General features: G+C 28.6%; 50 protein-coding genes (1 of these 50 cut by a window edge). 45 read left to right on the forward strand and 5 right to left on the reverse strand.

The window, feature by feature from the left end; translation table 11 throughout:
* The 4 genes from ACWPW7_RS09870 to ACWPW7_RS09885 form a co-directional block, all read left to right on the forward strand.
* Positions 1-1192: the 3' portion of a Na+/H+ antiporter family protein gene (locus tag ACWPW7_RS09870; protein WP_454053372.1), read on the forward strand. The gene continues 113 nt to the left of window position 1, outside the view; only the last 1192 of its 1305 coding nucleotides appear in the window; the start codon falls outside the window, past its left edge; the stop codon is at positions 1190-1192.
* 327 nt (positions 1193-1519) lie between these two features.
* A complete protein-coding gene (locus ACWPW7_RS09875; RefSeq protein ID WP_454053373.1) occupies positions 1520-2416 on the forward strand; it encodes a phosphate butyryltransferase in 897 nt (298 codons plus the stop codon).
* 164 nt (positions 2417-2580) lie between these two features.
* Positions 2581-4347, forward strand: a complete 1767-nt coding sequence (gene iorA / locus ACWPW7_RS09880) for an indolepyruvate ferredoxin oxidoreductase subunit alpha (protein WP_454053374.1) — start codon at positions 2581-2583, stop codon at positions 4345-4347.
* Position 4348: 1 nt separating this feature from the next.
* Complete coding sequence (locus tag ACWPW7_RS09885) at positions 4349-4924, forward strand: indolepyruvate oxidoreductase subunit beta (RefSeq protein ID WP_039631174.1); 576 nt, start codon at positions 4349-4351, stop codon at positions 4922-4924.
* A gap of 131 nt (positions 4925-5055) precedes the next feature.
* Here the strand turns inward: ACWPW7_RS09885 and ACWPW7_RS09890 are convergent, their stop codons facing one another.
* Entirely contained in the window at positions 5056-5586 is a 531-nt protein-coding gene (locus tag ACWPW7_RS09890) for a hypothetical protein (RefSeq protein ID WP_454053375.1), read from the reverse strand.
* Between the two features lie 639 nt (positions 5587-6225).
* Here ACWPW7_RS09890 and ACWPW7_RS09895 point away from each other — a divergent pair.
* Positions 6226-7056, forward strand: a complete 831-nt coding sequence (locus ACWPW7_RS09895; RefSeq protein ID WP_454053376.1) for a hypothetical protein — start codon at positions 6226-6228, stop codon at positions 7054-7056.
* 138 nt (positions 7057-7194) lie between these two features.
* On the opposite strand, the gene ACWPW7_RS09900 is transcribed toward ACWPW7_RS09895, so the two are convergent.
* Positions 7195-8685, reverse strand: coding sequence for an aminotransferase class I/II-fold pyridoxal phosphate-dependent enzyme (locus ACWPW7_RS09900; RefSeq protein WP_291568838.1), 1491 nt, complete (start codon positions 8683-8685; stop codon positions 7195-7197).
* Positions 8686-8977: 292 nt separating this feature from the next.
* Between ACWPW7_RS09900 and ACWPW7_RS09905 the strand changes: the two genes are divergently transcribed.
* The 32 genes from ACWPW7_RS09905 (at position 8978) to spoVAE (ending at position 47264) form a co-directional block, all read left to right on the forward strand.
* Positions 8978-10039, forward strand: a complete 1062-nt coding sequence (locus tag ACWPW7_RS09905) for a tetratricopeptide repeat protein (protein ID WP_454053377.1) — start codon at positions 8978-8980, stop codon at positions 10037-10039.
* Between the two features lie 406 nt (positions 10040-10445).
* Positions 10446-12287 carry a polysaccharide biosynthesis protein gene (locus tag ACWPW7_RS09910; protein WP_454053378.1) on the forward strand — a complete coding sequence of 614 codons (1842 nt, stop codon included), beginning with the start codon at positions 10446-10448 and terminating at the stop codon, positions 12285-12287.
* A gap of 25 nt (positions 12288-12312) precedes the next feature.
* Positions 12313-13416: a DegT/DnrJ/EryC1/StrS family aminotransferase gene (locus ACWPW7_RS09915; protein ID WP_312573734.1), complete on the forward strand. Its 1104-nt coding sequence runs from the start codon at positions 12313-12315 to the stop codon at positions 13414-13416.
* A 45-nt stretch (positions 13417-13461) separates the two neighbouring features.
* Positions 13462-14781 carry a nucleotide sugar dehydrogenase gene (locus tag ACWPW7_RS09920; RefSeq protein WP_454053379.1) on the forward strand — a complete coding sequence of 440 codons (1320 nt, stop codon included), beginning with the start codon at positions 13462-13464 and terminating at the stop codon, positions 14779-14781.
* 281 nt (positions 14782-15062) lie between these two features.
* On the forward strand, positions 15063-16169 hold the full coding sequence (locus tag ACWPW7_RS09925; RefSeq protein WP_454053380.1) for a Gfo/Idh/MocA family protein: 1107 nt from the start codon (positions 15063-15065) through the stop codon (positions 16167-16169).
* 21 nt (positions 16170-16190) lie between these two features.
* Positions 16191-16931: an acyltransferase gene (locus tag ACWPW7_RS09930; protein ID WP_454053381.1), complete on the forward strand. Its 741-nt coding sequence runs from the start codon at positions 16191-16193 to the stop codon at positions 16929-16931.
* 108 nt (positions 16932-17039) lie between these two features.
* The gene (locus tag ACWPW7_RS09935) at positions 17040-18143 is read left to right on the forward strand and encodes a glycosyltransferase family 4 protein (RefSeq protein ID WP_454053382.1); all 1104 of its coding nucleotides are present in this window, start codon (positions 17040-17042) and stop codon (positions 18141-18143) included.
* Between the two features lie 29 nt (positions 18144-18172).
* The gene (locus tag ACWPW7_RS09940; RefSeq protein ID WP_454053383.1) at positions 18173-19351 is read left to right on the forward strand and encodes a glycosyltransferase; all 1179 of its coding nucleotides are present in this window, start codon (positions 18173-18175) and stop codon (positions 19349-19351) included.
* Between the two features lie 58 nt (positions 19352-19409).
* A complete protein-coding gene (locus ACWPW7_RS09945) occupies positions 19410-20444 on the forward strand; it encodes a glycosyltransferase family 2 protein (protein ID WP_454053384.1) in 1035 nt (344 codons plus the stop codon).
* A gap of 25 nt (positions 20445-20469) precedes the next feature.
* A complete protein-coding gene (locus ACWPW7_RS09950) occupies positions 20470-21645 on the forward strand; it encodes a DegT/DnrJ/EryC1/StrS family aminotransferase (RefSeq protein WP_454053385.1) in 1176 nt (391 codons plus the stop codon).
* Positions 21646-21763: 118 nt separating this feature from the next.
* Complete coding sequence (locus ACWPW7_RS09955; protein WP_454053386.1) at positions 21764-23014, forward strand: O-antigen ligase family protein; 1251 nt, start codon at positions 21764-21766, stop codon at positions 23012-23014.
* Positions 23015-23183: 169 nt separating this feature from the next.
* Positions 23184-23837: a sugar transferase gene (locus tag ACWPW7_RS09960; RefSeq protein ID WP_454053387.1), complete on the forward strand. Its 654-nt coding sequence runs from the start codon at positions 23184-23186 to the stop codon at positions 23835-23837.
* Between the two features lie 12 nt (positions 23838-23849).
* A complete protein-coding gene (locus ACWPW7_RS09965) occupies positions 23850-24566 on the forward strand; it encodes a WecB/TagA/CpsF family glycosyltransferase (RefSeq protein ID WP_454053388.1) in 717 nt (238 codons plus the stop codon).
* A 337-nt stretch (positions 24567-24903) separates the two neighbouring features.
* A complete protein-coding gene (locus ACWPW7_RS09970) occupies positions 24904-26013 on the forward strand; it encodes a glycosyltransferase (protein ID WP_454053389.1) in 1110 nt (369 codons plus the stop codon).
* 14 nt (positions 26014-26027) lie between these two features.
* Positions 26028-27581 carry a murein biosynthesis integral membrane protein MurJ gene (gene murJ, locus ACWPW7_RS09975; RefSeq protein ID WP_454053390.1) on the forward strand — a complete coding sequence of 518 codons (1554 nt, stop codon included), beginning with the start codon at positions 26028-26030 and terminating at the stop codon, positions 27579-27581.
* 55 nt (positions 27582-27636) lie between these two features.
* Positions 27637-28185 carry a nitroreductase family protein gene (locus ACWPW7_RS09980; RefSeq protein ID WP_454053391.1) on the forward strand — a complete coding sequence of 183 codons (549 nt, stop codon included), beginning with the start codon at positions 27637-27639 and terminating at the stop codon, positions 28183-28185.
* A gap of 404 nt (positions 28186-28589) precedes the next feature.
* Complete coding sequence (locus ACWPW7_RS09985; protein ID WP_454053392.1) at positions 28590-29930, forward strand: ABC transporter substrate-binding protein; 1341 nt, start codon at positions 28590-28592, stop codon at positions 29928-29930.
* 12 nt (positions 29931-29942) lie between these two features.
* Positions 29943-31379 (forward strand): O-antigen ligase family protein, encoded by a 1437-nt coding sequence (locus tag ACWPW7_RS09990; protein ID WP_454053393.1) that lies wholly within the window; start codon positions 29943-29945, stop codon positions 31377-31379.
* A gap of 715 nt (positions 31380-32094) precedes the next feature.
* Positions 32095-33804 (forward strand): peptide ABC transporter substrate-binding protein, encoded by a 1710-nt coding sequence (locus ACWPW7_RS09995; protein WP_454053394.1) that lies wholly within the window; start codon positions 32095-32097, stop codon positions 33802-33804.
* A 386-nt stretch (positions 33805-34190) separates the two neighbouring features.
* Entirely contained in the window at positions 34191-35051 is an 861-nt protein-coding gene (locus ACWPW7_RS10000) for a DMT family transporter (protein ID WP_454053395.1), read from the forward strand.
* Positions 35052-35326: 275 nt separating this feature from the next.
* Positions 35327-36187, forward strand: a complete 861-nt coding sequence (locus ACWPW7_RS10005) for a DMT family transporter (RefSeq protein WP_454053396.1) — start codon at positions 35327-35329, stop codon at positions 36185-36187.
* Between the two features lie 247 nt (positions 36188-36434).
* The gene (hutH, locus tag ACWPW7_RS10010) at positions 36435-37958 is read left to right on the forward strand and encodes a histidine ammonia-lyase (RefSeq protein WP_454053397.1); all 1524 of its coding nucleotides are present in this window, start codon (positions 36435-36437) and stop codon (positions 37956-37958) included.
* Between the two features lie 33 nt (positions 37959-37991).
* Positions 37992-38888, forward strand: coding sequence for a glutamate formimidoyltransferase (ftcD, locus tag ACWPW7_RS10015; RefSeq protein ID WP_454053398.1), 897 nt, complete (start codon positions 37992-37994; stop codon positions 38886-38888).
* Between the two features lie 21 nt (positions 38889-38909).
* Complete coding sequence (gene hutI / locus ACWPW7_RS10020; protein ID WP_454053399.1) at positions 38910-40151, forward strand: imidazolonepropionase; 1242 nt, start codon at positions 38910-38912, stop codon at positions 40149-40151.
* A gap of 18 nt (positions 40152-40169) precedes the next feature.
* On the forward strand, positions 40170-40805 hold the full coding sequence (locus tag ACWPW7_RS10025; RefSeq protein ID WP_291568786.1) for a cyclodeaminase/cyclohydrolase family protein: 636 nt from the start codon (positions 40170-40172) through the stop codon (positions 40803-40805).
* Between the two features lie 346 nt (positions 40806-41151).
* Positions 41152-42903, forward strand: coding sequence for an Eco57I restriction-modification methylase domain-containing protein (locus ACWPW7_RS10030; RefSeq protein ID WP_454053400.1), 1752 nt, complete (start codon positions 41152-41154; stop codon positions 42901-42903).
* Positions 42904-43481: 578 nt separating this feature from the next.
* Positions 43482-43817: an anti-sigma F factor antagonist gene (gene spoIIAA / locus ACWPW7_RS10035; protein ID WP_039631231.1), complete on the forward strand. Its 336-nt coding sequence runs from the start codon at positions 43482-43484 to the stop codon at positions 43815-43817.
* Positions 43818-43830: 13 nt separating this feature from the next.
* Positions 43831-44262: an anti-sigma F factor gene (spoIIAB, locus tag ACWPW7_RS10040; RefSeq protein WP_454053401.1), complete on the forward strand. Its 432-nt coding sequence runs from the start codon at positions 43831-43833 to the stop codon at positions 44260-44262.
* 9 nt (positions 44263-44271) lie between these two features.
* Positions 44272-45027 (forward strand): RNA polymerase sporulation sigma factor SigF, encoded by a 756-nt coding sequence (sigF, locus tag ACWPW7_RS10045; protein ID WP_039631235.1) that lies wholly within the window; start codon positions 44272-44274, stop codon positions 45025-45027.
* Positions 45028-45424: 397 nt separating this feature from the next.
* A complete protein-coding gene (spoVAC, locus tag ACWPW7_RS10050) occupies positions 45425-45877 on the forward strand; it encodes a stage V sporulation protein AC (protein ID WP_039631237.1) in 453 nt (150 codons plus the stop codon).
* A gap of 5 nt (positions 45878-45882) precedes the next feature.
* On the forward strand, positions 45883-46905 hold the full coding sequence (gene spoVAD / locus ACWPW7_RS10055; protein WP_454053402.1) for a stage V sporulation protein AD: 1023 nt from the start codon (positions 45883-45885) through the stop codon (positions 46903-46905).
* 2 nt (positions 46906-46907) lie between these two features.
* Positions 46908-47264: a stage V sporulation protein AE gene (gene spoVAE, locus ACWPW7_RS10060; protein ID WP_039631240.1), complete on the forward strand. Its 357-nt coding sequence runs from the start codon at positions 46908-46910 to the stop codon at positions 47262-47264.
* A gap of 37 nt (positions 47265-47301) precedes the next feature.
* Here spoVAE and ACWPW7_RS10065 read toward each other — a convergent pair whose 3' ends face one another.
* Positions 47302-49896: a transglycosylase domain-containing protein gene (locus ACWPW7_RS10065; protein ID WP_454053403.1), complete on the reverse strand. Its 2595-nt coding sequence runs from the start codon at positions 49894-49896 to the stop codon at positions 47302-47304.
* 343 nt (positions 49897-50239) lie between these two features.
* Between ACWPW7_RS10065 and yunB the strand changes: the two genes are divergently transcribed.
* Both yunB and ACWPW7_RS10075 read left to right on the forward strand, forming a co-directional pair.
* Positions 50240-50902: a sporulation protein YunB gene (yunB, locus tag ACWPW7_RS10070; protein ID WP_454053404.1), complete on the forward strand. Its 663-nt coding sequence runs from the start codon at positions 50240-50242 to the stop codon at positions 50900-50902.
* A 578-nt stretch (positions 50903-51480) separates the two neighbouring features.
* Complete coding sequence (locus ACWPW7_RS10075; protein ID WP_454053405.1) at positions 51481-52041, forward strand: hypothetical protein; 561 nt, start codon at positions 51481-51483, stop codon at positions 52039-52041.
* A gap of 156 nt (positions 52042-52197) precedes the next feature.
* Here ACWPW7_RS10075 and hpt read toward each other — a convergent pair whose 3' ends face one another.
* Entirely contained in the window at positions 52198-52725 is a 528-nt protein-coding gene (gene hpt / locus ACWPW7_RS10080) for a hypoxanthine phosphoribosyltransferase (RefSeq protein WP_454053406.1), read from the reverse strand.
* 931 nt (positions 52726-53656) lie between these two features.
* On the opposite strand from hpt, the gene ACWPW7_RS10085 reads away from it, so the two are divergent.
* The 6 genes from ACWPW7_RS10085 (at position 53657) to ACWPW7_RS10110 (ending at position 56725) form a co-directional block, all read left to right on the forward strand.
* A complete protein-coding gene (locus ACWPW7_RS10085; RefSeq protein ID WP_291568768.1) occupies positions 53657-54235 on the forward strand; it encodes an ERF family protein in 579 nt (192 codons plus the stop codon).
* A 129-nt stretch (positions 54236-54364) separates the two neighbouring features.
* Positions 54365-54613 carry a hypothetical protein gene (locus ACWPW7_RS10090; RefSeq protein ID WP_454053407.1) on the forward strand — a complete coding sequence of 83 codons (249 nt, stop codon included), beginning with the start codon at positions 54365-54367 and terminating at the stop codon, positions 54611-54613.
* Positions 54614-54664: 51 nt separating this feature from the next.
* Positions 54665-54853, forward strand: a complete 189-nt coding sequence (locus ACWPW7_RS10095) for a hypothetical protein (protein ID WP_454053408.1) — start codon at positions 54665-54667, stop codon at positions 54851-54853.
* A 163-nt stretch (positions 54854-55016) separates the two neighbouring features.
* Positions 55017-55526, forward strand: coding sequence for a helix-turn-helix domain-containing protein (locus tag ACWPW7_RS10100; protein ID WP_454053409.1), 510 nt, complete (start codon positions 55017-55019; stop codon positions 55524-55526).
* Between the two features lie 9 nt (positions 55527-55535).
* On the forward strand, positions 55536-56096 hold the full coding sequence (locus ACWPW7_RS10105) for an IS630 family transposase (protein ID WP_454055492.1): 561 nt from the start codon (positions 55536-55538) through the stop codon (positions 56094-56096).
* Positions 56097-56467: 371 nt separating this feature from the next.
* Complete coding sequence (locus tag ACWPW7_RS10110; RefSeq protein WP_454053410.1) at positions 56468-56725, forward strand: YdeI/OmpD-associated family protein; 258 nt, start codon at positions 56468-56470, stop codon at positions 56723-56725.
* 426 nt (positions 56726-57151) lie between these two features.
* Here the strand turns inward: ACWPW7_RS10110 and ACWPW7_RS10115 are convergent, their stop codons facing one another.
* Positions 57152-57631 (reverse strand): helix-turn-helix domain-containing protein, encoded by a 480-nt coding sequence (locus tag ACWPW7_RS10115; RefSeq protein WP_454053411.1) that lies wholly within the window; start codon positions 57629-57631, stop codon positions 57152-57154.
* Positions 57632-57671 lie beyond the last annotated feature (40 nt).

Genomic DNA, 57671 nt, shown 5'->3' on the forward strand with positions numbered 1-57671 from the left:
ATCAGGAATGACTATAGACGGAGCTATGGAGGTTCTTATAAGTGGAATGGGAGGAAACTCAGAAACAGCTTTAAGTTATATTTTATTGGGAGCTTTAGCTGTTGCGGTAAATAAGACAGGACTAGCAACTATACTAGCAAAGAAGATAGCTAATATAGTTAAAGATAAGAAAATAGTCTTTGTGTTATTGATAGCTCTTATAAGCTGTTTCTCACAAAACTTAATACCAGTTCATATAGCATTTATTCCTATTTTAATTCCTTCATTGATAATGTTAATGAATAAGTTAAAAATTGATAGAAGAGGGGTTGCTTGTGCTTTAACCTTTGGATTAAAGGCACCATATATAACTTTGCCGATTGGATTTGGACTTATATTCCATAATATTATAAGAGATCAAATGATATCAAATGGACTAAATGTTACAAATAGCATGATTGCAAAAGTTATGTGGGTTCCAGGACTAGGAATGTTTTTAGGTCTATTAATAGCTGTATTTATTTCTTACAGAAAACCAAGAGAATATAAAGATATTTCTATACAAGAATTAGTACCAGAAACGGAAGATATAAAAATGACTTCAAAGCATTGGTTTGCTCTTTTAGCGGCAATATCTGCTTTTGCTGTTCAAATTGTTACAGAATCACTTCCATTAGGAGGATTATGTGCTTTAATTGTGTTATTTATAACTAGAGCAATTAAATGGAGTGAAATTGATGATCTTATGGATGGTGGCATTAGAATGATGGGGTTCATAGGTTTTGTAATGTTAGTAGCTGCAGGATATGGGAATGTATTAAGAGAAACTGGAGCAGTTGAAGCACTAGTAGCAGCAGTATCTGGCATGGTTGGAGGAAGTAAACTAATAGGAGCGCTATTGATGCTTTTAGTTGGTCTATTAGTTACTATGGGCATAGGAAGTTCTTTTGGAACTATTCCAATCATAGCAGCTATATACTGCCCACTAGGAGTAAGTCTAGGATTTAGTGTGCCGGCTATAATTGTTTTAATAGGTGTTGCAGGAGCTTTAGGGGATGCCGGATCACCTGCATCAGATAGTACTCTTGGACCGACATCAGGGTTAAATATAGATGGTCAGCATGATCACATTTGGGATACATGTGTACCTACATTCTTACACTATAATATACCTCTATTGATATTTGGCACTATAGCAGCAATGATATTGTAAATTTATTTATATAATCAAAAATGTCTTTAATATAAAAAAATATCAGAAAAACGTGATTTATTCACGTTTTTTTGATATAAAAAAATATTATATGCACTTTAGCTGCTAAAATTGACAAAATATTTTAAATCTTTATACTTAAATTAAGAATAATTTTTAAAGTTTTTATTGCAAAAAAGATTATATGCAAAAAAATTTTCAACATTAATTTGGTTGAAAAGTCATATGCTTTAATGGAGTTGGCCAAAGATAATTTTATGACCTTACTTCAGACATCTTCAAAAAATAGGGGGCTGTATAAAGAAATTGTTATCTAAGGAGGAATTTATGATTAAAAAATTAGATCAAATAATTGAAAAGGCAAAGCTTGGAGAGAGAAAAACCCTTGCAATTGCGGTTGCACAGGATAAAGTTGTTTTGGAAGCAGCAGTACAAGCTGTTAGAGAAAATATAGTTAATGTTATATTAGTTGGGGATAAGGAAAAAATTCAAGCAATTGCTGTAGAAGGTAACTTAGATTTAACTGAATTTGAAATTGTTGATGAAAAGGATATTAAAAAAGCAGCCGCAAAATCAGTAGAGTTAGTTTCAACAGGGAAGGCACATTTTTTAATGAAGGGTATGTTAGGTACCTCTGATTTATTAAAGGCAGTTTTAAATAAGGAAGCAGGATTAAAAACAAGTAATTTATTATCTCATGTTATGGTCTATGATGTTCCTAGTTATCATAAATTACTGTTTTTAACCGACGGAGGAATGGTGCCATACCCAGAACTTCAAGATAAGGTTGGAATAATTAATAATGCAGTAAAAATTGCCCATGCTTTGGATATAGAATGCCCAAATGTAGGAGTTATTTGTGCAGTTGAAGTGGTAAACCCTAGTATGCAAGCAACATTAGATGCAGCAGCATTAGCTTCAATGAATAAAAGAGGACAAATAAAAGGATGTATAATTGATGGGCCATTAGCTTTAGATAATGCTATTTCTAAGGAGGCAGCAGCACATAAAGGAATTGTTAGTGAGGTAGCAGGAGAAGCAGATATATTGCTTGTTCCGAGTATTGAAGCAGGAAATTTCTTAGGGAAATCATTAACTTATTTTGCAAAAGCCGAAAGTGCAGGAGTAATTGTAGGAGCAAAATGTCCTGTAGTGCTAGTGTCAAGAGCAGATAGTGCTAAGTCTAAATTATACTCAATAGCTCTTGGAGCAACCTTAGTTTAATTATAAATTTACAAGTTATTTCATGTATTTTAAAGATAAAACTTATTATGAAAAATTAATTTATTTAAAGTAAATTAATTAAAGACTCATTATTTTAATTAGTTTTTATAAAAGTTAAATTCCAAATACGTAACAGATATTATGGGGAATATGGAGGGGAAGATATGAATAAAGTTATTATGACTGGAAATGAGGCAATAGCAAGAGGCGCTTATGAAGCAGGTTGTCATGTTGCTTCTGCTTATCCAGGTACGCCAAGTACAGAAATCTTAGAAAACTTTGCAACTTATGAAGGTGTTTATGCTGAGTGGGCACCAAATGAAAAAGTTGGTTTTGAGGTTGCAGCTGGAGCTTCAATAGGAGGGGCTAGAGCTTTAACTACAATGAAACATGTTGGATTAAATGTGGCCGCCGATCCATTATTTACAATGGCATATGAAGGTGTAAATGGAGGGTTTGTTGTAATTACAGCAGATGATCCAGGAATGCATTCATCTCAAAATGAACAAGATAATAGATTTTATGCTCCACATGCTAAAGTAGCAATGCTAGAGCCGTCAGATTCTCAAGAATGTTTAGATTTTATAAAAAAAGCTTATGAAATTAGTGAAGAATTTGATACCTTAGTATTATTTAGAGTTACTACAAGAATTTCTCACTCTAAAACTATTGTAGAACCAGGTGAAAAACAAGAAGTTGCAGTAAAACCTTATGAAAAAAATATAAGAAAATATATAATGACTCCAGGGCATGCTAAATTAAAACATTATGAAGTAGAAGAAAGATTAGAGAAGTTAAGAAAATATTCAAATAGCTGTGAGCTAAATAAAATTGAAATGGGAGATACTAAAATAGGAATAATAACTAGTGGTGTTTCCTATCAGTATTGTAAAGAAGTATTTGGTGATAATGTTTCATATTTAAAAATTGGAATGAGCTATCCACTACCAGATGAAATGATTAAAGAATTTTCCTCTAAAGTGGAAAACATATATGTAGTAGAAGAAAATGATCCATATTTAGAAAATGCAGTTAAAGTACTAGGCACTAATTGTAAAGGTAAAGAAGTAATACCAGTTTGTGATGAATTAAGTCCTGATATAGTGAGAAAGGCTATTTTAGGTGACGTTAACGAGATTAAATATTCAGTAGATGTAAAACCACCTTCAAGGCCACCAGTATTATGTCCTGGATGTCCACATAGAGGAATATTCTACGCTGTATCTAAATATAAAGATGTAATAGCTGCAAACGACATAGGCTGCTATACTCTAGGTATGAATGCACCTCTTAATGTAGCTGATACAGTAATTTGTATGGGCGCTTCAATTTCTGGTGGAATAGGAATTGAAAGAGCTTCAATAGTAGCTAAGAGAGAAGATAAAAAAGTATTTTCATTTATAGGAGATTCAACTTTCTTCCACTCAGGAGTTACAGGTCTTATAAATTCAGTTTACAATAATACTCCGATAGTAACTGTAATTTTAGACAATAGAATTACAGGAATGACAGGGCATCAAGAGAATCCAGGAACAGGAAAAACTCTTCAAAATAATCCTGCGCCTATGATTGATCTTGAAGATTTAGTACTTGCTTGTGGGGTTAAGAAGGATAATATAAGAGTTGTTGATCCTTATAAATTAGAAGAAACAAAGAAAGCAGTGGAAGAAGCACATAAAAGCAAAGAGCCTTTTGTAATAATTACAAAACAACCTTGTGCATTAATAAAAGAAGTATTAAAGGCAAGAGCAGATCTAAGTTGTAGAGTAAATCAAGATACCTGTAGAAAATGTAAAATGTGTTTAAAAACAGGCTGCCCGGCTCTTAAATTCCAAAATGGTATAGTTTCAATAGATGAATCTATGTGCAATGGTTGTGAGTTATGTAAGCAAGTTTGTCCGTTTAAAGCTATAGAGAAGGTTGGTGAATAATATGAAGGAAGTTAAAAGTATATTATTTATTGGTGTTGGTGGACAAGGTACTATATTAGCTTCAAAAATATTATCAGAAGGATTATTAAGACATGGTTATGATGTAAAGATGTCTGAAGTTCATGGAATGGCACAAAGAGGTGGAAGTGTTACCACTCAAGTAAGGTTTGGCGAAAAAGTATATTCACCATTAATTGAAAAAGGAAAAGCTGATGTTATAGTTGCATTTGAAAAAAGTGAAGCTTTAAGAGCGCTTCCTTATTTAAAAGAGGGTGGACACCTTGTAGTAAATGATTATGAAATTCATCCTGTACCAGTATTAATAGGAGCTGAGAGTTATCCAGAAAATGTAATAGGATCTTTAAAAGAAAAAGTAGAAAATTTAGTGACTTTAAATGCTGCAAAAATTGCTGAAGACCTTGGAAATATAAAAGCACAGAATGTAGTATTATTAGGTGCATTATTAAAGGCATTAAATCTTGATGAAATAGATTGGGAAGACGTAGTTTCAAGTTTAGTTCCATCAAAGGCAATAGAATTAAATAAGCAAGCTTTAAAAGCAGGTATGGAAGCTTAAAGCTAATAAGCCTAGCTCTTTATAATAGAGCTAGGCTTTAAATTTAATAGTATATATTATCATAAAACAAAGTTCTTCCAAATTATATTAAAGTGATTTATAAAATTTGTTCTTTTGTAACAATTAAAATATTAAGAGAGTTGTACTACTGATAGAGTACTCTTTTCAATTATAATCTCTTCAGCTACGAAATTAGTAACTAAAATCTCAATCCTATCACCTGTATTCAACTTTGTTATAACTGATTTTAAGAAAGGTAGACGTATTAGAGATTTTGCACATAATTGACCAAAGAAGAAAGTGCCTTCAGTTATAGGAGAACCGTTTATACTAATAGTGCCATTGAGAGGACCAGCGAAAAGAGCTAGTAAAGTAATCTCATCAATACTTGGAAATAGCACTATCATATTAAGTTGTATTTCGTAGATACCTTCCTGAGCTATTGTTATAGTTGGAAGATTTATAGTCACATCATTTGACTCTGGTAAAAAAGCATTAAAAGGGATTTGAATATACTTTCCACCAGGTTGAAAAGATAATATAAAGGGTTCAGTAATATATATTGAACCTAAGGCAATCTTAATTTTAGAAGTAGGAGGATTGTTTGGAATAGTACAATGTAGATATTCCTCAGAGTCTTTATAATTAAAATATTCTTTCATAATAATTGTACCCCTTAAACTTATTTATGAATTAATTTGTTTTTATTTAAAACAGAAGAGTTTAGATTAGGCATATTCAAGAAACTAGTTGGTATGCTCCTTTATTTTTAGTTATACTCTATGGTCAGAATCCTATGAGAACTAGAATATAATGTTAACCTATATCTTTGTATAAAATACAGGACTATATTTCACTGTTATTTTCCTTAATATGCTTTATTTAATTTTAATTTAATATAATTAAGATATATTTTTAAAAAATTAGTACTAACAATCTATATCATATAATTTATAATATGAAAAAATTAATATATTGGTTATGTAAATAATTATATAAATTTACAGAGATTTTATGATATTATAATACTAATATATAGATATATCAGTTCTAAAATTAATATATATGAAAATAGTTGATACTTTTTAGTATTATAATTAGAACTAATTTGTTTTTAAAGTTATAATGTATATCTCTTTTTAATAGATTCTAATTTTTACTCATAGGAAGCTTTTAAGATACAATTAATTATAGGATTTTTCAAAATATTTGTTATAATATACATATAACTTTTAACTTATAGAAATTTGAGTTTTATATTATAACATAGATTTTTATATACATAACAGGAGGAGTTTAAGATGTCAATATATACAGCACCATCAAAGGAATTAATGATAAAATTAAAACCTTATAAAAAATCTACAGAAGATATTAAAGTTTCTAAACCTGCTATGCTTCATGATAGATTGTTTAGAGAAGTAGTCTTCTTTAAAAAGTTTTTTAAAAAATTTAGTAGTGAACCAGAATGCTATATGTACATAGATGAAAATGATAATATAATTGAAGATAAATTTTTATGTGAGAGATTAGGTAAATTGTTTTACTATATGGACATATATCTAAATGAGGAATCAGGAAGTGTTTTGTCAGCACTTCAAAGTGAAGGGGAAGTAAATAAAGATAAAAATGATTATGAAAAAATGATTCTTGGACTAGAGATAATTAAGAAAAAAGAACCAGAAAATATTGATAATGTTCTTCAAATTATGCAAAAATTACCTGCACTTAGAAATAAGAATAATGAAAAATTAAAAATCTTAAAAGATGCTATAGAAGAACAAAAACTTAAGCATGAGTACTTTAATGAAATAATGATAGAAGGTCTTCAACCTTATTATAGAGATGCTCTAGCTGTAAACTATGAGAAAATACTTCTGATAGGTAAAGGAGCAGAGTTTTATAGTGATATTAAAAGAAAAGCAGAGAAGAGAAGAAGAAACTCTAAATTTTTATTTAATACTAAGCATACAGAACATCTGATGAAAGTTCATTACACTATGGGATATTACCAAAACCTATTAAGGGCTTATGGTAATGTGGTAGGCATGAATTATAATCAATACATAAAATTAGTTGACGATGCTGGAAAAAGAGTAGCAGAAGAAAAAATGCAACATATAAGAAAATAGACAATTTTATACGTCTTCTTAAAATGATATTTTCTTTATAGCATATATTTTATCTTAAATTAGCCCCTAGCAACAATCTGCTAGGGGCTAATAAATATTCCGTAAAATTAATTTTACCATAATAAAGTCTTAATCTTATTAAGTAACATCTATATAAACTGCATCTTCTTCTTTAACAACTCTTATATATTCAACTTCAGGGTCTTCTGTACCTTGAACATATAATCCTGTATCTTTAAGTTTTTGTACGTAATCAACTATTTCTTGAGTTATTTTTTCTCCTGGACATAGTACTGGTATTCCTGGAGGATATGCCATTAGGAATTCGCCACTTATCATTCCTACGCTGCTTGAAAGTTTAACAGAAGTTTTTACGCTATTAAAGGCCTCATTTGGTATTTGTATTTGTTCTGGAATTTCAGGGATATCTATAAAGTCAGCCTTTTTACTTCCTTTTCCATAATATTCAGCACTTATTTCTCTCAATGCTTTAAATAGTCTTTCCATACCATCCATTGTATCTCCAAAAGAACCAACTATTAGAACGTTGTATAAGTCGGATAATTCCATTTGAATATGATATTTATTTGATAAAATCATATCAAGATCGTATCCTGTTATCCCTAAATCTCTACAAGTTATAGTAATCTTTGTTGGATCAAAGGCATAGGCACCAGGCTTACCTAATATTTCTTCTCCAAAACAGTAGAAGCCAGGAATTTTATTGATTTCTTCGCGTACATAATTACATAATTCAATTGTTTTATCTAATAATTCTTTACCTTCTAATGCAATTTGTCTTCTTGCTGTATCTAAAGATGCCATTAAGATATATGATGGCGATGTTGTGTGCATTAAGTTAAGGACTTGTTTAACTCTTGGAATACTAACACGTTTTGAACGAACTTGTAATAATGAACTTTGAGTTAATGCACCTATTATCTTATGTGTACTTTGAGCACAGATATCTGCTCCTGCTTCCATAGCGGAAACTGGAAGATTTTCATTGAAATTTAGATGAGGACCATGTGCTTCATCCACAATAAGTGGTATGTCATAAGAGTGAACAATATCAGCTATTTTCTTTATATCTGTAGCAACACCATAATAGGTTGGATTTATTATTAAAACCGCTTTAGCGTCTGGATTTTCTTTTAATGTATTTTCAACAGTTTCAGGAGAAACTCCATTTGCTATACCTAATTTTTTATCTAATTCTGGTTGCATGTACACTGGAATAGCACCAGCTAAAATTATTCCTCCTGTAATTGACTTATGTACATTTCTAGGAATAATAATTTTATCTCCAGCTCCTACTACTGAAAGTATCATAGCTTGAATTGCTCCTGAAGTTCCGTGAACAGAGAAAAAACAAGCATCAGAACCATAAGCATCAGCAGCAAGCTCTTGAGCTTTTTTTATTGGGCCGGTTGGATGATGATAACTATCCACTAGTTTAAATACTGTAACATCAATTTTAAAAGGATTTTCACCCATAAAATCTTTAAACTCTTTATCAACACCTACACCTTTTTTATGACCTGGTACGTGAAAAGGTAAAGTGTCTCTGTTAACATACTCCATTAAGGCATCAAATAATGGAGTTTCATTTTGATTTAACTTATACAATGCAGTATCCCTTCTTTCTACAATAATTTCCTTGTGTTATAAGATTAAATCTTATTATTCCTTCGATTTCATTTAAAACAAATTAATTATAAGACAATAATATGTTAAATGCAATAGATTTTAAGGCTTTATGCCAGCCAAATACAGATAATAATAGAAATTCCCAATATTTAAATATTTTAAAAGTTATATTAAATTTGATATAATATTTAAATACTGAGATTTAATGAAACAAATATAATTATTTTAATTTGTTTCTATATTACTAATATGTTTATTAGGATGGTGGATTATGAGTATAGAGAGTTATTTATTAGAAAAATTATCTAAAGTATTATTTTTAGAGATAAAAGAAGGAAGTAAAATCAATAATTTTACTTTTGAAGAGAATACTTATTTACCAGTGAGAAGTGAAGCAATTGTAGAAAAAACTAAAGTTGGGGATAGCCTTAAAGATATACCTATAAATTTATTTATAGAAGGTATGTTTTATGTATTAGGTAGCGATAGGAATTTTAAATCTAATAAGACCTATGAAAGTTTGATAAAAAACATTCCAGATAGCTTAAAGCTTATAAAAAGTATAATATTTAGAGATATTAAAGAAGAAAAGTATGAGGATGCATATGTATTAATAAGAGGCCTTATATCCATAGAAAGTACAAAAGATAATTATAATAAGGCCTTATTGTTAGTAGATGAAATAAGAAAGAAAAACTCATTATTTAAAGAAGAAGAACTAAATTTAATAGAAAATGCAAAAAAGATATCAGATTTTGCCACTCCATATCTATATGAAGCTATTATTAAAAGAGATAATAAAGAGTTAGAAGAGGCATTGTTTTCTATTAATCAATACATTGTATTAGGTGGAGAAAAGACTGATGATGTAATAGAATTTAAAGCATCATTAGAGATGGTTACAAGCTATGATAAAGCGAAAGAGATGGTGTATGAATCTCCAAAAGAAGCCTTGGAAATATTATTATCACTATTAGAACAATTGGGAGATAGTGCAGAAATATATTACTATATAGCAATAGCTTATAGAGTACTTGAGAACTATGAAAAAGCAATATATTATTTAAACGATTCAATAGCTATAAGTAGTGATTACGTAGAGGTTGTAAATGAGTTTGGAATTAATTATGCATGTTTAGGGAATTATGAAGTAGCTATAAAGTACTTTAGAAGTGCTTTTGAAGTTACAAAGTCAGTAGAAATATGTACAAATTTGATAATGTGTTATTTAAATATAGGGGATAACGTTCAAGCTAAGATTCATTTTGATATAGCCAAAAAACTTGATCCTAATGATGAAGTGCTAAAGGATATAGAAAAGATACTTAAATAATTGGAAATTGAGAATTGACAATGAAGAATTATCGTTATTTCTCCTTTATGAGAGAAATTTAAAGTAATTTTTTAAAAGCGATCACATTGGATTTTATTAAAAAACTATTTTAAGAAATTAATTTATAAAATTAATTTCAACCATAATTATCAATTTTCATTCTCAACTCTCCATTAGTTTAAATAGTTTTAATTAAAATAAATTTATTTATTTAATAGATTCTAATAAAATAATGTAATTCAAAATTCTCTTAAATATTTTGTAAAAAAGTAGCATTTTCTATATAAATTTAAAGTAGATAGTGGTAAAATGGCTGTAAGGGTCTAAAAAAATATTGATTTATTATTAAAATGTTGTAAAATGATAAATGGATTTGAACTTAATAAAAGGCTTAGGAAGTGAAATTATGCAAACAGATAAGAGAATAGTTTTATTAGATATCTTATTTATAGTCCTATCATTATATATAGCCTTGCTTTTAAAATTTGATTTTAATATCACTCGTAATTATATGGTGTTTTTTCAAGTATCAGTAGTACCGGTGATTGTATTTACAATCTTCTTTAATAAGTTGTTTAAATTATATGATAATATATGGAAGTATGCTTCTATAGAGGAGCTATTTTCTATAGTATATTCTATAACTTTAAGCAATATTGTATTTATATTTTATAGTTATTTTATTAGCTATACATTTTTAAGAAGTCCTTATTACAGATTCCCTATGACTGTACATATAATATTTTGGCTATTGAGTGTACTTAGCTTAGGTGGGTTTAGGTTCTTATTAAGAATTATGGAAAATAAAGATAACACAAAATTAAAATACAAAAATAGGATAAATGTAATTATTATTGGGGCTGGTGATGCAGGTGCTTTAATAATTAAAGAAGTTAAAAAGCACGCTGATTTAAACTACAATATAATTGGCTTTATTGATGATAATAGTGAAAAAAAAGGAAAGCGTATAAATGGTATTAAAATATTAGGCGGTAGGAAAGATATAATTAAGGTATGTGAAGACTATGATGTTAAAGAAATAATATTGACAATGCCTTCAGCAGACTTAAAAACTAAAACAGAAATACTCAATATATGCAAACAAACAAAGTGTAAGCTTAAAACAGTTCCAGGCATATATGAATTAATTGATGGCAATATTAATATTTCTCAGCTTAGAGATGTTAATATAGAAGACCTTTTAGGAAGAGATCCTATAAAACTTAACAATGAGGATATAGATAAATATATTAAGGATAAAATTATATTAGTAACTGGTGGTGGTGGATCCATTGGTTCGGAACTATGCAGACAAATAGCGAAGTTCAATCCTAAATTACTCTTAATATTAGATATTTATGAAAATAATGCTTATGATTTAGAAATGGAATTTAATAGAAATAATCCACAACTTAAAAAGAAGGTAATTATAGCTTCTGTAAGAGACATAAACAGATTAAGAGATATTTTTGAAACTTATAAACCAGATGTAGTTTTTCATGCTGCTGCACATAAGCATGTACCTCTTATGGAAAATAACCCAATGGAGGCAATAAAAAACAATATTATTGGTACTTATAATGTGGTAAAATGTAGTGATGAATTTAAAGTTAAAAGATTTGTTCAAATAAGTACTGATAAGGCTGTTAATCCTACAAATGTAATGGGGGCTACGAAAAGATTTTGTGAGCTTATTATACAAGCTTTTGATAAGCAAAGTGAAACAGAATATGTAGCTGTTAGATTTGGAAACGTGCTTGGAAGCAATGGTTCCGTTATACCATTATTTAAAGATCAAATTTCTAACGGAGGACCTGTAACAGTTACCCATCCTGAGATAAATAGATTTTTTATGACAATACCTGAAGCGGCTCAACTAGTTATACAAGCTGGTGGTATGGCTGAAGGTGGAGAGATTTTTGTGCTTGATATGGGTAAACCAGTTAAAATGGTAGATCTGGCTAGGGATTTAATAAGTCTTTCTGGATATAAACCTGATGTGGATATAAAAATAGAATATATAGGTTTAAGACCAGGAGAAAAATTATATGAAGAGTTGTTAATGGATGAAGTTGCACTAACATCTACAGAGCATAACAAAATTTTTGTAGAAAAGCCAATAGGTACTGATATTGAATATATCGAAAAATCTATTGAGGAGTTTAGAGCATTACAAAATAATAGTAAAGAAGAAATTATAAAATTGTTGGAAGAAAAAGTGCCAACATATAAAAGAAAACAAAATTAATTTGTAAACTAAGGAGAGAATAATTATGAAGATTAGTTTATTAGATTTGCATGCTCAATATAAAACTATAGAAAATGAAGTAAATGAGGCAATAAAAAATGTATTAGAGTCTTCAACATTTATAATGGGACCTAATGTAAAGGAATTAGAAAGTGAAATAGCTAAGTTTACAGGTGTTAAGCACGGAATAGCTGTAGCTAATGGTACAGATGCATTAATGCTTACATTAAAAGCATTAGATATTAAAGAAGGAGATGAAGTTATCACAACTCCATTTACATTCTTTGCTTCAGCTGAAACTACATCTGTTGTAGGTGCAATACCTGTATTTGCTGATATAAAAGAGGATACATTATGTATAGATCCAGATAGTATTGAAAAATATATAACTGAGAAAACAAAAGCTATTATACCAGTTCATATCTTTGGACAAATGTGTGATATGGATAGAATAATGGAAATTGCTAATAAGCATAACTTATATGTTATAGAAGATGCTTGTCAAGCTATAGGAGCAGAGTATAAAGGAAAAAGAGCGGGATCAATAGGTCATGTATCATGTTATTCATTCTTCCCAACTAAGAACTTAGGTGCTTATGGAGATGCAGGAATGGTTGTTACAAATGATGATGAAATAGCTGATAAAATTAGATTGCTAAGAGCTCATGGTAGCAAGGTTAAATACTATCATACAGCCATAGGACACAACTCTAGACTTGATGAAATGCAAGCAGCGATTTTAAGAGTAAAATTAAAATATATAGAAAAATGGAATAGTGAAAGAAATAAAAAAGCTCATATATATAATGAACTATTAAAAGATTTAGATTTAGTAACTCCAACTGAAAAAGAAAAGAATTATCATGTGTATCATATGTATGTTGTTCAATCTCCTAAGAGAGATGAAATAATAGCACATTTGAAAGCAAATGGAGTTTCAACAGGAATTTATTATCCAGTACCTGTACATGTTCAAGATGTATATAAGCATTTAGGATATACTGAAGGAGATTTCCCGGTATCAGAGGATGCTTGTACTAAGACGTTTGCATTACCATTATATCCTGAAATAACATTAGAACAACAACAATATGTAGTTGATAAGATAAAAGAATTCTTTGATAAATAAAAGTTATAACAAAAGTAGTCTAATTTTAAATTAGGAGGAAGTAAAATGTCACAGCAATTAAGAGAAGAATTATTACTAAAATTAAAGAATAGAACTGCTAAATTAGGAGTAGTTGGACTTGGATATGTAGGATTACCATTAGCAGTTGAAAAAGCTAAAGCTGGTTATGAAGTAATTGGATTTGATGTTCAAGATAAAAAAGTTAAAATGGTGAATGAAGGACGTAACTACATAGGAGACGTTGTTGATTCAGACTTAGAAAAGTTGGTGAAAGAAGGAAAATTAAAGGCGACAACTGATTTTAGTTTTGTGGCTGATGTTGATACAGTTTGTATAGCTGTTCCAACACCATTAGATTTATATAAACAGCCAGATCTATCATATGTTGTAAGCTCAACTAAGGACGTTGCTAAATACCTACATAAGGGAATGTTAGTAGTTCTTGAAAGTACAACTTATCCAGGAACAACTGAAGAGGTTATAAAGCCTATACTTGAAGAAACAGGATTAAAATGTGGAGAAGACTTTTTCTTAGCATTTTCACCAGAGAGAGTTGACCCAGGTAATAAGGATTTTAATACTAAAAATACGCCTAAGGTTGTTGGTGGATGTACACCAGAATGTACTGAAATTGCTGCCCAATTATACAGAAATGTTTTAGAGGGAGAAATAATGGAAGTTTCATCACCAGCAGTTGCTGAGATGGAAAAAATTCTTGAGAATACATTTAGAAACATAAATATAGGATTAGCAAATGAAATGGCTATATTATGTAAAAGAATGGGAATAGATGTTTGGGAAGTTATAGATGCAGCTAAAACTAAACCGTACGGATTTATGGCATTTTATCCAGGTCCAGGATTAGGCGGACATTGTATACCTCTTGATCCATTCTATCTAGAGTGGAAAGCAAAAGAATATGACTACCATACAAAACTAATAGAAACTTCAGGTATAATTAATGATTATATGCCAGAGTTTGTTATTGAAAATATAATGAATTTATTAAATGGTGATAAAAAAGCATTAAATGGTTCAAAAGTATTACTTATGGGAGCAGCTTATAAAAAGGATATAGATGATATGAGAGAGTCTCCAACTCTTAAGGTTATAGAACTATTAGAGAAAAAAGGAGCAGAGGTTATCGTAAATGATCCATATATACCATCATTTAAACATAAAGGAAAAGAGTATGTTTCTGTAGTATGGGAAAATGAAATTGAAAATGCTGACATAGTAGTTATTACTACTGACCATAGCTGCTACGACTATGAAAGTATAGTTGAAAAAGCAAATTTATTATATGACACAAGAAATGCAACTAAAAATGTTAAAAATAATAGAGAAAAGATAAATAAACTATAATTGTTTTAAATTATAATATTTAGGCATCTTCAAGAAAATAATAGACCAGTATGTTGGCCTATTTTCCATCATACTGCGTTGTCAGAACCTGCCAATAGCTCCACTATGAGCAGAACCTGACGCCTTGTCTGATATAAAATATACTAACATCTTTGTTTTATTATTTTCTTTCAGATGCCTTAACTAGCTTTGAGTTAGAAAGTAAAACTATGGCATGCAATAATTATACTGGGTGTAATTTTGCATGCCTAAATTGTAACTATATTTGATGAGGTGAAGATATGAATAAATTTAAATTTGCTATTATAGGATGCGGAAGAATTTCTTATAAAGGCGTTGAAGCTATAATCAATAATAAAGAGGAAGCTGTACTTGTTGCAACTTGTGATGCTTTAGAAGAAAAGGCTATAGAGAAAAAAGAAGAATACATAAAAGGTATAGGCAGTGACTGTGATATTAAAGTTTATACTGACTATAAAGAAATGTTAAATAATGAAGACATAGATGTGGTTTATATAGCAACAGAAAGTGGATATCATCCTGAAATAGCTATATACTGCATGGATAATGGAAAGCATGTAATTTGTGAAAAGCCAATGGCACTTTCAACAAAGGATGCAGATGATATGATAGCTGCAGCGAAAAAAAATAATGTTAAATTGAGTGTAAGTCATCAAAATAGATTTAATGCTCCAATTCAAAAGCTTAGAAATGCAATAGAGGACAACAGATTTGGTAGATTAGTAAATGGTACTGCAAGAATACTTTGGAATAGAAATATGGGGTATTATCAGCAAGCACCTTGGAGAGGTACATGGGAATTAGATGGTGGTACATTAATGAATCAATGTATCCATAATATAGACTTATTACAATGGATGATGGGTGGAGAAGTAGATACTGTTTATGCTCAATGTGATACTTTCCTAAGAGATATAGATGCAGAAGACTTTGGTGCTATAGTTATAAGATTTAAAAATGGTGCTATAGGAATAGTAGAAGGAACAGCTTGTGTATTCCCTAAAAATTTAGAAGAAACATTAAGTATATTTGGTGAAAGTGGAACAGTTTGCATTGGGGGACTTGCAGTTAATACTATAGAAACTTGGAAGTTTGAAGATAATATGGAAGAAGAAGCAGAACTTCTTAAGAATCAAGAAGGTGACCCTGATACAGTTTATGGATTTGGACACACATCATTATTTAAAAACGTAATTGATGCGATAAATAATAATACTGAACCATTAATAAATGGTGAAGAAGGTAAAAAAGCTATGGAAATTATTCTTGCAGCTTATAAATCAAGACTTACTGGATTACCAGTTAAATTCCCAATGGGTGATTTCTCAACTCTAGAAATGAAAGATGTAGAAAAAATAAAAAAATAGTTTTAGAAAGTGAGAGAAACTATGAATTATATTTCAGAAAAAAGCAAGCTAGGTTCTAATGTTACTATAGGGAAATTTTCAGTTATTGAAGATGATGTCACTATAGGAGATAACTGTATAATAGGACATAATGTAGTTATACATAGTGGTACAATTATAGAAAATGATGTAAGAATTGATGATAATACCATCATAGGAAAGCTACCTATGAGAGGTGTAAACAGCATATTTAAAGATGAAGAAAAACTACCTCCATCAAAAGTTTCTTCTCAATGTTTAATTGGTGCTTCAGTTATAATCTATGCTGGTGCAACTATAGGCGAGAAAACTCTTATAGCAGATAGTGCTACAATAAGAGAAAATGTTTCTATAGGAGAAAAAACTATAATAGGAAGAGGCACAACAATAGAGAATTTTTGTAATGTAGGTAGTAATTGCAAAATACAAACCAATGTATATTTGACTGCTTATTCAGAAGTTGAAGATTATGTATTTATAGCGCCTTGTGTTACAACTTCAAATGACAACTATGCTGCCCGTTCTAAAGAGAGATTTGGAAAATTTAAAGGGGTAACAGTTAAAAAGGGTGGAAGAATAGGTGCAGGTGCTGTAATCCTTCCAGGAAAGACAATATATGAAGATGGCTTTGTAGCAGCAGGTGCTCTTGTTACTAAAGATGTAGAAAGAGGAAAAATAGTTGCTGGAAGTCCAGCTAAAGTATTTAGAGATGTACCACAGGATCAATTATTGGAAAATCAATAATTGTTTATTGTGAATTATTAAGATTTATTCAAATCCCTTAGTAAATTTATTTTGCTAAGGGATAGTAATATAATAGAAAGATTTTAATTACATAAAGGAGGGGGAAGTATGACTAAGATTTGTCATATTACAACTGCTCATCCTGTTTTTGATAATAGAATATTTCACAAGCAGTGTAAAACGCTAGCAAATGCAGGTTTTGAAGTATATTTAATTGCAACTCATGATAAAAAGGAAACTATTGATGGAGTAAACATCATTCCACTACCTAAAAGTAGTAGTAGAATGGAGAGAATGTTTAAGAAGAAAAAATTAGCTTATGAATTAGCATTATCAGTAAATGCGGATATATACCATTTTCATGATCCAGAGTTAATCTCATTAGGAATAAAATTAAAAAGAAAAGGTAAAAAAGTCATATATGATGTTCATGAGGATGTGCCTAATCAAATTTTAGACAAGGAGTGGTTAGGGCCTAAATTCATCAGAAAAATTGTATCTAAAAGTTTTAATATATTTGAAAAAAATAATGCTGAAAAATTTGATGCAGTTGTAACTGTAATACCAGAAATTGAAAAGAAATTTTATAAAAATCTTAGAACTATAGTAGTTGGAAACGTACCTTCCGTAGAAGTTATAGATAAATCAGAGCCTAAAACTCTGGAGAATGATAAGTTTAATATCATATGCGCCAGTGGGCTTACAAGAATTAGAGGCATAAAAGAACTTATAGAATCCATAGGATTACTTAAAGGAGAAGCGAGATTAATTCTTTTGGGGGCTTTTGATGATAAAGCTTTTGAAGATGAATGTAGAAGCCTTGAAGGATGGAAGTATACTGATTATTTAGGTAGAGTATCTGTAAATGAAGTATATTCCTATATGAAATCCAGTGACTTAGGTATGTGTACACTTCATCCAGCAGCAAATTATGTGGTAAGCTGGCCTACGAAAGCCTTTGAATATATGGCTTGTGGGTTACCTATGATAATTTCAGATTTTCCTTATTGGAAAAGTGTTTTTAAAGATAGTGCTACTTACGTAAATCCACAAGATCCTAATGAAATAGCTGAAAATATTAAGTTTTATATGGAGAATCCTGATTTAATTAGTGAGATAGGAAATAAAAATAGAAAACTTATAGAAGAGGTTTATTCTTGGGAAGTGGAGAAATTAAAGCTTATAGAACTTTACAATAAGCTAATAGAATAGTTTTTGTAAAATGTATAGGGAGATGTAAAATGAAAGTTTTAGTTATATCTCATATGTATCCTAATACTATGAATGAGATGGCAGGAATATTTGTTCATAAACAGGCAAAGGCTTTAATGGATGAGGGATGTGAAGTAAAAGTAGTATCCCCTATTCCTCTAGCTCCTTTTCCGTTAGGATTAATAAGTAGTAAATGGAAAAAATATAGTGAGATACCTAAGAATAGAGTATTAGAAGGTGTAGAGATATGCTATCCTAGATATTTAGAGTTTCCAAAAGGAATTTTATTTTCGAAATCTGGATATTTCATGGCTATGGGTATCAAGAAAACTGTTAAGAAAATTATAAATGAATTTAAACCGGATATAATTCATTCCCATGTAGCACTGCCAGATGGTTTTGCAACTATGATGATAAATAAAGAGTTCAAAATTCCTCATGTAACTACTATTCATGGTCAAGATTTTCAACAGACTATTTATAGAAGTGTGGATTGCAAAGATAAGCTATTTAGAGTATTGAATAGTTGCGATAGCATAGTAACTGTAAGTAATAAGCTAAAAAATGTTGTAAGTGAAGAAAAATTTTATGAAAAAATCGATGTTATACATAATGGAGTAGAAATACCAGATTCTCTTTTTACAGAAACAGAGAATAAAGAATATATTGAAGTTCTAAGTGCTGGTAATCTATTAAAGATAAAAGGAATAGATTTAAATATCAGGGCTTTAAAAACTTTAATGGAGAAGCATGAAAATTTAATATATACTGTTATTGGTGATGGCGTTGAAAGAGCCAATTTAGAAGCTCTGTGTGAGGAACTTAACATAAAAGAAAAAGTTAATTTTCTAGGTAGACTTTCTCATAGTGATACTATGGAACATATGAGAAAATGTGATATTTTTTCTATGCCTAGTTATAAAGAGGGCTTTGGAGTAGTATATATTGAAGCTATGTCTTTTGGAAAACCAATAATTGGAGTGAAAGGTGAAGGCATTAATGATATAATAGAAGATGGTTTTAATGGAATGCTAGCTGAACCTAAAGATGTTTATTCGTTAACGGATAAGTTAGATAAGTTAATTAGTGATAAGGATCTTAGGGAAGCTATTGGTAAGAGGGCACAAGAAAAGGTCATAAATGAATGTACATGGATAAGTAATGCAAAAAAGAATTTAATGTTGTATAATAAACTTTTACAAAAATAATTATAGTAAGCATTTTCATTAAATTATAATATTGAGTTGCTAATTAAGGAGTGATATATTGAATCAGACAGAGAAGATAAAGGTTTCAATAGTAATTCCCTGTAGAAATGAAGAAAAATATATAGGTGAATGTCTACAATCGATGGTAGAGCAAAGCTATGGAATTGAGAATATTGAGGTATTGGTTTGTGATGGATATTCAGAAGATAATACTCAAAAAATTATAAATGAATTTAATTTAAAATACCCTCAAGTTAAACTGGTATTAAATGAAAAAAGAGTTGCTCCATCTGCTATGAATCTAGGAATTAAGAGAGCAGAAGGGGAAATAATTATAATTTTTGGTGCACATGCTTATATGGACAAAGATTATGTGAAGCTTTGTGTAGAAAAATTAAATAATGATGAAAGTTTAGCTTGCGTTGGGGGAAAAATAATTAATATTAGTGAAAATGGTATTGCCAAAGCAATTTCATTAGCAATGGCTTCTCCTTTTGGAGTGGGCAATGCATTATTTAGATTTTCTGATAAAGAACAATATGTAGATACTGTTGCTTTTGGTGCTTATAAAAAGAAAATTTTTGATGAAATTGGATTATTTGATGAAGAATTTGTAAGAAATCAAGATGATGAATTAAACTTTAGAGTGACTCAAAGTGGAAACAAGATTTTATTATCACCGGATATAATATCTCATTATTATACAAGAGGATCTTTCTCTAAGCTTTGGAGACAGTATTATCAATATGGATTTTGGAAGGTAAGAGTAATTCAAAAGCATAAAAGACCAGCGTCAATAAGACATCTAATTCCTGTATTATTTGTAATAAGTATGATATTAGGAATAGGGTTAAGTCCCTTCTTTAAATTTGCAAGATATGGTTTTGCAGTAGAATTATTAGCATATTTTTTAGGTGCTTTTGCTTTTGCAGTTAAAACATCAAAAGATAATTTAAAATATGTTCCTCAAGTAATGTTAACCTTTTTTATACTACATCTAAGCTACGGAAGTGGATTTTTAGAAGGAATATTTATTTTTTTACTATTTAAGTCAAAGAAGAGTATAGAAAAGAATATTAAAACATCAAGATAGATATATTTTAAAGGAGTGAAGAATAATGTCAAAAACTGAAGTTAGAAAGACTTTTTTACCTTATGCATTACCATTAATTGGAGAAGATGATATAAATGAGGTTGTAGGCGCCCTAAAATCAGGATGGATTGCAAAAGGACCTAGAACTATAGAAATGGAAAAAAAATTTGCAGAATATACAGGAGCTAAGCATGCCATTGCTATGAATTCAGCTACAGCAGCACTACACATAGCTTTAGTAGCCAATGGAGTAGGACCAGGAGATGAAATAATAACAACACCTATGACTTTTTCAGCTTCTGCAAATACTATAATACATACTGGTGCAACACCAGTTTTTGTAGATGTTGATCCAGTTACTTTCTGCATAGATCCAAATAAAATAGAAGAAAAAATTACAGAAAAAACTAAAGGTATAGTACCAGTTCATTATACAGGTCATGCTTGTGATATGGATAAAATATGGGCAATAGCGAAAAAACATAATTTATTTGTATCAGAAGATGCTGCGCATGCTGTAGATACTAAATATAAAGGAAAAAGAATTGGTGCAGAAGGACAATGCGCATCTTTTAGCTTTTATGCTACTAAAAATATTTGTACTGGAGAAGGCGGAATGCTTACAACTAATGATGATGAAATAGCAGAAAAAGCTAGAATATTATCAAGTCATGGTATGAGTAAAGCAGCATGGAATAGATACGGAAAAGGTGGCTCATGGAGATATGATATAGAATATCCAGGATATAAATATAATATGTTTGATATACAAGCAGCACTAGGGTTAAGACAGCTTGATAAAATAGATGATATGCAAAACAGAAGAATAGAAATTGCAAAGGCATATAATGATGCTTTTGAAAATATGAAAGAAATTATAACTCCAGTGACTAAAGATTACTGTGATCATGCATGGCATTTATATGTTATTGAATTAAATCTAGATGAATTAACTATTGATAGGGATAAATTTATAGAAGAAATGTCAGAAGAGAATATAGGAACAAGTGTACATTTTATACCTGTACATTTAATGTCTTATTATAAAAAGGAATTTGGATATAAAGAAGGGGATTTCCCAGTAACAGAAAACCACTTTAATAAAATTTTATCACTACCATTATATCCAAAAATGTCTGATGAAGATATAGAAGATGTAATATATGCAGTTAAGAGAATTGTAGATAAATACAAGAAGTAATTTTTTGAAATGTCCCTTACACTTAGTAGGGGACGCTTTTAAACAAGACAACTTGAAAAAATAATTAGTTGTTTTTGAAAAGGTCTAAGAGATTTTAAATTATAAAGTTGGTGTTTAAATGAGTATTATGTCACAGGTAATATATTTTTTAATATGTACTTACATAGTAATACTTCCACTAATTAGTGAAAGTATAGGAAGATTCAGCAAAATTTCTGATGTATTATTAATATTGATAATACTACTTTATGTTATTAACATGCTTTTATCTTCAGAAAATAGAAAAAAACTTTGGGGAAATTTAAAAGATTTCTTCTCATCACTTTTAGGAATATCCATGGTATTACTATCATTTATTATGATATTTTCTATTTCTTATGCTACAGAAAAAGGGTTATCAATTATGGAAACTTTTAGATTTATAACTTATATTGGTCTTATATTCATAATAAAATATGAGGCTAACAGTAAAGAGAGAATTAAAACCATAATTAGATGCTTTTTGTTGACCACAACCTTACTTTGTATTTTTGGAGTAATTCAATATTTCACTGGAATAGGATTAAATGAAAAATTTACAGGTTTAGAAGCTAGTGGTACAGTAGTAAGAATTACATCTACTATGCAAAATCCTAATGGGTTTGGAGCATATTTAGTATTAGCTTTTTTTCCTATTATGATGCTAAGCTTTAGTACAAAAAATAATAGGCTTAAAGGATTTTATGTAGTTCTATCTTTATTTGTATTAATTAATTTATTGCTTACGGCCTCTAGAAACTCAATTATAGGGCTTGTAATTGGATTTGTAGTTTTAGGAATTTTATATAGCTATAAGTTTTTATTCTTATTTTTACTTGGTATACCTATATTTTTATTTGATAAATCTCTTTTATCAAGATTTACAAATATTACAGAAGAAATCCTTAATGGACCTAGAATAAAGCTATGGCAAATTGCAAGAATGATGATAAAAGAACATCCTATATTAGGAGTGGGAAATGGAAACTATGTATCATTATATGATGAATATGTTAAAAAATATCCCCAATATAAATATCCTGACTACCATAGATTTAGTAGTCACAACTCTTATTTAAAAGTACAAAGTGAATTGGGAATATTTGGTATAACGTTGTTTATATCCACATTAGTAGCTTCAATTAAAACTATAATAGGAGTGTATAAAAAATCAAAGGATAAGTATTATAAATTTTTTTATATGGGATTTATGGCATCAGCTGCAGGATTTTTACTTATGAATATGCTTGATAACTTATTTTTTTCACCACAAACAACAACTTATTTTTGGGTATTTATAGGATTAGGAGAGGCTATATTATTGCAATTTAAAAAGCATAAAGTATCTTAATAATTAAAGATTAGGCATGTAAAATAAAATAACTGTTCAAAATATGGAATGAATGTTTTGCTAATAGTGAGGATATTAGTGAAATTTGTGACCTTAGTATGAGCAAAATATATCACCATATAGATTATTTACTTATTTATTAATGCCTTATTAAATGGAGGAAATGTTAATGCATAATAATGACATTAGAATAGATGTTTATAGTGAGATTAAAGGTAAATCTATACAATTTGCAATTAAGAGATTAATGGATATAATATTCTCTTTGATAGGTATAATTATTTTATCTCCAATATTTTTGATACTTACTATATGGATAAAACTTGATTCTAAGGGACCGGCGGTTTTTAAGCAAGTTAGAGTTGGAAAAAATGGAAAAAAATTTACGATATATAAATTTAGAACTATGGTTGTTTCAGCAGAAGCTAAAAGAGAATTAGAAATTGATCCAAGCAATATGGATAATTTTGTGTTTCAAAGTAAATCAGATAATAGGGTGACTAGAGCAGGAGCTTTTTTAAGAAAAACTAGTTTAGACGAAATACCACAATTGTTTAATGTTTTATTTGGACATATGAGTTTAATAGGTCCTAGACCGGAGATACCTGATGTAGTTAAATATTACCCAGAAAATTATTATCAAAGACTTTTGGTATTGCCTGGAATAACAGGATTAGCACAGGTAAATGGAAGAGGAGAAATTGAATTAGGAAAAACTATATATTATGATTTAACATATATAAAAAACTTTTCATTATGGCTAGATATAAAAATACTTTTTCAAACGGTAGTAAAAGTATTTAAGAATGAAGGAGCTTTTTAATTGGAGGATCTAATGGGTATAGAATTATTAAATTACACTATATTTTCAGGATATAAAAAAGAACTAATTGATTATGTAGTGCAAAAAGAGAAAGTAAATATTATTTCTGGCAATCCAGAAATATTAAATTTGGGATTAACAGATGAAACTTTATTTAGGAGTTTTACTGACAATAATTCTGTAATTATACCAGATGGTATAGGTACAGTAATAGCTTCGAAACTTATTAAAACTCCTGTAAAGGAAAAAATAGCTGGTATTGAAGTTATGGAAGAATTGATTAAGTATTGTGAACTTGAAGAAAAGCCAGTATATCTTTTAGGAACTTCACAAGAAAATTTAGATGGATGTATAAATAAATTAAAAATAAAATATCCTAAGATAAACATTGTAGGAAGCCATAATGGATATTTTGATATGAATAGTTGTGATCATATTGTAGAGGAAATTAAAGACAAAAGTCCCTATGCACTATTTATAGCTATGGGTGCTCCTAGACAAGAGAATTTCATAATAAAATACATGGAAGAATTACCTTGTAATATATTTATGGGTGTAGGGGGTAGTTTTGATGTTATTTCAGGTAAAGTAAACAGAGCACCTAAGTGGATGATAAATTTAGGCCTTGAATGGCTTTATAGAACGGTAAAAGAACCTTGGAGGATTAAGAGATTAGGTGAGATACCTAAATTCCTTCATAAAGTTGTTAAGGCATCTGAAAGGGAATAATAGATTAAAGATGTTAGTATATTTTATATCAGACAAGGCGTCAGATTCTGCTCATAGTGGAGCTATGGGCGGGTTCTGACAACGCAGTATGATGGAAAATAGGCTAACATACTGGTCTATTATTCTTTTGCAGATGCCTTAGAGCAAATAATGCTATGCAAATTATAATTAAAGAGTATAATAAATATAGAGCAAAAAGGCTCTATATTTTTATTTATTCATATTAATTTTTAAAATTATATACCCAAAAATCAATTTAAGAAATTAATTTATAAAGAATTAATTTCAACTATAATTGTGAATTTTGCATTGAGAATTGTGCATTAATTTATAGGAGGTGTTTAAAATAAAAGTACTTCATATTATTTCAGGCAATGACAATGGAGGAGGAGCTAATCATATATTAAATCTTTGCAGTAGTGAAAATAAGTATTTTGATAATATATTAGGCTGTCTTGGAGATGGATATCTATATGATAGAGTAAAAAATACTGATATGCCTCATAAATTTTTTAAAAAAGATATTATTAATAAGGAAATTATAGAGTTTGTAAATTCTAATAAAATAGATATTGTAAATTTTCATGGAGCTCAACCTTTTTTAATCCATTATTTTATTAGAAGAAAATTAAAAGCTGTTACTACAGCTACAATTCATAGTGACTACAGATATGACTTCTTAAATAATAAAATTAAGTATTATATCTATACTCCTCTTAGTATTTTAGGATTAAAGAGTTTTAATAATTATATTTGTGTGTCTCAAAATTTGCTAAATTTATTAGATGAAAAACATTTTATTGGTGAGAAAACTGTTGTGAATAATGGTATTGATATAAAAAAAATATTTTTAAAAGAAGATAAAATTGATATAAGAGAAAAGTTAAATATTACTGATGATGATTTCATTTTTGGTGTAGTAGGAAGATTTCATCCCATAAAAAATTATATAAATATAATTAAGGCTTTCGGAAAGTTTAGTAATGAAAAATCTAATAGTAAATTAATTTTAATGGGTGACGGCGGATTAAGGGAGGATATAGAAAAGGTTATAAAAGAATTAAATCTAGAAGATAAGATTATTTTAACAGGTTTTATTGATAATGTAACAGATTATTTATCTATTTGTAACTGTAGTATAATAGCTTCCTATAGTGAAGGCGGTGCTCCACCATTAGCTATGTTAGAATCTGCTATAGTTAAAACTCCTGTAATTTCTACTAAAGTAGGAGATTTAGAGAATATTATAAATCCGTTCAATGGAATTATAATTAACTCACAAAATGAAAAGGATATTTATATAGCGATGCAGGAATGTTACGATAAAAGAAAGTATTTACAAGCTATGGGAGAAAACATATATAATTTAGTTTTAGAGAAGTTTACAATAGAAAAATTTTGGAGTAATTATTATAGTTTTTATAAATCTATAATAGACAATAACTAATTTGGAGTAGGTAAATGAGTAAAAGTAAAATAGTTAAAAGTTCGATTTTTGTAATGATTTTGGTTATATTGGGAAAGTTTTTAGGGATAGCTAGAGATTCCCTTATGCTAGCTAAATTTGGAGCTACTAGAGAAGCTGATATTTATGTTTGGGCTTTAGGTGTAATATACTTATTTACAAGTATAGGCTATGGGCTAAGTACAACTATAATACCTTTTATAACTGAAATGAACAGTGAAAATGAATTAAAGGAAAGAAAAGTTTTTGTAAATAATGTACTTACAGTATCTATGATTTTTACCTTAGTAATAACTATATTAGGTATTATTTTTTCAGATCAAATAGTTTACTATTTTGCAAATAGTTTTACAGTTAATAGAGAGCTAAGTATATTGACTTCTAAAATACTTAGAATAATGTTTTTATCTGTATTATTTTTAACTCTTCAGGGGGTACTAGCAGGTACTCTTCAAGGCCATCAACATTTTATTGCTCCTACAGCAATGGCAGCAGTAGCAAATTTAGTATATATAGTATATTTAGTATTTTTTGTTGATAGTTTTGGAGTTATAGGTTTTGCAGTTGCTACAGTGATAGCCTTTATGTCTCAGTATTTAATAAATGTACCTAAGTTTATTTCTTTAGGTTACAAATATAAATTTACTCTTAATTTAAAAGATGAAAAGCTTAAAAAATTATTGGTACTTATGGTACCTATAATAATAAGTACCTCTTCAATACAGCTAAACTTATTTGTTAATAAGTCTTTTGCAACTTCTCTTTATGAAGGTGCAACAGCTATATTAGAATGTGCAAACAAGTTAACGATGATGACTTATGAGGTTTTTGCAGTAGTGGTATCAATGATTATATATCCTATATTAGCCTCTCATATTTCAGAAAAAAATAATAAGAAATTTAAAGAAGCATTGAATAAGGGAATTGCCATTATTCTTCTTATAATGATACCTGCAACTATAGGAATTGTAGTTTTAAGGGAGCCACTTATAAGTTTAATATATGAAAGAGGAAAGTTTACTAATGAAAATGTAAAATTAGCAGCTAATGCACTATTATTATATTCACCGGCAATGATTGCTTATGGTATTAGAGATGTGTTAAGTAGAGGGTTTTATTCTATAAAAGACACTAAAACTCCTATGATAAATAGTTTAATAGGCATAGTCTTAAATTATTTATTTAGTTTTATCCTATATAAAAAAATGGGAGTAGAAGGCTTAACTCTTTCTGCAAGCTTATCAGCAATAATTACAGCAATAATATTAAGTAGAGCTTTAAGTAAAAGGTTCGAAGGACTAGGTATGAGTAGTATAATTATAGATACGATAAAAATATTGATATCTTCAGTATTAATGGGAATATTGGTGTTATTTAGTAGTACATATTTAAAAGATATTCTTACAGTTGCTAGATTAAGTGAGGCTATAATTATATTAACTTCCACCTTAATAGGAATTATATCTTATGCAACACTTTGTTATCTATTAAAAATACAGGTATTTATAGATTTCCTAAATCATTTTAAAGGAAAAGCTAAAAGTTCTTAACTATTACATTATTTTTATAAAAACACACATAATAAAATTGAGGAGTGTGATTTTTATGGAATTTTATGATGTAATAAAAGAAAGAGTTAGTGTAAAAAAATATAAAAATGATGAGGTGGAAAAAAATAAGCTACTTAAGATGATAAATTCAGCTATGAGGGCTCCGTCGTGGAGAAATAAGAGCTCATATAAGCTTATAATAGTAAAAGATGAAGTATTAAAGGGAAGAATATCAGAAGCTATATTAAATAGTGGAAATGAAGCAGCTAGTGCAGTTATTGAGGCACCTATAGTAGTTGTATTTATAGCTAATCCAGAAGAATCTGGAGAGGTAGATAATAAAGAGTTTTATTTAGTAGACGCATCTATTGCTATGGAACATTTTGTTTTAGCTGCTACTGCTGAAGGATATGGAAGTTGTTGGGTCGCAGCGTTAGATGAAGATAGGATAAAAGAGGCACTTAAAATACCAAATAACTTTAGAGTTATTGCTTTAACGCCTATAGGTAAAAGTGACGAACAAGCAAAGCATAATGATAAAAAAGATATAAATGATTTTGTATTCTTAAATAGTTTTAATAATCCATATACAGAAAATGTTTAATAAAATAAAATGACCATAATAATATATGGTCATTTTACTTTAATCGAAAATTAAGAATCAAAGTTACTAATTATGGTTAAAACTCCACAGTCAAAACTTTTGAAGTTTTTTAGAATAAATTTTATTTTAGAAATTCACTAAGGGTGAATTTCTTCGTAAATGATAAAATATTAGATTATAATTTTACTTTTTTTAAAAAAGGTTTATAATAATATTTTGTAAAAGCACATTTATTACTATCTTTTTAAATTGAAATATTAGAGATAGCATTAAAATATCAATTAAAAGTATTAATTTTTGTTTTGAATTTTAATATGGTATAATTTAATTGGTTTTTTTAAAACTCCATGTCAATTAGGTTATAAAATCTTTTAAAGAATAAGTAATTATAATCGGAGGTTATTATGAAAGATTTTTTTAAAAAATATAGTAAGTACATAATATTTACCTTTCTTGTTTTATTAGGTTCATTTATGTACAAAATTCTTGTTGATGGCAACAAAGAGGAAAGAGCAATAATACCAAAAGAAATGGAAGGAAGAAAAGTAGTTAATTTTTGGATGATGACTGCAACTGATTCTCAATTAAGAGAAAATCAGATTAATAAATTTAATGCTAGTCAAGATGAAATTTATGTAAGATTTCAATACTTTAAAGATTTAGATTATGTTAACAGATTAAAAGTTTCATTGTATTCTGATGATGGACCAGATATATTTCAATATGGTTATACAGAATTAATTAAAAATGATAAAATTGCTAATCTAAAAGATTTAAACCTAGACTTAAACAAAGTTGGAGAGGATAAATTATTTTATTATGATAAAAATCCTATAGGAATAAAGCTATCTGGTAGCAATGTAAAACTAGCTTGGAATAAAGAAATATTCAAAGAATGTGGATTAGATCCAGAAAGACCTCCAAGAACTTGGGATGAGGTAATCGAGTATTCATTAAAAATAAAAGAGAAGAATCCAGATATAATACCTTTTCAATTTCCATTTGGTAAATATGCATCAATGAAAGCTGTTATAGGTGTGCCAAGTTTAGTTGATGGAAATATTTATACAAGTTTTTGGGACTATAAGCAAGGGAAATTTGATTTTTCAGCTTCTAAAAGAATACTAGAAGTTTATAAAAAAATGTATGATTTAGGAATAATTCCAGAAGATTTTATGGAAAAAGATAAAAAGCAGGTAAGAAATGATTTTTATTTTGAACAATCTGCTATGTATTTATCTACTTTTGAGGATAAAAATAATTTTTATAATGCACAACCACTAAGTTTTCAAATTGGAGTAGAAGATATACCTAAATTCAATGTCAATGATAAACCTGTAAGACATTATATAGATCCTTTTACATATATAGTTGTAAACAAAGAAACTAAGGAAAAAGAAGCAGTTGAAGAGGTTCTACAATGGATAGTAAGTGATAATGTTAATAGCGAAATAATGCAGCTAAATAAAGGACTACCATTATTACTTGATAATAAAGATGTAAATCTAGGAGATAATCCACTAAATAAATATAATAATTCAGATAATTATATAGTTGAAAAGTATGATCCAACTGTGTTTATAACCTATAGTCAAACAGGAACTTTAGACGAGCTTTATGCTGCTATAACAGGAAAAAAACCTATAGATGAAGTAATAAAAAATTTAAATAAATATTATGAGGAATTTTATAAATTTGAAGTTGAGAAAAATAAGTTTAACTTTGATTTATATACAGATAAGTAGGAAGGTGTAATTATGGACATTAAGAAGTTAATAAATAAATATTATAAATTAGGGTTAATTTCACTTGCTTTATCGATAGTTCTAGCCCTTCCTATAATGATGCAATATGGAAAAAAGGACGCTGTCATGTTTGTAGGGTCAGCATTTTTTCTTGTGCTAGAAATACTATTGCTATTTAAAGATAAAAGATTATCTATTCTACTATTTATTTTATCTTTTCCAATCCTAGTAATTGCTCGTAAATTTTGTTATTTTAACTTATTTATATTTAAAATAACCTTTGAAACCATTTATATTTCTATAGCTTTTGTTGTTAGCTTTAAAGAGATAAAAAATACCATCTTACGATTATTACAGAATAAAGGAAGTTTAAATTTTAAATTTATAATATATACAATAATTTTTTTAATACTGGCGGTAAATAGTAGCATATTTTCTCATAATGTATTAAATAGTGCTGCTAATGTTTATATAAGTATTATAATACCTATTGCTTTTATACTTGTGGTACTTGCTAATCTTTCAAAGAGTGATAAGTATTATGTTTATTATGCATTGATAGCAGGACTAGATTTTAGTTGTTTATATGGCATAGCACAAATGAGAGGAGTATCCTTTTCTCAAGTTAAGTATCATAGATTATATTTAACCTTTGGATATCATAATGTTAATATTTTTTCTGCTGTGTTAATACTCATATTACCACTCCTTTTTGAAATGATTTTGTATAAGAAAAATAATATAAAGGAAAAAATATTTTTATTTACATCTTTTGGCTTATTTTCTTTAGCTACTTATATGACTTATTCAAGAGGAGCATGGCTTTGCTATTTAATATCCGTTGGAATTATATTTATAAGTAAAAAATATAAATATGTAGCTTTATTAGAGTTATTAGCAATACCTATAGCTTTTAAGCCTGTAATGTCTAAGATATTAACTAGAGGTTATGCAACAACAAGTTTCTTTATGAGTCAGTCAAATATGGCAAGAATTCAAGCTTACTTTACTTCTTTTGTAATGATGATAGCACATCCCTTTGGTATTGGCGGAGGAAGTTATGGTGATATGTACTTAAAATATGCGGAAAAGGGATATCTTAATATGCCTGATTTGATGAGAGCAAACCTTCAAGTAGCAGATTACTCATTAGAACATGCCCATAACTTATTACTTCAAATAGGGGTGGAATATGGGATAATAGTTATGATTTTATTTATAGTCATAATTGTAAATAGATTATCTGCTGCGCTAAAAGATTATGAGCATAATAGAGGGATTTTTGCTGCTATAATTGTATTTATAATTATATCAGTACTTACTGGAGGAGAATTTGATCATAAAGGAGTTATAACTCCTACATTAATATTATGGTTATTGTTTGGAATGACTATATTAAATTCAAAGAAGGATGAACGAAATACTAACAAGTTAAATACAAAAAAATAATGATATTAATAAAGTTATTTATTGAGGTGCATGGATACTAAGTATCTATGCATTTTTTAATTATAGTAATTCTAAAAAACATACTTAATTTTTAAGTATGTTTTTATTTTTTTACAAAAGAATATATTTTAATTTATCGAAGTTTATTTAAATATATAAAATTATGATAAATATATTAAAAAACACAATTAATACTAGAAATTTTGTTATATAATAATAAGTTTTATTAAATATATAATTAACTTTAAAAATACTGGCAAGAAAATAGCGAAAAATGCGGAATTTTATATTTGTTAAAATATTGACTTTAAAATTATGGTAATATATCATATAGATATAAATGTATAGAAAATTAGAAAAATTAAAAATATTTAATAAAATATTCACTATATTTAAAAAATGTAAGAAATAAATATTTAAGTATAGGTTAAAAAATTTAATAATTGTGTTCATAAATAAACTTAAAATACAAATTATACATATTAATTTATTTCATCTTAGTATTCTTATGTACTTTATCTTATACTGAATTGCCGGAATCTAGCATAGTACTACTATTTCTATAACCTAACTTTTCGTATGGCAGAAAACAACCTAAAAATTTTAACTAACTATTTTAGATGGTTAAGGATTTTGTTGAATAATTTTATTATCAATGGAAAATTCCGTTGATGGAATTTATTTAAATTTTATTTTTATCATAGGGGGATATATTATGAAAAATAAGAGGTTATTATCAACAATTTTATTTACAACAATGGTATCTTCAATGTTTTTTTCTGCTTGTAGCAATAAAAGTGCTGATAAGGAAAAAAAAGATGGGGAATCATTAACAAGTAAAGAAGAAATAAAAATGGATAAGGAACAGTACTTAAACTTTTTATTAGGAGCTGAACCAAAAACATTAGATCCAGCAAAAGTTTATGATATTTATTCTTCGCAAGTGCACGTAAATATAATGGAAGCATTAACTAGATTAGAAATTGATGGAAATGGTAAAGAGGTTATAAATCCTGGTGCAGCTACAGAATGGTCATTATCTGATGATGGTTTAACTTGGACCTTTAAACTAAGAGAAATGAAATGGAGTGATGGAGTAGATGTTACTGCTGATCAATTTGTATATGGTATATTAAGAACATTAGCAGCAGATACAGCATCGCCTTGTGGATACTTGCTATATCCAATAAAGAATGCAGAAGCTTATAATGGAGGTAAGGCAAAAGCAGAGGATGTCGGAGTAAAAGCAATAGATGAACATACTTTAGAAATAAAACTTGAAGATCCATGTGCACATTTTTTTAATTTGACTTATTCAAAAATTATGGAGCCACAAAGAAAAGACATAATCGAAAAGCATGGAGATAGATATGGTTCAGAAGTAGATAGCATGGTATTCTGTGGACCATTTATAATGAAAGAGTGGATACACAATAATAGAATAGAATTAGAAAAGAATCCTACTTATTGGGATTCAGATGTGGTTAAACTTGAAAAAGTAAAAATGAAAGTTATAAAAGAAGAAAATTCTAGAATGAATGAATTATTTAACGGTTCTTTAGATATGGGGGGAGTAAGCAAAAAAGAGTGGATAGATAAGTTTGATGTTACTGGACAATTTGAAGTTAAAAAGAGCTATGATACTTCTGTGTGCTATATATTTTTTAATCAACAGGATAAATATTTTAAAAATGCAAAGATTAGAAAAGCATTTTTATTGGTAGATGATAGAGAAGGAGCTGTAAAAGCTTTATATAGAGATTTAGCAGAACCTTCTTATGCTTGGGTACCGCCAGCAGTTCAAGTTGGAAATGATGAATTTAGAACAAAAACAAATTATAAGCCGGTGGATGAACTTAAGAAGGAAAATCCAGATGCTAAAAAGTTATTAATAGAAGGTCTAAAAGAAGAAGGATTGAACCCTGATCCATCTAAGCATACAATAAAATTACTTCAATCAGGAACAAGTTCTAAGGACAAAGAGTTTGCAGAGTTTAGCCAACAAAATTTTCAGTCAACATTAGGAGTAAAGATAGAGTGTGATTTTGTTGAATGGCCAATATTTCAAAAAAGAACAGGTGAAATGGATTATCAGCTAGCTTCTCAAGCAGTTTTTGCAGACTATAATGATCCTATGACTTATTTTGATATGTGGATGTCAATGGCTACCACTGTTCCAACAGGATGGAAAAATGAGAAATTTGATAATATAGTAAAAAAAGCAGGAAAAAGTATGGATAATGAGGAGAGAATTAAATTATTTAATGAAGCAGAAAAAATCTTTATATATGATGATGCAGTTATAAGTCCAACAGTTTGGAGATTTAAAAATACTTATGTACGTAAGTATGTTAAAAATTATATGTCGCCAACCTTTGGTTCACTAGATTTGAAAAAAATATATACAGATGGAAGAGAAAAATAGTTATTAATAACAAAGCGCAGTTTGTACTGCGCTTATTTTAATTTAAAAATATGCTTACTGCTTACTATAGAGAGGTAATTTTAAAATCACTATACAATTGAGAGTTGATTATTAGCAATAAATAATCCATAAACTTCTACTTTATAGAGGAAGTTTTAAATGAATTTCTTTTTTAATTACACAATAATTTTTTACGATAACTTTATTTTGTAAAAGATAAAATTGTAAAGGTATTTAAAATACTGGATTTTAATAATATAATAAATATTGTTGTATTTAATTATTCATATATTTTTAAATTTAATGAATTATTTATATAATAAATTTTCATATATCTTATAAATACGTTATTTAAGATATATGATGATAAAACTAAGGAGGAGAATATGAAAAAGATACATGGCATACTGTATATTGTATTATCAGCAATAGCTTTTGGAATAATGCCTATACTTGCTAAATTGGCTTATAGCGGAGGAGCAAATGTACAAACAACGTTATTTCTAAGGTTTTCCTTTGCAACTTTAATGTTATTTTATTATATAAAAAGCAAAAATATATCTTTAAAGCTTGAAAAAAAACAATATGCACTTTTAATATTTTTAGGGGTAGCTGGGTATTCTTTAACATCAATGATGTTATTTTTATCTTATAATTATATATCTGTAGGTATGGCTACAATGATAATACATAGTTATCCAGCAATAGTTACTTTTTTATCTTTTGTATTTTATGGAGAGAAATTAAGTTTAAAAAAAATACTCTGTCTTATACTTTGTATTTTAGGAATATTTATAATGGTAGATTTAGGAGTAGCTACCTATGATGTAAAAGGAATTTTACTAGCTTTAATATCGGCTATAGGATATTCTTTTTATGTATTAGGAGCATCTCATAAATATATCAAATCAACAAATAACTATGTTATTACTTTTTACATATCACTAGTATCTGCTATAAGTATATTAGCTATAGGATTACCAACTCAAACTATTAATTTAAATATAAAGTTCTATAGTTTAGTAGCAATACTGTTATTAGCCTTTATATCTACAGTTATAGCACTTATGGCATTTTTACAGGGAGTTAAAATTATCGGACCTTCTAATGCCTCTATATTTGGAACATTAGAACCTATTGTTACTTTAGTATTAGGAATACTGATATTAGGAGAAGGAGTACAATCTAAAACCATATTAGGAAGCATACTGATAATTATATCTATGATTATATTAGCAAAGGAATAATTTAAATAAAATGAATAATAACTCACTATATTTTAATATTTTAAAATATAGTGAGTTATTTTATTTATATATTAAACAAAAATGTTTACAAAGAATAAATATTTAAATATAATAGCATTAAAGGGGGGAGTTATATAATCATAAACTATAATAGAAAAATTTATAATAAAATATCATGTTATTATTTGAGATTTCTCATTGAGTAAAGACAGATTTTAATCATATATTGCTTTACATAATTTGTTGTAACTAAAGTGCTTAATGGGGGTAATAAAATGAAAAAAATTTATGGTGTTTTATACGTAGTAATGGCAGCTACTTTCTTTGGAATTATGCCAATATTAGCTAAAGTGGCTTATAGTGGAGGGGCAAATACCCAAACTACCTTATTTTTAAGGTTTTCTTTTGCAGCTATAATATTATTTCTTTACTTAAGATTTAAAAAGATATCTATAAGGCTTAAAAAAGGTCAACTTATTTTTATATTTGCTCTAGGGACCGTTGGATATGCAATGATGTCAGCACTACTTTTTATGGCATACAATTATATGTCAGTAGGAGTAGCAACAATGACTTTATATATTTATCCTGCCATAGTAACAGTTTTATCTTCAATAATATATAAAGAAAGAATTAATACAAAGAAGATAATATGCTTATCCTTATGTATAATAGGAATATTTATAATGATAGATTTAGGTAGCGCTAGTTTTAGTACAACAGGAGTTATATTATCCTTATTAGCTTCATTATGCTATTCATGGTATGTATTAGGAGCATCTAATAATTATATAAAATCAATAGATAGTTACGTTATGAGTTTTTATGTGTCATTATCATCAGCTTTAGCTACCTTCGCAATAGGGCTGATTACTAACAATTTAAACTTTCATATAAAAGCTTACGGATTAGTTGCCATAGTTATGATTTCATTTATATCTACAGTGATTGCATTGATGGCATTTTTACAGGGAGTTAAAATAATTGGTCCTTCTAGCGCAGCTATATTTGGTACCTTAGAACCTATTGTTAGTTTAATATTAGGTGCATTAATATTAGGTGAAGCACTAGCTTTTAAAACTATGCTAGGAAGCTTTCTTATAATAACATCTATGGTTATATTAGCTAGAGAATGAGAAAGGCTAAATTAAGTGTAAAATTTATTTAAAAACTACTAAGGTATTAAGAATAAAATTTTTACTATAACTCTTTATTTTTATTTACTGTGATTTTGCCACAGTTTTATTACTTTGTCGTGGTAAAGTAATAATATATTAAAAATATTCAGAATATTTTTATTTCATTTATTTAAAGGTTAAATCAATATTATAAAGAATTATATGTAATAATATTATTATTATTTATAAAAAAGGGGGCAAATATATGAACAAGGTTATTATAGATGGAAATAGTTTAACACTTCAACAAATAGTAGACGTAGCTAGAAATAATCATCGAGTAGAGCTTAGCGAAGAAGCAAAAGTAAGAGTTAACAAATCAAGAAGCATAGTTGATAAAATTGTAGAAGATGATAAGGTTATATATGGAATAACTACAGGTTTTGGAAAATTTTCTGATGTTACAATTTCAGGTGAAGATTGCAAAGAATTACAAAGAAACTTAATAATTTCTCATGCTTGTGGTTTTGGAGATAAACTTGAAACAGAATATGTTAGGGCAATTATGCTTTTAAGGGCTAATGCACTTTCAAAAGGATACTCAGGGATTAGACTATCTACATTACAAACATTAATAGATATGCTAAATAAAAAGGTACATCCTTCTATTCCAGAAAAGGGCTCCTTAGGAGCGTCAGGAGATTTAGCACCGCTTTCTCATATGGTACTTCCTATGCTTGGTGAAGGAGAAGCTGAGTATGATGGAGAAATACTATCAGGTAAGGAAGCTATGAAAAAAGCCGATATTGGAGTTATTGAGCTTACAGCAAAAGAAGGATTAGCACTTATAAATGGAACTCAGGTTATGAACTCTATAGCTTCTATTGGAATTTATGATTCAATAAATCTAATGAAACTAAGTGATGTAGCAGCAGCTATGACATTAGAAGCACTAAGAGGAATTAAAGATGCCTACGATAAAAGAACTCACTTAATAAGAAATCATCAAGGACAAATTATTACTGCAGAAAACATATTAAATTTAGTTGAAGACAGCACATTAGTAACAAATCAAGGAGAAATAAGAGTACAAGATGCTTATACTTTAAGATGTGTACCTCAAGTACATGGGGCAAGTAAAGATGCCATCAGATATATACAGAGTGTAATAGAAACAGAAATTAATTCTGTTACAGATAATCCAATTGTTACAGAAGAAGGAGATGTAATATCAGGAGGAAATTTCCATGGGCAGCCTCTTGCTTTAAGTTGTGACTTTTTAGGAATTGCTGTAGCTGAAATGGCTAATATATCAGAAAGAAGACTTGAGAGATTAATAAACTATCAACTAAATGATTTACCACCATTTTTAGTCAAGCATGGTGGATTAAATTCAGGATTTATGATTACACAGTATGCGGCAGCAGCACTAGTTTCAGAAAATAAAATATTAGCTCATCCAGCCAGTGTAGATTCTATACCTTCTTCAGCGAATCAAGAAGATCATGTAAGTATGGGAACTATAGCTGCAAGAAAAGCAAGAGATATAATAAAAAATACTCAAAGAGTTTTAGCAACAGAACTTTTAGCTGCTTGTCAAGCAATAGACTTTAGGGAAGGATTTACCTTAGGTAAAGGAACTAAAGAATGTTATAAGGCAGTTAGGGAAGTTACAGATTTTATTGATAAAGATGTTGTTATGTATAAAGAATTAGACAGAGTTTTAGAGATTATTGTTGATAATACAATATTAGACAAGGTTGAAAAAGTAGTAAAAATAAATTATTAAAATGTTATTTATTACATAGGGAGGGTGATTTTTATGGCAAGAATTATTGAGTGTATTCCTAATTTTAGTGAGGGAAGAGACAAGGAAAAAATAGAAAAGATTATTGATACTGTAAGAGGAGTAGAAGGGGTAAAATTACTAGACTACTCTAGTGATGCAGATCACAATAGAACTGTTGTTACACTAGTAGGTGAACCAACAGCGGTAGAAAATGCTATTATTAACATGGCAGAAAAAGTTTATGGGCTTATAGATATGAGTGTTCATCATGGCGGACATCCTAGAATGGGGGCTCTAGATGTAGTACCATTTGTACCTATTAGTGATGTATCAATGGATGAATGTGTAGAGATAGCTAATAGAGTAGGTAAAGTTATAGGAGAAAGATTCTCAATACCTGTTTATTTATATGAAAAAGCAGCATCTGCTCCACATAGAGAGAATTTAGCTACTGTTAGAAAGGGGCAATATGAAGGATTCTTTGAAAAGATTAAAGAAGAAAATTGGAAACCAGATTATGGTCCAAGTGAAGTAAATGTTAAAGGTGGATGTGTTGCAATATCTGCTAGACAGCCTTTAGTAGCTTTCAATGTAAATTTAGGTACAGATAATTTAGAAATTGCAGATAAAATTGCTAAAACTATAAGACATCTAGGTGGAGGACTAAGATTCGTTAAAGCTATGGGCGTTATGCTTGAAGAAAGAAATATAGCACAGGTTTCTATGAATTTAGTTAACTATGAAAAGACAGCAGTTTATAGAGCATTTGAAATGGTTAAGATGGAAGCAAAACGCTATGGAGTACCTGTAATAGGTAGTGAGGTTATTGGACTTTTACCTATGGCTGCATTAATTAATAGTGCAGAATACTATTTGCAAATAGAAAACTTCTCTATGGATCAAATATTAGAAAAAAGAGTAAGCGAATAAAGTTAAAGAGGGAGGTACTTCATGTCAATCATAATAAAAAATATTGACTGTTTAGTAACTTGTGAAGGTAGCCATAAAAAAACTAAAGAAGAAATGAACGATGCTAAAATTATAAATAATGGTTATGTTGTTATTAGCAATGATATAATAACTGAGGTTGGAACTGGGGACGGATATAATAAATATTTATCGGAAAATTATACCATTATTGATGGAAAAGGTAAAACTGTAACTCCAGGACTTGTAGATCCTCATACTCATTTAGTGTATTCAGGATCAAGAGAAAGAGAACTTCCACTTAAATTAAACAAGGTAGGATATATTGAGATATTAAACAGTGGTGGTGGCATATTAAGCACTGTTGATAGTACTAGGAAAGCTCCTTTTGAACAGTTAGTGGAAGAGAGTAAAGCTAGATTAGATATAATGCTAAATCATGGTACTACTACTGTTGAAAGTAAATCAGGATATGGATTAGATTTAGAAACAGAAGCTAAGATTTTAAATGTAAATAAAGAGCTTAATAAAATTCATCCTGCGGATATAGTATCAACTTTTATGGGTGCTCATGCTATTCCTAAAGAATATACGGGAAAAAGAGCTGAATTTATAAAAGTAATTAAAGATATGATTCCATATATTAAGGAGAATAATTTAGCAGAATTCATAGATTGTTTTTGTGAGGAGGGCGTATTTACTACAGAAGAGTGTAGAGAAATACTCTCCTTGGGAAGAGAGTATGGATTGATTCCTAAAATTCATGCAGATGAAGTGGAATCTGTAGGGGGAGCTGAACTTGCAGGAGAAATAAAGGCAATCTCTGCAGAACATCTAATTGCTGCAAGTGATAAAGGGATAGAAGCACTAGCTGATAATGAAGTGGTAGCAGTATTACTTCCATCAACTGCCTTTTATTTAATGCTTGGAAGATTTGCAAGGGCAAGAGAAATGATAGACAAAGGTGTTTGTGTAGCATTGGCTACAGATTGTAATCCTGGTACTTCACCAACAGAATCTATGCAAACTGTAATGACTTTTGCTTCTTTTGGAATGAGAATGTTTCCAGAGGAAATTATAAATGCTATGACTATAAATGCAGCAGCTTCTATGAATAGAGAAAAGGAAATAGGAAGTATTGAAGTAGGAAAAAAAGCTGATATAGTTATTTTTAATGCTAAAAATTTAAATTATTTAATATATCATTTTGGAATAAACTCTGTATATAAGGTTATTAAAAATGGTAATATTGTAGTGGGAAACTAATATAGGAGCGTGATATATATGTTAGAAAAGAAAACAGTTAGAGAATTTATAGAAGAATTAGCGTCATCATCACCAGCACCAGGAGGTGGAAGTGTATCTGCAATTTCAGCTTCATTAGCATCAGCATTAACTTCTATGGTATGCAATTTAACTGTAGGTAAAAAGTCTTATAATGAACTTGAAGAGGATAAGAAAGCATCTATAGATGAAACTTTAAAGGCTTGTGAAGAATTGAAATTTAAATTCTTAGATTTAATGAATGAAGATACAGAGGTATTTTTAGAACTTATGAAAACTTTCAAGATGCCTAAGGATACTGAAGAAGAAAAGAAAGTTAGAAGTGAAAAAATACAATTAGGTTATAAGAAATCATTAGAAGTACCACTATCAACTGCTAAAGCGGCTTTTGAATTATATAAACATATATTGATAGCTGCACAATATGGAAATAAGAATGCAGTTTCTGATGCAGGAGTTGCTGCTCTTATGACTCAAAGTGCTATTGAAGCTGCCATACTAAATGTAAAAATCAATATGTCATCAATAAAAGATGAAGAATACAAAAATGGTATAGAAAAAGATATTGAAAACATAAGTAGTGAAGGTACTAAACTAAGAGAAGAAATATTAAAAATAGTTAATAGTAAAATATAGTGGAATATGCCAAAACACATTAAGTGTTTTGGCATATTTATTTCTCTTAAGAAATTAGTTTAATAAATTAATTCTTTATCTTTAATTTTTAATTTTTAATTTTTAAATAAGATTTTTAGTATCTTTGTGTATTTGGTTATACTAGTTAGATTATTGCGATAATTTATTTCTTTATATAATATAAAATATATAACCTAACTTTGACTAAATATATAGTATATAAAAATATTATAAAGGAAATGCTATAATTTTGTCCATTAAAGTAAAAATATGGTTTAAATAAAAATTTTTATATGATATACTAAAATAAACAATTAAAATTAATTTCTAAAGGGGGTTAAGTGTGGTGGAGGTTTTTAGGGGAAAAATAAAAGAGTTATATATTTTATTATTAAATCCTATAGATGCAATGTTTAAGTTGATTGCAATTGAGGCTTTTAAAAAAGAATTTAAAATACAAGATAATAAAACTATAGGTGAATATTATTATGATTCATTAAAAACCAATAAGGAAAAAGGAATAGTATATACTCCTTATCCTATAGCCAAGTATATTGTAGAGAATACAGTTACTAGTAGGGATATAATTAATAATCCATTTATAAAGATTATTGATCCTGCTTGTGGTGTAGGAAATCTATTAATTCCTTGTTTTTTACACCTTATAAATCTTTATAAAGAAAATCTCAAAGAAATAAACATAAAAAATAAACTAAAGCTTAAGGAAGAAGATATAAATAATCATATTATAAAAAATAATATTTATGGCTTTGACATTGATACCATAGCTATTCAAATCCTTCAAATTGATTTATTTTATCATAGTAACTCTAATATTAGTTATAACTTGATTAATGAAGATTTTCTTTTGTGGAAAGAGGATAATAAGTTTGATATTTTTATAGGAAATCCCCCTTATGTTGGACCAAAATTTATAGATAAAGATTATTCAATAGTATTAAAAGAAAAATTTAAGGAGATTTACAAAGATAAAGGTGATTTGTCCTATTGTTTTTTTAAAAAAGCATTGGACACTTTAAACAATAAAGGACAAATTTCATTTATAACTTCTAGATATTTTTTAGAGTCTTCTAGTGGTAAAGAGCTTAGAAAAACGTTAAATGAAAATACTCATATTAGAAGAATTATTGATTTTTATGGAATAAGGCCTTTTAAGGGAGTTGGAATTGATCCAGTTATAATATTTATGGAAAAGCATAAAGGAAGTTTTGGAGAGGTTGAAGTGATAAAACCACTATCTGACAAAGGTAAAAAAACTGATAAGTTTTATAGTTCTTTATTCCTAAATGAAGGAGAAGAGTATAATAGATTCTATATTAAACAATCTACCCTTCAAGGAGAAAGATGGATACTTAGAAGCCTTGAGGTTAAAAATATTATAAAGAAAATTGAGAATAAGTGTAATATGAAATTAATAGATATTTGCGCAAGTCATCAAGGAATTATTACAGGATGTGATAAAGCTTTTGTTGTAAAAAATGAAATAATAGAGGATGAAAACTTAGAAAAGGAACTTTTAAAACCATGGATAAAAAGTAGTTTTATAAAACAAAATCAAGTTAATAGACAAAATTCTTTTATAATCTACTCAGATTTAATTGAAGATGAAAGTAAATATCCTAATTGTATAGAACATATATCACCTTATAAAGAAAAACTCAGTAGTAGAAGAGAATGCTTAAGAGGTGTAAGAAAATGGTATCAACTTCAATGGGGAAGAAATAAAGAAATATTCGATGACTATAAAATAATATTTCCCTTTAAAGCTTCTAGTAATAAATTTTCTCTAGATTTTGGTAGCTATTTTAGTGCAGATGTATATGCATTAAAGTTAAAAGAAAAAAGTGAGTTTACTTATGAATTTTTATTATTTATATTAAATAGTAAAATTTACGAGTTTTATTTTAAAACTTTTGCTAAAAAATTAGGAGAAGACTTATATGAATATTATCCTAATAATCTTATGAAGTTATTAATTCCTCCAATAAATGAAATATCTACTTATTGTGAAGAAGAATTATATAAGTATTTTTTACTTACAACAGAAGAAATAGAATTAATTAATCAATCAATATAGTAAAGTCCTATGTGCTTTAAGTAGTGCATAGGATTTTTACAATGCACGATTCATAATGCACAATTCACAATTGTGGATATTTCTCAGCGATTGCTGAAAAATTTTAAATTAATTCTTTTTTGAAGTTACATAGTAACTTCTTTCGCACAAGAGCTAGCAATTGTATTGCTAGTAAAAAAATCTATTCAAAGAAATTATTTTTTAAAAAATAATTTCTACCTTAATTGTGAATTGTGCATTAATTAAGCTTTAAGGTAGTTTATCAGTATAGGAAATGTTTTTATTGAGCAGTAAAATCACAATATATTTGGATAGATAAATGGTTTTGCATCACTAATTTAAAATAAATATGGAATATTTGTTAATTCTTGCAGGAAAATAATGTAATTAATAGAATATTTATGTTATAATGTTTTAGAAATAATATGATAATTAAAATCATATACTGATAGTTTAACTTAAAACAATATTTTAAAGAGTATTAATTGAAATAATCAACAATTCATTACTCGAAAATTAATTATTGGTTTCAATATCTATTTAAACATAATTTAATTTAAATATATGGAGGGATGTAGATGATATTAAAGTTTGACAATATAGAGGATAAGTTAATTGTAGAGCTTATGGGAGAGTTAGATCATCATAATGCTTCAGAGGTGAGAAATAAAATTGATGATATGCTAGATAGAGATAATATCAATAAGCTTATAATGAATTTTTCTGGAGTATCTTTTATGGATAGTTCCGGTATAGGTGCTGTAATAGGAAGATATAAAAAGCTTTCTATGAAAGGTGGAAAGCTTTGTATTACCAATTTAAAACCATCAGTAAAAAGAGTTTTTGAATTATCAGGGTTATTTAAAATTATTGATATTTATGATGATGTGGAGCAAGGGATAAAAAGCGTTTAGTGGAGGTATTAATATGTATCATAACAAAATGAAAATTGAAATTTTGAGTAAATCTGAAAACGAAAGTTTTGCAAGAATAGTTGTATCGGCCTTTGCAGCACAGTTAGACCCAACTATCGAAGAAATAACAGATATAAAAACAGCTATCTCGGAAGCAGTTACTAATGCAATTATACATGGATATGAAGATGACGGAGATAAAATAGTTACACTGGAAGCTGCTATAGATGATAATGAACTTACAGTTATGGTTAGTGACGAAGGTAAAGGTATTGAGAATTTAGAAATGGCAAGAGAGCCACTGTATACTTCAAGACCAGATTTAGAAAGGTCAGGTATGGGATTCACGGTAATGGAAACTTTTATGGATAGTTTAGAGGTTATATCAGAGAAGGGTAAGGGTACTAAGATAATTATGAAAAAGACCTTTAATTCCTTAAGATAGGTGAATAATATGAATGATAAAACACAGAAAGCTAATAGCTATAATTATGATGATAATATGCAACTTATAAAGCTTGCAAAAGAAGGAGATAAAATAGCTTTAGATAATCTAGTAGAAATGAATCTACCTTTGGTATCATCTCTTAGTAAGAAGTTTCTAAATAGAGGATATGAGTATGACGATATATTCCAAATAGGTTGCATAGGTCTAGTAAAGGCCATAAATAACTTTGATGAAAGCTTTAATGTAAAATTTTCTACCTATGCAGTGCCTATGATAGTAGGGGAAATAAAAAGATTTCTAAGAGATGATGGTATAATAAAAGTCAGTAGAAGCATAAAAAATACTGCTAGAAAACTTCATTATGATAGGGATGCACTTACTAAGAAATTAGGACGTGAACCTACTATTGAAGAATTGTCTAAATTCTCAGAAATAGATAAAGAAGATATTATTACAGCTTTAGAATCTTCAAATAATATGCAATATTTGTATGATACCATTCACCATGATGATGGCGCACCTGTACTTTTGATAGATAAATTAAGTGAAGATTATGAAGAGGATACAGAAGTTATAGATAGAATTGCACTAAAAGAAGCGTTAACAAAGCTAGACTTAAAATCTCGTCAAATTATAATGCTCAGATATTTTAAAGATAAAACTCAAATACAGGTAGCTAAAATGATGGGAATAAGTCAAGTTCAAGTATCTAGAATTGAAAAAAAAGTATTAAAAATAATGAGAGAGAAATTAAGTGGTTAAAGATAAGATGTATATATCATCTTATCTTTTTTTCATAAAATAATATAAACTGGAAACAATATTTATTGTGATATATTTTAGTAATTCAGAGAGGGTGACAGCAGTTAAAAACATTTATAAAAAATTATAAGAATTTTTCATAATCCCTTATCTGATATTGTAATTTCTTATTAAACTTTATATTCTTAAAGGTTTTTGTCTACTATAAAATGATTATTAAAAATATGAAGAAAGGAGAATGTTGACATGTCACAAATTAAATGTGTAAAAAATATTTGTGAGTATGTAAGGTTATTAATCCCTATAATTTTACTATAGAAGTAATTTATGAAAATTTTATAACATGATGAAATAATAGGGGAAAACTAACTTTATAGAATTTGTCAACGGTGAAGCAATGAAAGCAAAGGAAACAAAAATAGTCGGTAAATTTTATGATATTTATAATAAAGTCACTCCCAAACCTAAGTTACTAAGAAATTGTTTTCGTGCATTTTGGACTGGCGGACTTATATGTGTTATAGGTCAATTTATACAAAATATGTTAGTTAGATGGGGATTTGTTACAGAACAAATACCAGGTTATGTATCAGTTATTCTAATATTTATAGGATCATTTTTAACTGGTATAGGAGTATATGATAAAATAGGAGATTATGCAGGAGCAGGATCAGTAGTGCCAATTACAGGTTTTGCAAATTCAATTGTATCTCCTGCTATAGAGTTTAAAAAAGAAGGATTTGTATTTGGAGTTGCTGCAAAAATGTTTACAATTGCTGGACCAGTTTTGGTTTATGGTGTAGGTTCTTCTGTTATCTTAGGATTATTATATTATATTTTTAGGTGGTGATTTTAATGGCTGTTAGAATGGGAATACAAACTGTAAGTCTCGATAGCAAACCAAGAATAATTAGTACTTACAATGTAGTTGGTCCAAAAGAAGGAGATGGACCTCTAAAGGATTATTTTGATGAAATTTTAGAAGATGATATGTTTGGCTGTGATACCTTTGAAAAAGCGGAAAGTAAAATTCATTACACTGCTGTATCATCCTGCATTAAAAGAGCAAATCTAAAAGAAAGTGATATAAACTATATGTTTAGTGGAGATTTGTTAAATCAATTATTTTCATCTGGCTTTATGGCTAGAGATTTAGATATACCTTTTATGGGCATTTATGGAGCTTGTTCAAATATGACCTTATCAATGAGTATGGCTGCAATGTCTATAGAATCAGGCTGTGCAAATTATTCTATAGCATCAACTTCCTCCCATTTTTCTTCGGCAGAAAGGCAGTTTAGATTGCCTCTTGAAATGGGAAGTCAGAGAGCACCAGTTTCACAATGGACTGTTACAGGAGCAGGGGCTATGATGATTAGTAAAAATGATGATAAAAGTAAACCTTATATAACTCATATAACTACAGGAAAAGTTAAAGATTATGGAATTACAGATCCAAATGAAATGGGAGCAGCTATGGCACCAGCGGCAGTGGATACATTGAAACAACACTTTATAGATACAGGCAGGCAGCCAAATTATTATGATCTTATAGCTACAGGTGATTTAGGTAAGGTGGGGAAAAAAATCACACAAGAATTACTTTTAGAATATGGTTATGATATTAGTTCAAACTATATTGACTGTGGTGATGAAATTTTTGATTCTGAAAGACAAAATACTTATTCAGGTGGAAGTGGATGTGCTTCTTCTGGTGCAGTTATGACTGGATACATATATAGAAATATGCTCGCAGGTAAATTTAAAAAAGTATTATTAATTTCTACAGGTGCACTATTAAATTCGACTTCTCCATTACAAGGTGAAACAATACCAGGAGTTGCTCATGCAGTGTCTGTAGAGATTGGAGGGGAGTAAATATGAGTGATTACATAGCTGCATTTATAGTAGGAGGAATTATATGTGTAATAGGCCAAATATTAATGGATACAACTAAGTTAACTCCTGGTAGGATATTAGTTATATTTGTTACAGGTGGTGTGATACTACAAGCATTTAATATATATGAGAAAATAGTTAAAATAGGAAAAGCTGGTGCTACTGTACCCCTACCAGGCTTTGGATATTCACTAGCTAAAGGAGTTATTGAAGAAGTCCAGAAGGAAGGATTTGTAGGTATTTTTACAGGAGGAATAAAAGCAACAGCTGGAGGAGTAACCGGTGCAATTGTTTTTGGGTATATAATGGCATTATTATTTAATCCTAAAACAAAATAAAAAAGTTGGCAAATTAATCTGCCAACTTTTCTATTTATTAGAATTTTACATAACTAGATATAGTATCTATAAATTTAATAAAAGATATATTTTTAAATACACTATTTATATTTGAAGATTGATGAAAATTCATAGTCTGTAGGTTAGATCTTTGGACATCATTATTATCATTTTCATTAATTTCTTCATCTTTATCCTTGTCTTTATCTTTATCTTTGTCTTTATCCTTGTCTTTATCTTTATCCTTATTCTTATCTTTGTCTTTGTCTTTATCCTTATTCTTATCTTTGTCTTTACCTTTATCTATAATATCATATTTAGCTGGATCTTTTTCTGTTGGTAATACCCATTGAGAGTCTTGAAGATAAACTGATGGAGAATAGTCTCTTGTTATAAAGACACGTCTTTCAATTCTATCTTTTGGAGTATTTTCAGATGGTAAATAATATCTTCCATCTGCACCTTTAACAACATCAGCTTCAACATGGACATCGTCTAAAGTTGTTGGCTGAGTACCAGAAATAAATAATTCTGAGTAAACTCTATCACCTCTAGAATCTCTATAAGATAAATCTGTTGGAAGTGTACCAGAATCTCTAGATACATCTACATTAATTACACCAGCAGGTCTATCAATTTCTTTATATGGTAAATCTCTATGAGCAATTGCCATTATTTTTCCCCAAAGAGCAGAAGGATTATCACTATTCATACCTTCAATCTCGGTATAATCATCATTACCCATCCAAACTGCACAGGAATAATAAGGTGTTAATCCTGTAAACCAAAGGTCTTTAGAATCAGAAGATGTACCTGTCTTACCCCTTGCAGGCATATTACCAAAATTAGCACTAGGACCAGTACCTATTATAGGTTCTTTAAGCATATCAAACATTATATATGCTGTTTCAGGAGATATAACTTTATTACTTTCAAGTTTACTTTCTAAAATAGTTTTACCATTTCTATCAACAACCTTTGTGTATAATTTTGGCTTTGTAACTATTCCATTATTTCCAAAAGCACCATAAGCGCTTGATAATGCTAATGGATTAGTTCCATTTAAAGCACCACCATCCAATTGGCCTAACGCTAGTGCAGCCATGCTACTTTTATCATCATCATCAAGATGAATACCAAATTTAGTACCATATTCTGATGCTAAATCTAAACCAATAGCATCACCAATTCTAACGGCTATTGTATTAGCAGAAACTCTAATTGAATCTCTCATAGTAACATATCCTCTATACATATCAGGGCTATTTTTAGGATCATATGGTGGGTTACCATACTTTGAGCCCATTTCTGTTGGAACTGGTGCATCTTCAAAGGCTGATCCAGCAGTTAACTTTTGAGAATCAATTGCTGGTGCATATATTGTAAGAGGTTTCAAACTAGAACCTGGTGCTCTTAAGAAATTTTCAGATGCAGCTCTATTATAAGAATTTGCAGGCTGATCACCACGTCCACCAATTATGCATTTAACTTCACCACTTTTATAATCCATAATTACAGCAGAAGCCTGAAGGTTAGGATTCGCATATGGAGAAATTAATTCACCATTTTCATCATCAATAACTTTTTGGATCTCATCTTGTAAAGCTTTATCCATTGTAGTGTAAACTCTATAACCACCATACATTAATTCGTCATAAGCTTTTTCTTTATTATATCCATAAACGGACATTAAATCTTTAGCAACTTCCTCAATAACAGGTCTTGAGAAATATTCGTAGTTCATTTTGTTGTTAGATTTTAATGAGAACTTAAATAATAAATTCTCAGCCATTGCTTGATCATATTCTCCTTGATTTATAGCACCTGTTTCAAGCATTTTTTCTAGAACTGTTTTTGTTCTAGGTGAGTCGAAAGGCGTATTTTCTTTATAGTTCCTAAATGCATTTGCAAAAGAAACTGAGGGGTTTTGTGCAGCACCAGCTATAAAGGCTGCTTGCTTAATTGTTAATTTATCAACGGATTTACTAAAGTACATCTTAGAAGCAGCTTCAATTCCGTGGGCACTACCACCTAAGAATATAGTATTCATATAGGATTCTAATATCTGTTCTTTAGTTAAATATTGTTTCTCTAACTTGTGAGCTAAGTACATTTCTTGAACTTTTCTTTTAATTGAGGTTCTATTATTTAAAGAGTCCTCTAAAAAATACCTATATTTAACTAATTGCTGAGTTATTGTTGATGCACCTTGTAGACTTCCGTCCGATAGACCTAAGGCAATTTTTACGTCTGCAACAAAAGCACCACCAAGTCTTCTAAGATCTATACCTTTATGAGAATAAAATCGCTCATCTTCAATGCTTATAAAGGCATCTTTTAAAATTTTAGGTACTTTATCTATAGATACAGGAATTCTTTTTTCGGGGGTATTAAATTCATCAATTAATATACCCTTATTATCATATATTGTAGAAGTTTCTTCTATTTCTAGAAATTTTTGAACATCTATTTCAGGAGCAGTTTTTATCATTCCATAGCCCACTCCAGCACCTATTGCAATAGATCCCAATAATACAATAATAAGTGTTATATATATACCCTTAAATATTTTAGAACGGGTTTTTTTACGAGAACGCTTTTTTTTACCGTCACCCTTTTTCTTTTCACTCATAAGGTTTCCTCCTTAAGATTCTATTAGACATCTTAAATAAAATAACTATTTAAATATGCTTAGGATATTTTGTATCAAACAAAGACGCTGATTTTACTGATACCATTGGTATCAGTAAAATCAGTAAACGAAGTATGGTGTAAAATAGCTTAACATACTAATTAGTTATTTTTGAAAATGCCTCACTTTAATTATGTTTTTTTGTATTATACCATAATATAAAGAATTAATAAAATCTATAATAAATATTCTTCAAATCAATAATAGTACATATAATTAATTATTACTAATTTATTACAATATAAACTATATTTTAGAAAAATATTTTAGGAGATATGAAAATATGAAAATAAAAGTAAAAATTAAAATAATGTCAATTATAGTTTTTATATGTACTGTATTAATAGCTTTTCTTTATTATTTTGATGAGGTGATAGTTCCTAACATTATGGTGATATGTGATGGAGAGATGAGAGCGAAAGCTACAGATATAATTAATAAATCAATTATTGAGGAATATATAAATCAGTTTAAATATGATGAAATTATTAATTTTGAAAAAGATTTAGAAGGGAATATAATTTTATTAAAGGCAGATACCCTTAAAATGAATAAAATTGCTACAGATGTAGCTTTAAGAGTACAAAGGGATCTAAAGGAGATCGGACAAGTAGGCATAGAGTTTCCTATAGGATATATAACCAAGAACAATTTATTATCTAATTTAGGGCCAAATATTACTGCAACAATGCAACCTATTGGACATGTGGAAACTAGATACATTTCAGATTTTGAAAGCGCTGGTATTAATCAAACAAGACATAAAATATACGTAGAAGTAAAAGCTAAAATAAAGGTGGTTTTGCCAATAGGATATAATGAGGTAGAAGTAATTAGTCAACTACCAATAACAGAAACAGTGATTGTAGGGAAAATACCAGAAACTTCTGTACAGCTAGATTTAAATAGTGGAAAAGTAAGTTCTAGTGAATTTGAGTTAAAATAATTTAAAGGAAAAATAGTTTATATCATAAAGCTTAATGTATAGACTAATATAATTATTTCCCAGGTTATTTAAATTTACAATTTACAACACAAAATTCATAATTATAGTTGAAATTAGTTTTGAACGACCTAATTTCTTTGCTAGTAAATTGAACTGCTAGTTTTCCACAATTGCGAATTATGAACTGTATAAGAAAGAAGTATGTATAATTGTTTATTATTAACTGTAAATTTTCATTAAATAGGTACTAAAAAATAGCATTTATTTTGATATACACATTAATTTTAAGATTAGTATATATTGTTTTATATAATCAATGCATCCAAATGGGTGCATTTTATGATGGAGTTTGTTATTATAGATATTTTTAACTTCCTATAGGCTTTTATGAAAGTGAAACAATTTATAAAATTTATTAAATTTTTCGTGGGTTTAGTAAAAGAATTATTGTCTAAAGCTTATGAGATAATAGTTTTTATATTTTAAACTATTTGTGCAAAGTATTAAAATTTGATATATTATCTATATATAACTAACAACTAAGTTTTGTTCTTGGTTATGTACTTAGGGGGGAGGACATGGAAAAAATATATATTATGCTTACTTTCACAGGGACAACTCTTTCTAGAGCTATAAGAATATATACTAGAAATGATTATTCCCATACATCCATAGCGTTAGATTCAGGGTTAAGTGAAATGTATAGCTTTGGAAGAAAAAGACCTAAAAATCCTTTTATAGGAGGATTTATTAAAGAGAAAATTGATGATGGTGTTTATAAAAGGTTTTGTAACACTGAATGTATAGTTTACTCAATGGATGTTACATTGGAACAGTATGAGAAGGTAAAAGAGATTATTAAAGATTTTGAAAAAGAGCAAGATAAATATAGATACAATTTTTTAGGTGTTTTAGCGGTAGCTTTTAAAATGTCTTTAGAAAGAAAATATTATTATTTTTGTTCACAATTTGTATCAGAAGTTTTAGAAAGAAGCGGTATATTTAATTTTGAAGGCGAATTTACAATGATTAAGCCGGCAGATATACAAGGCTTAGATAAATTGAATGTTGTTTATAGAGGACTATTAAGAAATTATACAAATTCTAATGGATTAAGTTTTAACACTGATGTGATTTAAAATTAGCTTATGATATAAATCTGAAAAGCACCTAAATTTAAGGTGTTTTTTATTAGATATATGTAAAATAACTAGTATGATGACTAGGTATTTTTAAGGTGTTTAAATACAAAAAACTGATAACAATTTAGTGTTGTTATCAGTATAAAGATACTATTAGTTTTCTTCCCAATTGAATACGTATGGAATATTTCTATAATAGTCTCCATAATTAAGTCCATATCCAACTACAAATATATCTTCAATTTTAAATCCACAATAATTTGGTGCAATATCTATTTTTCTTCTAGATGGTTTATCTAAAAGGGTACAACATTTTACAGTACTAGCACCTAGTTCTTTCATGTGATTCATAACAAATTCCATAGTAATACCACTGTCAACTATATCATCAACTATTAGCACATCATATCCTTCTATATTATCAGGCACATCATTTACTACCTTAACAGTTCCAGAAGATTGTTCATCATGTCCATAGCTTGATGTAGTCATAAAGCCTATTTTTGTTGGAACTTGAATTTTTCTAACTAAGTCAGCAGCAAATATAAAACTTCCTCTGAGAAGTGAAAGAACATAGAGTTTTTTACCTTCATAATCTTTAGATATTTCAGAACCTAGTCTTTCTAAAGCTTCATCGATTTGTTCCTTTGAAATTAATACATTTACTTTTTTATTTTCCATAGAAATCACGTCCCTTAAATAATATTTACAATAATGGACTATTGTTATAAAAAAGCCCATTAACCCTGTATAAATCAATATTTGACTTTAATTCGTCAAAAGATTCATCAAAAATTTTAAAAAAATATTTTCTATTATGTTTCTTGTCTGTCTTACATATCATCATTTATGTGAGGATATGTCCTCATTGTTTGCTCTACGTTATGTCTAAGTAGTCTAAGCGTTAGTCTTAAAATCAACAACTCTACTTATCAACATAGTAGCATATGTGTGTCTCAATTTATAGACTGTTATATCATGCCCCCTTAATTCGAATAATTGATTTAAGTAGATATTACATGAATCTGTATTTTTAAAATTAAAAAGCCTATTATTTATATTAACAATTTTTTTACTATCTTTCAATTCTTTTAAATATTCATATAGAACTTTTAACATAGTTACTATCCTACATGAATTTTTGCTTTTTAAAGTTTCAAATCCATATTTAGGTTTTTCTCCTTCTTTATTTTTACTTCCATTGCTGTATTACTTTAATTAAATGATTATCTAAATCTATATTGTTATAAGTTAGACCTAAAACTTGCCTTAATCTTAGATCATAATTAGCTATTATTAGTACATTAAATAATAGCCATAATTTTGTTTATATTCCATATTATCTGGTTTAAACGACAATGATAATACAAAGATCCGACAAAGTAACAAGCAGAAAGGCTAAGAAATGGAGCTACAAGGAAGATTAAATAAAACAATGATGTGAAGATAACAGATATATAGGGTTTATTAGGATTAAGGAAGAACTAGATACGGCTATATTAAAAAAATTTCAAAAATGGTATAGATATAGAAACAAGGAAGGTTATTCTAGGCATAAGTATTTTAGAAGAGGAAAGCATAAAAGTAAAAGTAGAATAGTGAGGTAAGGCAAATGAAGAAATCAGAAAGTATAAAAGAGTTAGCCTCAGCTTTAAAGGATTTTCAAGCAGAGGTTAAAAATCCTAAAAATGTAGCAAATAATCCATTTTTTAATAGTAAATATGCTCCACTGGATGAAGTTATAAATACAGTTAAAGAACCTTTAAGCAAACATGGTTTATCTTATATACAAATGCCTAATAGTGAAGATGGCGCTCTTGTGGCAATAACAACCATGTTATTGCACGAGAGCGGTGAGTGGATAGAAAGTGAACCTCTAAAATTAAAAAGCGATAAACCTACAGCACAAGGCTCTGGAAGCTCAATCACATATGCTAGAAGATATCAACTATCAGCTATGCTTGGCATAGCAAGTGAAGACGAGGACGATGGTAATACTACAGCACATACTATATCAGAAGCTAAAGAACCTGAAAAAATTACAAAAGAGCAAGCAGAAGAAATAAGAAGTTTGTCAAAAGAGAAAAAAATATCAGAAGAATATATTTGCAAGTTTAGAAAAGTCAATAAATTTGAAGATTTACAAGAGAATGATTGGAAGGCAGCTATGGAATGGCTAAGAAAAAAATAGAAAATTCTTAGTACAAGATTTTCTATAAAAATACTAAATTTAATATTATAGGTAAGAGTTAAGGCAATAACTTTTACCAGCATTTTATGGCTAAGTTTAAACTAATTTTATAAGAGGGAGTGATAGTAAATGAGTGATAAAAATTTTATAGGAATGGGCCATAACCCTAATCCAAACGTTCCAGATATCCCAGAGGGTTTTGCAATGGCCCTTTTACAAGAGCCTGACGCAAGAGCTTCATTTCAAAATTTGAGCGATGAACAAAAAACAAATGTAATACAATATATACAAAATAACAATTTAACAGGTATTGACGCAAAAAATAAGATTAACAATGCAATAAAAAATCTAAATAATAACTCAATAGATTTCATATAAAGTATTTAAATATCTGGAAAATTTCCTAGGATAAGAATCAGAGGTGAAGAGATGGAAAAATACACAAGTGGTGCTGAAATACCACTAGGCTTAGGAATAGCGCTTCAACAATATAACGCAATGGACTATTTTTTTTCTTTATCACAAGAAGCTCAGCAGCAGATCATTGACAATACTCATAGGATACAATCTAGAAATGAAATGCTAGAGTACGTACAATCTTTAATAGAATCAAAATGATTTACTTTTGGATCTTAGTACATTAGGCTTTTCAACCCCAATTTCTTGCAGAAGCTATTTTTCTATTATATATATATATAGATATACCAGTTCCAAATTTAATGTATCAAAAATATAAATTGTCCTAATAATAACTATAATCAAATGCCAAGGAGAGGTTATTATGGGAAGGAAACAAACTCAAGTAGCTACATTACACAATCATACTTTAGAAAATTTAATTAAATTAGAGCAAGAACATACTAGTAAATATTCTCGTAGAGCTCTTCGAGCTGTAATTATGAGCTATCAAGGTATTCATCTAGACGATATAGAAAGAATCTTAAATGTTTCAAGAGTTACACTTTTAACCTATATAAAATCTTGGAACAAGAATGGACTTGATTCTATTGAAGATGGTCGTGGTGGTTCTGAAAGCTCATTTACTAATGAAATGTTAGATGAAATTAGAATGATTTTAACAACTAAAGACCCTAGAGAATTCGGTTTCATTTCATCAGTATGGAGTATTGACCGCGTAAGAGAATATGTTGATAAAAAATTTGGTAGGCTATACTCCTATGAAAGAACAAGACAAATAATGATAGAACTTGGTTTTTCATATAAACGTGGAGAATACCATCCTACTTTAGCAGATCCTCAAAAGCAAATAGCTTTTAAAAAAAATGCGTAGATACTCCGTATTGTAGAAAGCTCTTCTAATAAACTCTTATATGCAGCAGATGAAACTGCTATCAAAATAGAGGCTAATAATAGAAAAAGTTGGAGCCCTATAGGTCATCCCCCTCTAATCGAAAAAAACGGGTTAAAAGATGGCTTAAAACTTATAGGTGCTACAGAACTTTCTAAAAAGTATGATTCAATTGTAGATGCATATCCTTATAATACTTCAATAACTTCAGACAATTTCATAGCATTTTTACAACATTTATTAGATTTAAATGAAAATAAAAAGATATATATGATATTAGACAATGCTAGAATTCATAAATCTAAAACAGTTGAAGCATTTCAGATAAGTAATAAAAAATATTTAGAGTTAATCTATCTTCCACCATATTCTCCTGAACTAAATCCTCAAGAAAATGTGTGGAATAGATATAAATCTTGTATACATACTTATCTATCTAAAGGTTCTAAAGATGTTTTGTACAATGAAACAGCTAATTTTTATGAAGTTTTCAATAAAAATCTTGAAGGTATAAAATCCTTGGTAAATACTAGCAACTATTACGCTGAATAATTTAAGTTTTGACTTGGTATATCTATAGATATACCACCTTAAAACTTAATGTATATCTTTGAGGTATTTTAACTCACAATGCAAAATGCGCAATTAAGGTGAAAATTATTTTTGAACAAGATAATTTCTTAAATGGATTTTTTAACTATCAATATAATTGCTAGTGTTTTATTGTAGGTGCGAACAGTGTTCGCCAGTTCTTTTTAATATGCCTTATAGTTTAATATTCATTCAATAATATATGGCGAACGCTGTTCGCCGCTAAAGTTAATCAATTTTAAATTTCTCAGTTATCACTGAGAAATATACGAAATTAATTAGTGGGCAACGTGCAAGGTACTCCAAATAATATTACGAAAGGAATAATAACAATGAGTGATAAGAACTTTATAGGATTGGGGCACAACCCTAATCAAAATATCCCTGACATTCCAGAAGGTTTTGGGGCGGCACTTTTTAAAGAACCAGAAGCAAGAACTTACTTTGAGAATTTGAGTGATATCGAAAAAACAAATGTAATTAGATATATACAAAGCAATAACTTAACAGGTGATGAGGCTAGAAATAAAATTAGTAATGTAATAAAAAGTCTAAAAAATAATACATTAAATTTTATTAATTTAATGTAATAAATGTTTCTATATTTATCATTGTCGTTAGAACCAGCTTTTTTTAGTTTCAGTCATATGTGTATCATGGAGTTTAAAGAAATGTTAAGTAGACCAACTTATAGTAAAAAGGAATGCATCTATAATATATAATTAGATGCATTCCTTTTTTAAGTCATTCTTAAACAAGAGGTAAAATTGGTATATTTGAATCTTTATTTTTTTAAGCTAAAAATCCATAGTTATATTTCTCACTTTTTTATGTACTTGTTTCAATTGCTTTACTACTTTGACTAAAAGCTTATTTCAAATTTGCTCATAATATATTGAAAACTATACTAATTTTTGTTATATAGTTACTTATGATAGAGGTTTTTAATTCTTCTTTAATTAACCTGTAACACAATTTTGAATTTCCATTTTTGATATTCTACTCAAATAATCCAATTATTTCTTATATTTATAGCTTAATATCTTTAGTTGATTTAACAATTCATTTGCAAAATCTAATATTTCATCTTCACTCATTGCATTTATGTCAAATCCACCAAAACCCATAACAGATGGTTGCTTTAATATGAATTGCATAGCTTCTTCCGCAGTACTAAATTGATCAATATCACATAATTCTTTATCAACATCATTTTTATTTGTACCTTTATGTTTAGGAGCAAGAGTCTCTTTGGTCATATGGTTGATCTTATTTAAAGAATTCATGGCTGCATCTAATTTTTCTTCTGTATTTAATAAATAATCAGTAGAAACTCCAAAATATTTAGCTATTTTAATCAGTACTTCATAACTTGGTTTACGGGCATTTGTTTCATACATTCCTACCATGGAGGTGCTAACATCTATATTTTTAGCTAATTCTTCTTGTGTAATTCCATTTTCTTTTCTTAATTCTTTAATTCTTTCTCCAATCACATTAATCACCTCGACGAATTTTTATCATTATTAGTATTGT

The organism is Clostridium sp. Marseille-Q7071, from assembly GCF_965112025.1.

Excerpts from the sequence above, each read along its gene's own strand:
- ACWPW7_RS09875 (WP_454053373.1), top strand. The coding sequence starts at position 1,520 with ATGATTAAAAAATTAGATCAAATAATTGAAAAGGCAAAGCTTGGAGAG.
- iorA (WP_454053374.1), top strand. The coding sequence starts at position 2,581 with ATGAATAAAGTTATTATGACTGGAAATGAGGCAATAGCAAGAGGCGCT.
- ACWPW7_RS09885 (WP_039631174.1), top strand. The coding sequence starts at position 4,349 with ATGAAGGAAGTTAAAAGTATATTATTTATTGGTGTTGGTGGACAAGGT.
- ACWPW7_RS09890 (WP_454053375.1), bottom strand. The coding sequence starts at position 5,586 with ATGAAAGAATATTTTAATTATAAAGACTCTGAGGAATATCTACATTGT.
- ACWPW7_RS09895 (WP_454053376.1), top strand. The coding sequence starts at position 6,226 with ATGTCAATATATACAGCACCATCAAAGGAATTAATGATAAAATTAAAA.
- ACWPW7_RS09905 (WP_454053377.1), top strand. The coding sequence starts at position 8,978 with ATGAGTATAGAGAGTTATTTATTAGAAAAATTATCTAAAGTATTATTT.
- ACWPW7_RS09910 (WP_454053378.1), top strand. The coding sequence starts at position 10,446 with ATGCAAACAGATAAGAGAATAGTTTTATTAGATATCTTATTTATAGTC.
- ACWPW7_RS09915 (WP_312573734.1), top strand. The coding sequence starts at position 12,313 with ATGAAGATTAGTTTATTAGATTTGCATGCTCAATATAAAACTATAGAA.
- ACWPW7_RS09920 (WP_454053379.1), top strand. The coding sequence starts at position 13,462 with ATGTCACAGCAATTAAGAGAAGAATTATTACTAAAATTAAAGAATAGA.
- ACWPW7_RS09925 (WP_454053380.1), top strand. The coding sequence starts at position 15,063 with ATGAATAAATTTAAATTTGCTATTATAGGATGCGGAAGAATTTCTTAT.
- ACWPW7_RS09930 (WP_454053381.1), top strand. The coding sequence starts at position 16,191 with ATGAATTATATTTCAGAAAAAAGCAAGCTAGGTTCTAATGTTACTATA.
- ACWPW7_RS09935 (WP_454053382.1), top strand. The coding sequence starts at position 17,040 with ATGACTAAGATTTGTCATATTACAACTGCTCATCCTGTTTTTGATAAT.
- ACWPW7_RS09940 (WP_454053383.1), top strand. The coding sequence starts at position 18,173 with ATGAAAGTTTTAGTTATATCTCATATGTATCCTAATACTATGAATGAG.
- ACWPW7_RS09950 (WP_454053385.1), top strand. The coding sequence starts at position 20,470 with ATGTCAAAAACTGAAGTTAGAAAGACTTTTTTACCTTATGCATTACCA.
- ACWPW7_RS09955 (WP_454053386.1), top strand. The coding sequence starts at position 21,764 with ATGAGTATTATGTCACAGGTAATATATTTTTTAATATGTACTTACATA.
- ACWPW7_RS09960 (WP_454053387.1), top strand. The coding sequence starts at position 23,184 with ATGCATAATAATGACATTAGAATAGATGTTTATAGTGAGATTAAAGGT.
- ACWPW7_RS09965 (WP_454053388.1), top strand. The coding sequence starts at position 23,850 with ATGGGTATAGAATTATTAAATTACACTATATTTTCAGGATATAAAAAA.
- murJ (WP_454053390.1), top strand. The coding sequence starts at position 26,028 with ATGAGTAAAAGTAAAATAGTTAAAAGTTCGATTTTTGTAATGATTTTG.
- ACWPW7_RS09980 (WP_454053391.1), top strand. The coding sequence starts at position 27,637 with ATGGAATTTTATGATGTAATAAAAGAAAGAGTTAGTGTAAAAAAATAT.
- ACWPW7_RS09985 (WP_454053392.1), top strand. The coding sequence starts at position 28,590 with ATGAAAGATTTTTTTAAAAAATATAGTAAGTACATAATATTTACCTTT.
- ACWPW7_RS09990 (WP_454053393.1), top strand. The coding sequence starts at position 29,943 with ATGGACATTAAGAAGTTAATAAATAAATATTATAAATTAGGGTTAATT.
- ACWPW7_RS09995 (WP_454053394.1), top strand. The coding sequence starts at position 32,095 with ATGAAAAATAAGAGGTTATTATCAACAATTTTATTTACAACAATGGTA.
- ACWPW7_RS10000 (WP_454053395.1), top strand. The coding sequence starts at position 34,191 with ATGAAAAAGATACATGGCATACTGTATATTGTATTATCAGCAATAGCT.
- ACWPW7_RS10005 (WP_454053396.1), top strand. The coding sequence starts at position 35,327 with ATGAAAAAAATTTATGGTGTTTTATACGTAGTAATGGCAGCTACTTTC.
- hutH (WP_454053397.1), top strand. The coding sequence starts at position 36,435 with ATGAACAAGGTTATTATAGATGGAAATAGTTTAACACTTCAACAAATA.
- ftcD (WP_454053398.1), top strand. The coding sequence starts at position 37,992 with ATGGCAAGAATTATTGAGTGTATTCCTAATTTTAGTGAGGGAAGAGAC.
- hutI (WP_454053399.1), top strand. The coding sequence starts at position 38,910 with ATGTCAATCATAATAAAAAATATTGACTGTTTAGTAACTTGTGAAGGT.
- ACWPW7_RS10025 (WP_291568786.1), top strand. The coding sequence starts at position 40,170 with ATGTTAGAAAAGAAAACAGTTAGAGAATTTATAGAAGAATTAGCGTCA.
- spoIIAA (WP_039631231.1), top strand. The coding sequence starts at position 43,482 with ATGATATTAAAGTTTGACAATATAGAGGATAAGTTAATTGTAGAGCTT.
- spoIIAB (WP_454053401.1), top strand. The coding sequence starts at position 43,831 with ATGTATCATAACAAAATGAAAATTGAAATTTTGAGTAAATCTGAAAAC.
- sigF (WP_039631235.1), top strand. The coding sequence starts at position 44,272 with ATGAATGATAAAACACAGAAAGCTAATAGCTATAATTATGATGATAAT.
- spoVAC (WP_039631237.1), top strand. The coding sequence starts at position 45,425 with ATGAAAGCAAAGGAAACAAAAATAGTCGGTAAATTTTATGATATTTAT.
- spoVAD (WP_454053402.1), top strand. The coding sequence starts at position 45,883 with ATGGCTGTTAGAATGGGAATACAAACTGTAAGTCTCGATAGCAAACCA.
- spoVAE (WP_039631240.1), top strand. The coding sequence starts at position 46,908 with ATGAGTGATTACATAGCTGCATTTATAGTAGGAGGAATTATATGTGTA.
- ACWPW7_RS10065 (WP_454053403.1), bottom strand. The coding sequence starts at position 49,896 with ATGAGTGAAAAGAAAAAGGGTGACGGTAAAAAAAAGCGTTCTCGTAAA.
- yunB (WP_454053404.1), top strand. The coding sequence starts at position 50,240 with ATGAAAATAAAAGTAAAAATTAAAATAATGTCAATTATAGTTTTTATA.
- ACWPW7_RS10075 (WP_454053405.1), top strand. The coding sequence starts at position 51,481 with ATGGAAAAAATATATATTATGCTTACTTTCACAGGGACAACTCTTTCT.
- hpt (WP_454053406.1), bottom strand. The coding sequence starts at position 52,725 with ATGGAAAATAAAAAAGTAAATGTATTAATTTCAAAGGAACAAATCGAT.
- ACWPW7_RS10085 (WP_291568768.1), top strand. The coding sequence starts at position 53,657 with ATGAAGAAATCAGAAAGTATAAAAGAGTTAGCCTCAGCTTTAAAGGAT.
- ACWPW7_RS10090 (WP_454053407.1), top strand. The coding sequence starts at position 54,365 with ATGAGTGATAAAAATTTTATAGGAATGGGCCATAACCCTAATCCAAAC.
- ACWPW7_RS10095 (WP_454053408.1), top strand. The coding sequence starts at position 54,665 with ATGGAAAAATACACAAGTGGTGCTGAAATACCACTAGGCTTAGGAATA.
- ACWPW7_RS10100 (WP_454053409.1), top strand. The coding sequence starts at position 55,017 with ATGGGAAGGAAACAAACTCAAGTAGCTACATTACACAATCATACTTTA.
- ACWPW7_RS10110 (WP_454053410.1), top strand. The coding sequence starts at position 56,468 with ATGAGTGATAAGAACTTTATAGGATTGGGGCACAACCCTAATCAAAAT.